The 57,671-nt window shown below is 55.0% G+C and carries 39 protein-coding genes and 3 tRNA genes; 29 read left to right on the plus strand and 13 right to left on the minus strand.

The features are described 5' to 3' along the window. Positions 1-37 precede the first annotated feature (37 nt). The gene (locus HMPREF3016_RS11195) at positions 38-205 is read left to right on the plus strand and encodes a hypothetical protein (protein WP_239661881.1); all 168 of its coding nucleotides are present in this window, start codon (positions 38-40) and stop codon (positions 203-205) included. A 2-nt stretch (positions 206-207) separates the two neighbouring features. Next, a complete protein-coding gene (locus HMPREF3016_RS00955; RefSeq protein WP_239661882.1) occupies positions 208-558 on the plus strand; it encodes a hypothetical protein in 351 nt (116 codons plus the stop codon). 307 nt (positions 559-865) lie between these two features. Here the strand turns inward: HMPREF3016_RS00955 and HMPREF3016_RS00960 are convergent, their stop codons facing one another. Both HMPREF3016_RS00960 and HMPREF3016_RS00965 read right to left on the minus strand, forming a co-directional pair. Beyond that, positions 866-2,335 carry an NCS2 family permease gene (locus HMPREF3016_RS00960; RefSeq protein ID WP_004006503.1) on the minus strand — a complete coding sequence of 490 codons (1,470 nt, stop codon included), beginning with the start codon at positions 2,333-2,335 and terminating at the stop codon, positions 866-868. 287 nt (positions 2,336-2,622) lie between these two features. Beyond that, positions 2,623-4,086, minus strand: a complete 1,464-nt coding sequence (locus HMPREF3016_RS00965) for an NCS2 family permease (RefSeq protein WP_070739451.1) — start codon at positions 4,084-4,086, stop codon at positions 2,623-2,625. Positions 4,087-4,408: 322 nt separating this feature from the next. Between HMPREF3016_RS00965 and HMPREF3016_RS00970 the strand changes: the two genes are divergently transcribed. The 14 genes from HMPREF3016_RS00970 to HMPREF3016_RS01035 all read left to right on the plus strand — a co-directional run bounded on the left by HMPREF3016_RS00970 (position 4,409) and on the right by HMPREF3016_RS01035 (position 20,253). After that, positions 4,409-4,744, plus strand: a complete 336-nt coding sequence (locus tag HMPREF3016_RS00970) for a DUF2218 domain-containing protein (RefSeq protein ID WP_048780084.1) — start codon at positions 4,409-4,411, stop codon at positions 4,742-4,744. 659 nt (positions 4,745-5,403) lie between these two features. Further along, positions 5,404-6,807, plus strand: a complete 1,404-nt coding sequence (locus HMPREF3016_RS00975; protein ID WP_070449710.1) for an FAD-dependent oxidoreductase — start codon at positions 5,404-5,406, stop codon at positions 6,805-6,807. Positions 6,808-7,218: 411 nt separating this feature from the next. Continuing rightward, positions 7,219-7,291 (plus strand) — tRNA-Glu (locus HMPREF3016_RS00980). A 67-nt stretch (positions 7,292-7,358) separates the two neighbouring features. Next, a tRNA-Asp gene (locus HMPREF3016_RS00985) sits at positions 7,359-7,432 on the plus strand. Positions 7,433-7,505: 73 nt separating this feature from the next. Then, positions 7,506-7,578 (plus strand) — tRNA-Phe (locus HMPREF3016_RS00990). A 339-nt stretch (positions 7,579-7,917) separates the two neighbouring features. Further along, positions 7,918-8,823 carry an ABC transporter ATP-binding protein gene (locus tag HMPREF3016_RS00995; protein ID WP_070739454.1) on the plus strand — a complete coding sequence of 302 codons (906 nt, stop codon included), beginning with the start codon at positions 7,918-7,920 and terminating at the stop codon, positions 8,821-8,823. A gap of 1 nt (position 8,824) precedes the next feature. Next, positions 8,825-9,517 (plus strand): ABC transporter permease, encoded by a 693-nt coding sequence (locus HMPREF3016_RS01000; RefSeq protein ID WP_070449705.1) that lies wholly within the window; start codon positions 8,825-8,827, stop codon positions 9,515-9,517. Beyond that, positions 9,514-10,272: an ABC transporter permease gene (locus HMPREF3016_RS01005; protein WP_070739457.1), complete on the plus strand. Its 759-nt coding sequence runs from the start codon at positions 9,514-9,516 to the stop codon at positions 10,270-10,272. The genes HMPREF3016_RS01000 and HMPREF3016_RS01005 overlap by 4 nt, the downstream gene beginning before the upstream one ends. Before the next feature lie 83 nt (positions 10,273-10,355). Next, complete coding sequence (locus HMPREF3016_RS01010) at positions 10,356-11,276, plus strand: ABC transporter substrate-binding protein (protein WP_210399776.1); 921 nt, start codon at positions 10,356-10,358, stop codon at positions 11,274-11,276. A 470-nt stretch (positions 11,277-11,746) separates the two neighbouring features. Then, the gene (locus tag HMPREF3016_RS01015) at positions 11,747-12,511 is read left to right on the plus strand and encodes a hypothetical protein (RefSeq protein ID WP_070739463.1); all 765 of its coding nucleotides are present in this window, start codon (positions 11,747-11,749) and stop codon (positions 12,509-12,511) included. Then, positions 12,477-18,044: a DUF6531 domain-containing protein gene (locus HMPREF3016_RS01020; protein WP_070739466.1), complete on the plus strand. Its 5,568-nt coding sequence runs from the start codon at positions 12,477-12,479 to the stop codon at positions 18,042-18,044. Before HMPREF3016_RS01015 ends, HMPREF3016_RS01020 begins: the two co-directional genes overlap by 35 nt. A 98-nt stretch (positions 18,045-18,142) precedes the next feature. Beyond that, entirely contained in the window at positions 18,143-18,838 is a 696-nt protein-coding gene (locus tag HMPREF3016_RS01025) for a hypothetical protein (protein WP_070627027.1), read from the plus strand. A gap of 26 nt (positions 18,839-18,864) precedes the next feature. Further along, a complete protein-coding gene (locus tag HMPREF3016_RS01030; protein WP_141757686.1) occupies positions 18,865-19,536 on the plus strand; it encodes a hypothetical protein in 672 nt (223 codons plus the stop codon). A gap of 72 nt (positions 19,537-19,608) precedes the next feature. Further along, entirely contained in the window at positions 19,609-20,253 is a 645-nt protein-coding gene (locus HMPREF3016_RS01035) for a hypothetical protein (RefSeq protein WP_070739472.1), read from the plus strand. A 113-nt stretch (positions 20,254-20,366) separates the two neighbouring features. Here HMPREF3016_RS01035 and HMPREF3016_RS01040 read toward each other — a convergent pair whose 3' ends face one another. Together HMPREF3016_RS01040 and HMPREF3016_RS01045 are read right to left on the minus strand one after the other, a co-directional pair. Continuing rightward, positions 20,367-20,849 carry a hypothetical protein gene (locus HMPREF3016_RS01040; RefSeq protein WP_070739475.1) on the minus strand — a complete coding sequence of 161 codons (483 nt, stop codon included), beginning with the start codon at positions 20,847-20,849 and terminating at the stop codon, positions 20,367-20,369. A 150-nt stretch (positions 20,850-20,999) separates the two neighbouring features. Then, positions 21,000-22,862, minus strand: a complete 1,863-nt coding sequence (locus HMPREF3016_RS01045) for an alpha,alpha-phosphotrehalase (protein ID WP_070739478.1) — start codon at positions 22,860-22,862, stop codon at positions 21,000-21,002. A gap of 378 nt (positions 22,863-23,240) precedes the next feature. Here HMPREF3016_RS01045 and ilvD point away from each other — a divergent pair, with 378 nt between their 5' ends. Further along, on the plus strand, positions 23,241-25,085 hold the full coding sequence (ilvD, locus tag HMPREF3016_RS01050) for a dihydroxy-acid dehydratase (protein WP_070739482.1): 1,845 nt from the start codon (positions 23,241-23,243) through the stop codon (positions 25,083-25,085). Positions 25,086-25,195: 110 nt separating this feature from the next. Here ilvD and HMPREF3016_RS01055 read toward each other — a convergent pair whose 3' ends face one another. Further along, positions 25,196-25,492: a putative quinol monooxygenase gene (locus HMPREF3016_RS01055; RefSeq protein ID WP_070739485.1), complete on the minus strand. Its 297-nt coding sequence runs from the start codon at positions 25,490-25,492 to the stop codon at positions 25,196-25,198. Between the two features lie 268 nt (positions 25,493-25,760). Between HMPREF3016_RS01055 and HMPREF3016_RS01060 the strand changes: the two genes are divergently transcribed. Further along, positions 25,761-26,957, plus strand: coding sequence for an RNase H family protein (locus HMPREF3016_RS01060; RefSeq protein ID WP_048753412.1), 1,197 nt, complete (start codon positions 25,761-25,763; stop codon positions 26,955-26,957). A gap of 256 nt (positions 26,958-27,213) precedes the next feature. On the opposite strand, the gene cls is transcribed toward HMPREF3016_RS01060, so the two are convergent. Beyond that, positions 27,214-28,692: a cardiolipin synthase gene (gene cls / locus HMPREF3016_RS01065; RefSeq protein ID WP_070661322.1), complete on the minus strand. Its 1,479-nt coding sequence runs from the start codon at positions 28,690-28,692 to the stop codon at positions 27,214-27,216. Positions 28,693-28,800: 108 nt separating this feature from the next. Here cls and HMPREF3016_RS01070 point away from each other — a divergent pair, with 108 nt between their 5' ends. The 9 genes from HMPREF3016_RS01070 (at position 28,801) to HMPREF3016_RS01110 (ending at position 43,185) form a co-directional block, all read left to right on the plus strand. Beyond that, positions 28,801-29,472, plus strand: coding sequence for a TetR/AcrR family transcriptional regulator (locus tag HMPREF3016_RS01070; protein ID WP_233129341.1), 672 nt, complete (start codon positions 28,801-28,803; stop codon positions 29,470-29,472). A gap of 2 nt (positions 29,473-29,474) precedes the next feature. Then, positions 29,475-31,241, plus strand: coding sequence for an MDR family MFS transporter (locus HMPREF3016_RS01075; RefSeq protein WP_070739490.1), 1,767 nt, complete (start codon positions 29,475-29,477; stop codon positions 31,239-31,241). A 139-nt stretch (positions 31,242-31,380) separates the two neighbouring features. Continuing rightward, positions 31,381-32,334, plus strand: a complete 954-nt coding sequence (locus HMPREF3016_RS01080; RefSeq protein WP_070536634.1) for a phosphoglycerate dehydrogenase — start codon at positions 31,381-31,383, stop codon at positions 32,332-32,334. A 528-nt stretch (positions 32,335-32,862) separates the two neighbouring features. Then, positions 32,863-33,858, plus strand: a complete 996-nt coding sequence (locus HMPREF3016_RS01085) for an ABC transporter permease (RefSeq protein ID WP_013398417.1) — start codon at positions 32,863-32,865, stop codon at positions 33,856-33,858. Continuing rightward, on the plus strand, positions 33,855-34,928 hold the full coding sequence (locus HMPREF3016_RS01090; RefSeq protein ID WP_070739493.1) for an ABC transporter permease: 1,074 nt from the start codon (positions 33,855-33,857) through the stop codon (positions 34,926-34,928). Before HMPREF3016_RS01085 ends, HMPREF3016_RS01090 begins: the two co-directional genes overlap by 4 nt. Before the next feature lie 5 nt (positions 34,929-34,933). Next, complete coding sequence (locus tag HMPREF3016_RS01095) at positions 34,934-37,048, plus strand: ABC transporter ATP-binding protein (RefSeq protein ID WP_048753398.1); 2,115 nt, start codon at positions 34,934-34,936, stop codon at positions 37,046-37,048. Between the two features lie 241 nt (positions 37,049-37,289). Then, a complete protein-coding gene (locus HMPREF3016_RS01100; RefSeq protein ID WP_070739496.1) occupies positions 37,290-39,005 on the plus strand; it encodes an ABC transporter family substrate-binding protein in 1,716 nt (571 codons plus the stop codon). Between the two features lie 384 nt (positions 39,006-39,389). Next, a complete protein-coding gene (locus tag HMPREF3016_RS01105; RefSeq protein WP_070739499.1) occupies positions 39,390-41,108 on the plus strand; it encodes an ABC transporter family substrate-binding protein in 1,719 nt (572 codons plus the stop codon). Positions 41,109-41,466: 358 nt separating this feature from the next. After that, on the plus strand, positions 41,467-43,185 hold the full coding sequence (locus HMPREF3016_RS01110) for an ABC transporter family substrate-binding protein (RefSeq protein WP_070739502.1): 1,719 nt from the start codon (positions 41,467-41,469) through the stop codon (positions 43,183-43,185). A gap of 89 nt (positions 43,186-43,274) precedes the next feature. Here HMPREF3016_RS01110 and HMPREF3016_RS11095 read toward each other — a convergent pair whose 3' ends face one another. Then, positions 43,275-43,517, minus strand: coding sequence for a hypothetical protein (locus tag HMPREF3016_RS11095; protein WP_210399774.1), 243 nt, complete (start codon positions 43,515-43,517; stop codon positions 43,275-43,277). Positions 43,518-43,572: 55 nt separating this feature from the next. Here HMPREF3016_RS11095 and HMPREF3016_RS01115 point away from each other — a divergent pair, with 55 nt between their 5' ends. Continuing rightward, positions 43,573-45,279 carry an ABC transporter family substrate-binding protein gene (locus HMPREF3016_RS01115; protein WP_070739505.1) on the plus strand — a complete coding sequence of 569 codons (1,707 nt, stop codon included), beginning with the start codon at positions 43,573-43,575 and terminating at the stop codon, positions 45,277-45,279. A 109-nt stretch (positions 45,280-45,388) separates the two neighbouring features. Here HMPREF3016_RS01115 and HMPREF3016_RS01120 read toward each other — a convergent pair whose 3' ends face one another. The 6 genes from HMPREF3016_RS01120 to HMPREF3016_RS11435 all read right to left on the minus strand — a co-directional run bounded on the left by HMPREF3016_RS01120 (position 45,389) and on the right by HMPREF3016_RS11435 (position 56,588). After that, complete coding sequence (locus HMPREF3016_RS01120) at positions 45,389-47,464, minus strand: glucose PTS transporter subunit IIA (RefSeq protein ID WP_070739508.1); 2,076 nt, start codon at positions 47,462-47,464, stop codon at positions 45,389-45,391. Positions 47,465-47,924: 460 nt separating this feature from the next. Beyond that, complete coding sequence (locus HMPREF3016_RS01125; RefSeq protein ID WP_210399775.1) at positions 47,925-50,486, minus strand: HAD-IC family P-type ATPase; 2,562 nt, start codon at positions 50,484-50,486, stop codon at positions 47,925-47,927. 246 nt (positions 50,487-50,732) lie between these two features. Next, complete coding sequence (locus tag HMPREF3016_RS01130) at positions 50,733-51,494, minus strand: heme ABC transporter ATP-binding protein (RefSeq protein ID WP_070739511.1); 762 nt, start codon at positions 51,492-51,494, stop codon at positions 50,733-50,735. Then, the gene (locus tag HMPREF3016_RS01135) at positions 51,494-52,579 is read right to left on the minus strand and encodes a FecCD family ABC transporter permease (RefSeq protein ID WP_070739514.1); all 1,086 of its coding nucleotides are present in this window, start codon (positions 52,577-52,579) and stop codon (positions 51,494-51,496) included. Before HMPREF3016_RS01135 ends, HMPREF3016_RS01130 begins: the two co-directional genes overlap by 1 nt. A gap of 12 nt (positions 52,580-52,591) precedes the next feature. After that, entirely contained in the window at positions 52,592-53,776 is a 1,185-nt protein-coding gene (locus tag HMPREF3016_RS01140; RefSeq protein WP_083315853.1) for a heme/hemin ABC transporter substrate-binding protein, read from the minus strand. Between the two features lie 199 nt (positions 53,777-53,975). Next, the gene (locus HMPREF3016_RS11435; protein WP_070739518.1) at positions 53,976-56,588 is read right to left on the minus strand and encodes an HtaA domain-containing protein; all 2,613 of its coding nucleotides are present in this window, start codon (positions 56,586-56,588) and stop codon (positions 53,976-53,978) included. Positions 56,589-56,791: 203 nt separating this feature from the next. Here HMPREF3016_RS11435 and HMPREF3016_RS01150 point away from each other — a divergent pair, with 203 nt between their 5' ends. Then, positions 56,792-57,499 carry a biliverdin-producing heme oxygenase gene (locus HMPREF3016_RS01150; RefSeq protein ID WP_246828405.1) on the plus strand — a complete coding sequence of 236 codons (708 nt, stop codon included), beginning with the start codon at positions 56,792-56,794 and terminating at the stop codon, positions 57,497-57,499. Positions 57,500-57,671: the final 172 nt, after the last annotated feature.

A 57,671-nucleotide genomic window follows, 5' to 3' on the forward strand; every position in this document is an offset into this window, starting at 1 on the left:
GAATTTACCCCGTTCACGGGGTAGAGGAAGTCAAGCCATGAGTGACGTTATCTCGCAGGAATCTTTCGACGAGCTCGCCCTCTATTTCAACAGGGGAGGGCACCTGCTTACCCGGATGCGCGCCGCATCGCCGCCGAACGCGCCCGCATCCTCTGCGCCCACGGGCTCGATGCACTCCGGCAGTACACGCACCGCACCGGGATGACTGTGCACTACTACGTGGCACCCTACGATACGAGCGACCTGCTGCGAACGGGTGCGAGTGCGCTCGCGCTCACCGGGGCTCGGCACGAGCTTTCAGGGATAAAAACCCCTCTAATAGACGCCTACATTCTGCCCAGCGACCTCACAAAATTTGCCCCGAATTGGGGTTTGGAACCTGCCCCTCCCGAGCAGGCGAACGTGATTCTGCGCGAGGTTTCCACCCTTCCGCGGGTGCTGCGCCTGCACGTGGCGGCAGACTTGCTGCACGTCTGCGATATTGGCGCGGTGGATGAGCGTGCACAAGAGGCGGCCGAACGCATTATGAAAGAATTATGCCGCCCAAGCGACCGATAGAATTCTTGGTTTAACCTGAGCCAGCCCGCGCCGTCTCTGAGTAAGAGGGCGCGGGCTGGCTCGCATTCAAACGCGTTGTCTGCGTGTATAGGTGCGCTGAATTGGGTCTACCTGAAAGTAAACCTATGCGAAGAATACCAGGAAAAACGGGTGAAATTGTATATCTGCAGCCGTGAAATTTCTGACGTTTTCGAGTGCATATCTACACCCCCATAGGTGTGTAAAAAAGGCTCTTTTTGAATAAAGCGTAGTTTTCCGCCGCTTCTCTTCAAAAAGAGCCTTTTTACACCCGGGATTTCAGTAAACGCTAGTGCGTGAGACCGTTGATAATACCCATGCCGAAGTAGATAACGAACACCGCCGACACCACGTACATGAGCCAGTGCACCTCGCGCCCGCGGCCCTGAACCAGGCGGATAAAGGCGTAGGAGACGAACCCTGCACCAATACCGTTGGCGATCGAGTATGACAGCGGCATGAAAATAATGGTCATAAACGCGGGGATACCCAGACCCCAGTCTTGCCAGTCGATATGCACAGCCTGGCGCACCATCAGGAACCCAACAACCACCAGAGCGGGGGCGACTGCCTCAAAGGGAACGATCGTCACTAGCGGCGAGGCGATAATCGCCACCAGGAACAACACGCCGGTTACGATATTCGCCAGACCCGTGCGGGCACCCTCACCAATACCGGTTGCCGACTCCACAAAAATCTGGTTCGCAGAGCCGGATGCGCCGCCGCCGACCACGGAACCGACCGCATCCACGAGCAGCACCTCGTTAATGTTCTCGACCTTGCCGTCCTTATCGATGGTGCCCGCTTCGGTTGCTAAGCCCACCGAAACGCCCATGGCATCGAAGAAGACCGAGAGCAGAATAGCGAACACCAGCAAGGATGCGCCCAGCACGCCGATAGCACCGAACGCGCCGAATCGTGCAGACCCGATAAGTGAGAAATCGGGGGCTGAGAAGGAAAAATTATTGAGCGCGGGAACGTTGAGCGACCAGCCGGTCGGATTTCCCTTACCGCTGCCGATATGGAAAACAGCCTCTAGGATGATAGACAGCGCGGTAGAAGCCACCACACCAATGAGGATAGCACCGCGCACATTGCGAATAAACAGGGCGATTGTGAGGAAAAGACCGAAAATAAACACGAGAGTTGGCCAGCCAAGTAGGTGACCACCCACGCCGAACGAGACGGGAACGGTGGTTCCTGCGGCATCCGGCATGCGGCGGATAATCCCGGAATCAACCAGTCCGATAAAGGCGATAAAGAAGCCGATTCCCGCCACAATTGCGGTTTTGAGGCTCTCGGGGACCGCCTCGAAAACTGCGGTGCGGAAGCCGGTGAGGACCAGCACGGTCATAATAAGACCGGCGATAATCACCAAGCCCATAATATCTGCCCACGTCAGCCCGGGGGTGGTTGCGATCGTGGACGCCAGCAGTGCGTTGACGCCCAGTCCCGCCGCCATCGCGAAAGGCTGTTTAGCAATAACGCCCATGAGGATAGTCATCACGCCGGCGACGAGTGCGGTGACCGCGGCAACCTGCGGCACGCCAAGGGTATTTCCCGCCGAGTCTGCGCCGGTGCCGATCACCAGGGGGTTGAGGACGACGATGTAGCTCATAGCGAAGAACGCGGCGAGACCGCCACGAATCTCGGCTGAAATAGATGAGCCTCGTTCAGTGATTTTGAAGTAACGGTCCAGTGCGCCGCCCGATGCGTTGGGCTTGTGTGCCTGGGGAGCCGCGGTGTTCTCAGAAGACATTCGTGAAAATCCGTAGATACTCTCGTAGGATGCGTGCGCGGGTTTGCGCCGCAATAAGAAAAGCGCCCAACCCTTATGGTGGGTGTGACGCTTTTGTTACCACATTATTCTATGACGTTTAACCCTCAATGCGCTACTGACAGGAAATTCTCAGGTCTTTAGCGGGGTGCAGGGATGTATATCCGCCTTAAGGGGTAAAAATGGGTGATAAAAAGAGCCTTGATCGTGATTGAAGTTTTCACGATCAAGGCTCTTTTTACGATGGGAGGGGGAGAGAGAAAGATGCTCTAACGCATCCACCCCTCAACCAGGCCCATTCCGAAATGCACCGCAAACACCGCCGAAACCACGTACATGAGCCAGTGCACCTCGCGTCCGCGACCGGTCGCCACACGGATAACCGTGTACGAAATAAACCCGGCACCAATACCGTGCGCAATCGAATACGACAGCGGCATGATGACGATCGTCAAGAAGGCCGAAATTCCCAGGGCAAGATCGTTCCAATCAACATTAACCGCCTGGCGCACCATCAGGAACCCGACGAACACCATTGCGGGGGCGACCGCCTCAAAGGGGACAATCGTCACCAGGGGAGAGAGGAAAATAGCGCCTAGGAAGAGCACACCTGTCACCACATTTGCCAGACCTGTGCGGGCACCCGCGCCAATACCGGTTGCCGACTCCACGAATACCTGGTTGGTTGAGGTTGAGGTGCCGCCACCGGCGACCGCGCCCAGCGCATCTACCAGAAGCAGACGGTCGATGTCTTCGATCTTGCCGTCTTCATCGATAGAACCGGCTTCGACCGCCATACCCATGATGGAGCCCATCACATCGAAAAACGCCGAAATGAGGATGGTAAACACCAGCAGAATTGAGGCCATTGCACCCAAAGAACTGAAGGCGCCGAAAAGATCTGCGGAGAACAGAAGCGAAAAATCGGGTAGACCAAAACCGCTGCCGTCCCAGGTGGGTACATTGAGCGACCAGCCAAGCAGGTTAGCCTGCACGCTGCCGGAGGGGGCGACCGCCTCCAGAATAAGCGAAAGTGCCGTGGATGCGAGCATGCCGTAGAGAATAGCGCCGCGCACCTGACGAACATACAGAATAATGGTCAGGAACAGACCCACAATGAACACGAGAGTGGGCCAGCCGAGCAGATGCCCGTGAACACCGAACACGACAGGGGTTGAGCCGGTCTCTGCACGGCGAATAATTCCGGCGTTCACCAGCCCAACAAAGGCGATAAAGAGCCCGATACCCACCACGATTGCGGTTTTCAGGCTTTCGGGCACGGCGTCGAAAACGGCGGTGCGGAAACCGGTCAGCACGAGGGCGGTCATGAGCACGCCCGCCCACACGACCAACCCCATAATCTGCGGCCAGGTGAGGTTAGGAGTCGTGGCTATCGTAGTCGCCAGCAGCGCGTTCACGCCCAGTCCCGCCGCCATCGCGAAGGGGTGTTTGGCGTAAACGCCTAGAAGAATGGTCATCACGCCTGCAACAAGCGCGGTCATGGCGGCAACCTGCGGCACGCCGAGGGAACGTCCGGATGAATCGGGCGTGAGGCCGAGAATAAGCGGGTTGAGCACCACAATATAACTCATGGCGAAGAAGGTCGCTAAACCGCCGCGAATTTCGGTGCTGATAGTTGAGCCACGCTCGGTAATGTTGAAGTAACGGTCCAGTGTGCCGCCCGAACTGCTGGGTTTAGGCGTCTGGGGAGCCGCGGTGTTCTCAGAAGACATTCGTGAAAATCCGTAGATACTCTCGTAGGGCGCGCAACCGCCGGTTGGGGATGCGCATAAGAAAAGCGCCAGCCGTGGGGCGTGACGCTCTTGTTACTACAACATTCTAGGGGGAATAACCCGTAAAAGGCTACTTCTTTGCGTCTGCGCATGATGGTCGCTTTTAGGCGGTAAGTTTTCCATGAGGGCACCACCCGCGCTGTAGGCGAAACCCCATCGGCACACGCTCACAACACTGCTAAGATAAGGATTACCTAAGGATGATATGTGCCGCCTGGGAATTGGCGCTGGGCGCGCATCCTGAAGCATGAAGAAGGTTGTTATGAGTGAGTATCCAGCCGCAGAATCTCTGCCCGTTCGTCAGCGTTCCACGGTCAGTACCGACCGCCCGGCACGTTATATTAAACAGCTTGGCTCACATATGGGTCGCAAAATTAGTACCGAGGAAATTCCTGGTGGATTGCGCTTAATCTTTAATCGCGACGGTATCTTTCGTGGGTATGGCGATCTGGTAGCCGATGATGCGAACCATGCGCTCATCATGGAGGTTCGTGCCGAAGACGACGAGAAAGCACAGAGCCTTGCAGGCGTGCTGGAGCGTCACCTTGTGCGTTTTGGCGAGCGCGAAGAACTAGTCGTGGAATTCCACGCGGTCTAACCCCTGTATTCATTCTGCGAGCAGGTAGGATTTCGCCGAAAAGGTAGGATTTTCCTACCTGTTCGTGCCAAAAGCCACCTGCTCGCGGGCTAATAAAACTCACCGAGACTGCATCGGTGGGTTTTATTGCGTTTTATGACGGAAAAATATTTTAAGAAACTTTACCCTACAAATATACAGGTCAGGAGAAAATAACTATTAGGGTTTTTGTGGCTTTATGTGGTGTTCTATAGACTTTCGGGTTGCGCTGCAACCGCCTCACCGGCGAACCGGATGCGGAATACCCCGTCGAGAGTCGTAAAGTCGCTGCGGCTTAGCTGACAACCGTTATAAAGTTCAGGATGCTCATGCTTCGCTTGACAAGGGGTCCCGCATCGCCTGGGGGCGATGCACCCTTAGGCGCTCGCTATGAGCATCCTGAACTTTTAGTGTGTTCTCGTAACGCAGGCGACGAATTTTGTGCTCGCACACATATTCCGAAGTCGTGACAGGAATATTAATGATGGAGCCTTCAAAATCCTTGGGATAAAAACATGAAAAATGTGTCTTTTGAGTGGTTCAGCTCATGTTTTCTGCGTTTGCTCAGGCATGACCGCTAAAATAAGCAAGGATGTTAAGGCTAAGCTCGCCCTATGGGTGAACTTTGAAAGGAAAAATACGTGTCTGAAGCTGCACGCCCGTTGCGCGTTGCCGTTATAGGTGCGGGTCCTGCGGGTATCTACGCCGCCGATCTGCTCACCAAATCTGAGGAAGTACGCTCTGGAGCCGTTGAGGTTTCTATCGACATTTTTGACCGTTACCCCGCGCCCTTCGGGCTCATTCGTTACGGTGTGGCGCCCGATCACCCGCGCATCAAGGGCATTATCACCGCCCTACATAAGGTACTTGACCGCGGTGATATTCGATTCTTCGGCAATGTCGAATACGGTAAGGATTTGAACCTTGCCGACCTGCGCGAGCATTATGACGCCATTATCTTTGCGACCGGCGCTATTTACGATGCGCCCCTGCCTATTAAGGGCATCGACCTGGACGGTTCCTATGGTGCTGCCGACTTCGTCTCGTGGTATGACGGTCACCCCGATTACCCGCGCACCTGGCCGCTAAACGCGAAGGAAATCGCGGTGCTAGGTAACGGCAACGTGGCGTTGGATATTGCGCGTGTGCTCTCTAAGCACGCCGATGATCTGCTCGTCACCGAAATTCCCGAGAATGTGTACGAAGGGCTGAAATCTTCGCCCGTGACCGATGTGCACGTCTTTGGCCGTCGCGGCCCCGCGCAGATCAAGTTCACCCCCTTGGAGCTGCGCGAGCTCTCTCATTCCCGCGATGTCGATATTGTGCTCTACGAAGAGGACTTCGAGTTCGACGAGGCTTCGGACGAAGCTATTCAGACGAATAACCAGGTTAAGACCATGATGAAGACCCTCACCACCTGGCTTACCGACCAGGAGGAGGGCGAGCAGACAGCATCGCGCCGCCTGCACCTGCACTTCCTGCAGTCCCCGCACGAGATTCTGGGTGAGGACGGCAAGGTTGTGGGTATCCGCATGGAACGCAATAAGCTTGACGGTAAGGGCGGTATCGAGGGCACCGGCGAGTTCGTGGACTACCCCGTGCAGGCCGTGTACCGCGCGATCGGCTACTTCGGATCTGAGCTGCCCGAGGTTGGTTATGACGCTGATAAGGGCGTGATTACTAACGTTGAGGGCCGTGTGGTCGATGAAAATGGCGAGCACGTGCCCGGTCTGTACGCTACCGGGTGGATTAAGCGCGGACCGGTAGGTCTGATTGGCTCCACGAAGGGCGATGCGCTTGAAACCATCACCCACCTGTTGGAGGATCGCGAGAATCTGTACACCGCTCCCGAACCGGATGCTGACACCTTCAGCGATTACCTGGATTCTAAGGGCATTCGCTATACCACCTGGGAAGGCTGGCACCGTCTGGACGGTCACGAAAAGGCGCTCGGTGCGGCATCACAGGATGCGAAGGGTGAGCCGCGTGAGCGTGTGAAGGTTGTTGACCGTGATGAGATGATTCGTATTTCGCGCGGCGAGTAATAGCTGTACGCAGCGATTTTCTGCGGTACATGAGCCGCAATGAAGAATCCCCGCCGGGTCTTCGGCACAGCCCGAAACCGGCGGGGATTTCTTGTATCAAAATCATAGTGTGCGCGTGCGCGCGGCATATTTTACGCCTTTTTGCTGAACCTGTGTAGGGGATGCGCGGCACTTACCCGGTCATTTCGCGCTGTTTGCGGGGGTTATTCAGAAAAATTTTGAGAAATTTCTGGTGACTATAAAATACGTTCTGACTAGTAGCTATGTAGGTGAGCAGGGTATCTTAGAAGGGGGAGTGTGGCGGGTATGAAGAAGTTTTTGAAGAATCCGGCTTGCACGGCTTAAAAATCTGTCATAGACTAGTTGAGGTTCGAACGACGGGACGAAAAAGAACCCGTTCGCATCGACTAGGCCCCCATCGTCTAGCGGCCTAGGACGCCGCCCTTTCACGGCGGTAGCACGGGTTCAAATCCCGTTGGGGGTACTTGCAAATCCTCAGATTTGCAAAGCCATGTTGAAGAAGCAGATTATACCCCTGCCGAATCCAACAAGGCCCCGTAGCGCAGTTGGTTAGCGCGCCGCCCTGTCACGGCGGAGGTCGCGGGTTCAAGTCCCGTCGGGGTCGCTCTGGCCGCGTGATTCAGGTGAAGAAATTCATCACGAAGACGCGGTCGTTGCGTATCTGCTTCGATGCGCAAGGCTCTGTAGCTCAGTTGGTAGAGCGTGCGACTGAAAATCGTAAGGTCACCGGATCGACGCCGGTCGGAGCCACAATCCGCCCTCCAGGCTTCTACAGTGGGGGCGGATTTTTTCTTTAACCGCGCCCTGCTCTCAAGCCTGCGTATTCTATGTCTTGCGCATTATCTTTTGTGCGCCCGCAGCCTTTTTTCTGCTAAAAGAGCCTTGATTTCAAGAAAGAGTATTTTTCGCCGCTTTCTTGAAATCAAGGCTCTTTTTACACCGGAGAAGAGGAGAACAGTAGCTGGCAGAGTGATAAACACGCCGGTTCGTTTCAATTTCCTGGAATTTCCGTTAGGGTGGAGACGTTGTGTTATTTGCACAACGTCTGTACACACGGCGGCAAAAACCGGCGCATACGGAAGAGATCGAATGCCAGCATCCACTCCCCAAGACACCATACCGTCGAACTCCGCGCAGGCAACACACACTGCGGGAATCGAATTCTCCCAAGTCACCAAGCGCTACGGCGCTAACACCGTGGTCAATAACCTAACTCTGAGCATCCCCGCCGGTGAAACCACTGTTTTCGTCGGTTCCTCAGGATGCGGTAAAACCACCACCCTGCGCATGATCAACCGCATGGTCGAGCCACAGGAAGGCACGATCACCATCGGCGGTCAAAATATCGCAGACCAAGACCCCTACAAGCTGCGTCGGTCCATCGGGTACGTCATGCAAAGCGGCGGGCTGCTGCCGCATCGTACCGTGCTTGAGAACGTTATGACCGTGCCCCTGTTGAACGGCACCCCCAAACCGCAAGCGAAAGAACGTGCTCTTGACCTTCTGGGTACCGTGGGTTTGGATGCGTCCCTAGCGCAGCGCTACCCGGCCCAGCTTTCCGGCGGGCAGGCCCAACGTGTGGGAGTCGCGCGGGCGCTCGCCGCGGATGCCTCTATTTTGCTTATGGACGAGCCATTTTCTGCGGTCGATCCGATCGTGCGCACCGAACTGCAGGAAGAACTTTTGCGTCTGCAGGGCGAGCTGCATAAGACCATTGTTTTCGTAACCCACGATATTGATGAGGCTCTATTCCTTGGCGATAATATTGCGGTCTTCGCCCCCGGCGGCAAGCTTGCTCAGTACGGAGCTCCCGAAGAGATCTTGACGAATCCCGCTAATGATTTTGTGGAATCTTTCGTTAGCCAGTCCGTGGGTGCCTTGCTGCCTGCCGATGTGATGCGCCAGGTGCGGTATATTCGCCGCGAACGCTACCGCCGCACACGCGAAGCCGCAGTATCGGGCGAGGGCGCCGCGTCGACCTCTGGGCGGGGATAGTATGAACCTTTTGTTGGCAGATTCGATGCACTGGGACTGGTTGGGAAATAACATCCAGCGCGTCCTTGATTTGACCCTCAATCACCTGTATCAGGGCATTATTCCGGTACTTGTGGGGACCGCCCTGTCGATTCCGGTGGCGCGGTATGCGAGTCGCCGCCGCGCGCGGGAAGACGGAGCAAAAACCTACCGGAGTGGTGCACACGCCCTGGTGCACGGCTTCGGGCTGCTCTACACAATCCCGTCGATCGCGCTCTTCGTGCTCATGCCTCTTATTCTGGGGACCAGCATTATTTCGCCGGTGAACGTGCTTGTGGCGCTCACGATCTACACGATGGCGCTGATGGTGCGTTCCGGGGTAGACGCTTTTAACGCGGTTCCCGAGCATGTGGTGGAGTCATCGCGCGCCCTGGGGTACACCCCGGCTCGTGCATTTTTCACGGTGGAATTACCGCTCGCTTTGCCCGTGCTTTTTGCCGGTATTCGCGTGGCGACGGTGGCGAATATTGCGATGGTATCTGTGGGTGCGGTTATTGGTGTTTCTTCGCTCGGCACGCTTTTTACCGACGGACTGGCGCGTAGTATCCCCGCCGAGCTTATCACGGGCGTGGTGCTCAGCGCCGCCTTAGCCTACCTCGCCGATGCGCTTCTTGCCCTCACGGCACGGCGCCTGACCGCCTGGAGGACCGCATGAATGTTATAGAACGCACCTTCGCTTTTCTGGGTGATGGCGCCAACTGGCAAGGGCCTCAGGGCATTTTTGCGCGCACCATTGAGCATCTGGGCATCACCGTGTTTGCGGTTGCGATTGCCCTAGTGATTGCCGTGCCTTTGGGTCTGTGGGCTGGGCATACACGCCGCGGCGGGCACGCTCTGCTGGGGTTTACCGCCGCTTTGCGCGCTCTGCCCGCCCTGGGTTTGCTGACTCTGCTGGCTCTCTGGTTTGGTGTTAACGCAATTCCGCCGCTCGTGGTGCTCGTGATTATCGCGGTGGCGCCCCTGCTGGCGCACACCCTCGAAGCCGTGACCGGTATTGACCCGGATGTGGTGGATGCGGCACGCGCCCAAGGCATGACCGAAGGGCAGATTCTTCGCCGGGTTGAGATTCCTCTGGGTCTTCCGGTGTTTATGGGCGGTCTGCGCAGCGCGGTGCTGCAGGTGATCGCGACGGCGACTATTGCCGCCTACATTAATGGGAATAACCTGGGCCGGTACCTTTTCGATGGGCTCGCGGTGCGGGACTATCCGCGTATGCTCGTGGCAACCCTGCTGGTAGCGGTGCTCGCCTTCGTGGTGGATGCGCTCATGGCCCTAACACAGCGGGCCGTGACCCCCGTGCCCCTGCGGGGTGGAGGCGGGCGCGGCGGCGCATCCAAACATCATGGGCAACCGAAACACGAGAGCGCACTGGATGCAGCAAACTCGCACACGGAAGGGGCGCACGCATGAGCCTGGTGCATCGCCGAAACACGAACGATCGTTCTTTTCTATCCGAAAAGAGCGCGAAAAACCTTGGAACGGCGGAGACTGGAATGGCACGCGGCGTTACCAGGCGGCGGGCATTGGGTGTCGTTGGTGCCCTTGGGACGTTAGGAGCGTTGAGCGCCTGCGGGCTGAGTGGCGAAAACGTTTTCGGCGGTGAACACGACGGTATTATCGTGGGGTCAGCAGCGTTCGCAGAGTCGCAGATTCTCGCCGAAATATACTCCCAAGCGCTAAATAAAAACGGGTTTAAATCGAGCACCCAGCTGGGGATTGGCGCGCGTGAAGCCTACCTGGGGGCGCTTACCTCCGGGGCTATCGACGTGGTTCCCGAATACTCGGGCAACCTGCTGTTGTATCTTGACGAGAATTCCACAGCGCAGACTAAACAAGAGATTCTGCAGGCGCTCGGTGGGGTGCTGGATAAAAACCTCAAGGCTCTGGACGCCTCGCAGGCGGAAAATAAAGATACCCTAGTCGTTACCCAGCAGACCGCCCAAAAATACAATCTGCACACCCTGGATGATATGGCGAAGGTCTGTACCGAACTGAAGATTGGTGCCGCTCCCGAATTTGCCGAACGCGCCTACGGAATTCCAGGGCTCAAAGATAAATACAGGTGCGTTCCGGCGGAATTCGTCTCGCTTGCGGATGGGGGAGGGGCACTCACCGTCAAAGCCCTGCAGGATAACACCGTGCAGGTTGTAGATTTGTACTCGACCACCCCGGCAATTACGCAGAACAATTTTGTGATGCTCGAAGACCCGAAAAACATGATTCCGGCGCAGCAGGTACTCCCCATTATCAACACCAAACGGGTTCCCGAAGATGCGCAGGCGGTACTGAACCGCATCAGCGCGGTGCTGACGACCGACGATTTACGCTCGCTCAATGACGAGGTATCCGGCGATAAGAAACTGGACCCATCCACGGCAGCGGCAAATTGGCTCAAAGATAAGGGGATGTTGTAGCCTTTCTTCCTTTCTGCGCTGGGTGCTGGATACCGCTAGGTTCTGGTGCTCAGAGAATATCCGGTTGGGGCATCCATTCCTTGGAATGCAAAGTAGCTTTGATCGTGAATAAAGCGTTGGTAATCCCGCTTTATTCGCGATCAAAGCTCTTTGTGTAGGTGGTGTACTAGAGGGCACCACAACTGTATACGCACGATGAAACACGTTCAAGAATGCTCCCAAATATCCTTGACCTTCAACGTTAAAGTAGATAGCCTTGAGTGAAACTTCCGTAGTCCATGAAATGTGAATGCGTTCAAGGAACTAGAGCGCGGATACACCAGTGATCGCTGCTTATACGGAAGATGTCATGCCTGATCAAGCCTCAGTTAAAGAGGCGTGGTGCATTATGCCCATCTGCTTCGGCGCGGGCAGAGTGCGCTCGTGAGCATCACACCATCTGAAACTACACACTTCCGGGGGAGTTCCTGATGTCTGAAGAATATAAAGCCTCACAAGAAGACGTGCACTTCGATAACGGCAGAGCAGACCAGCTGATGCGTCAGCTGCGTGAAGCCTCCGAATATTTGCACACCACGGACTCCACCCAGCGTTCAGGCGCTCGCGATCAGGCGATGACCGAATTTGCCGGACCGTACGCGGACCTTTTCGCGCACAACACGGAAACTGCTCTTCGCGATGGAAAACGGCTGGGCGATGCGCTCTCCGACGCCGCCAACGAACTTCAGAAATATAAGGAGCTTGCCCGTCTAGAGCAAGAGAACCGTCAGAAGGCTCGTGATTGGGATAAGCGTGACTTTTTCCAACAGGTTGGTGATTCGTGGTCAGGTAAGAAAAAGCCAGAAACTCATTCAACCGGACCGAGTCTTCGTACGCCGCCGCCAGCGACCGAGAGCTCTTCCCAAGGGGGAGAAGGCAAAGGCGGCTCCTTCCTAGAAAACGTCTCTGACATGGTGATGGATACGCTGGATCCGGCTAGGAAAAATATTAAGGTGGGCGGTCCGGGTGTCTCAAAGACTTCCGCCATCCCCGATAATCTTGATGTCTACTTCAATCAAGCGCGCACCCTGAGTGAGGACTTGGGGAAGAAACTTGAAAGCATCCAAAAGGAATACCAGGGGTTTATGGAAAATACCTCCTGGGGTCAGTTCGATATTAGGGGTCTGCTCAAAGCAACGGGTGACTGGGCTGGCAAAAAACATGGAGGATGCATCCTTCGTACACGTGATCGCTGAGGCTTTCCGTCAGGCTGGTGCCTCTAGCAATATGGTGGCGACCTACGATAGCTTCCTGATTGAAGAAATTCTTGCGAAAGCAGGCGTTAAGGCGCAAGAACGCAAAGAACTTGATATTCCACTTGCTACGGTAGCTGGAGCTGATCTCACCTCGGGGTTCGTGAATGACCCTGTGAACGCCGCCACGGGTAACTTTATTGAGGAAGAGCTCGACCTTTCCTTCCCCGGCACTGGTTCGGGTACTTTGCGCCTGGAACGGATGTACAACAGCTTGGCGGTTACGCATCCTGATGAAATACCATCGGGTGTCTTTGGTCCCGGGTGGGCATCCACATTAGACCAGCACATGGAATTTACCGCTCAGGAAGCCCGCTGGCACACCCACGATGGTCGTATCCTCTTCTTCGCCCGCGAAGGTGAGGGGTATGCGCGATGCACCCACGAACCCTGGTGGCTGGAGAAGGTGACGATTGGGGCGGATCAGTACGAGCGTTTTACACAACTTCGTGATGAGGCATATTCCCAGGCGAAGACTGGTACCGCTGGTTCCTCGGCACCGTTCTACTGGGTGGTATCTAACGCTAAACACCATCGGATTTTCTTCACTCCTGCCGGAGATTGGGCGGGTACCGTTGAAGGGCATACGGCAAATACGGTAATTGCTTGTCGAGATGATCAGAGCCGGATTGCGGAACTTGTGCATCCGGTTACTGAACGCGGTCTTTACGTGCTCTACGACGAAGGCTCGAATGATTCGACCGCACCCCAACGTCCTGTAGCTGCTTACACCTACAACACTCGCGGCGACCACGCTGGCGAAGAGCTTGCCGTGGTGGAGTATACCTACGAAGGCGAACACTTGGTATCGGCGACCACGAACGCCGGAACCCGCGCATACTCGCATACAGACGAAGGACTAATCCGCGAAGTTACCAACGTTAACGGTCACGTTGAGGTGACAAACACCTACGATGATTCCGGACGGGTGATCCATCAGCTTACCGAATATGGGCGTGACGTCTCATACACCTACGCTCAGGGGCTGATGACTATTGTCGCTGACGCTGAAACGGGCGAGAACCCCAATATCTGGCGCAGTGATGAAAAGGGGCGCTTAGTCGCACTGTCTGCGGCGGACGGCAGCAAACAAACCATGCGATATGATTCCTGGGGCAACCGCATTAGTGTGACGGGGCGTGATGGCTCTTTGACCACACGGCGTTTTGACTCGCGCAGCCGCATAACCCGAGAACGCACCCCCGAAGGCGCGGATTACACGTATGTTTGGGATGATTATGACCGTCTGACAAGTATTTCAGTGCGGGATGCACGCGACCGGCGCAATTTGGGCGACCCGACCACGATAACCTATGAGTACGATGATACGGCGAATCCGAACCCCAGCGCGGTGACGGATGGCACCGGCGCAACCACGCGTTTTGACTGGAACGAACGTGGTAACCTCATCGCACAGATCGATCCCAGCGGTGTACGTACCGATTTCACGTATGACTCCCACGGGAATCTTGTGGCTATCACCAATGGTGCGGGCGATACTACTCGCCTTGTACGTGATGAGTTCGGGCGCGTTATCACAATTATTGATGGTCTTGGGTACGAAAATACACTGACCTACAGCAGCTCGGGCGTAGTAACCGCTATCCAGAACCCAGAAGGTGCCCGATGGAAGTTTATTTATCCGACCTTTGCTGAAAGTGACACTCCGGCGCTCGTACAGCAGGCGCAGCAACGCTACGGTGCAGAGCATACCCGCGGTTTCCTTCCCTCAGCGGTTATCGACCCCGAGGGGAATACAACCCGCTTTACCTATAACCAAGGCGGCGATATCGTATCTGTGACCGATCCTCTGGGGCGCGTAACTCGGGCGGATTACGATACCTGGGGCAACCTTGCGCGCTACGTAAACGTTTCGGGCGGCACCTGGGAGTACACCTGGGATGGGTTATCGCAGCTGAGCAGTATCACAGATCCCACGGGCGCTACTACTCGATACACCTATGACCTTGCGGGTGAAATTTCCAGTGTCACAGACCCGACCGGTGTGAAAGCAAAACGTTTTGTGCAGCGTAAAGGTGGCCTTGAACGTACTATTGCTGCTTCTGGTTCTTCGTTCAAACGGCTTGATGTGCTCGGGCGCGTAACCACCGAGGGAACACAGACCAGCCGCGGCCAAGAACATGTGGAAGACCTGGTGACCTATGATGCCGCTGGTCGTCCCGTAGAAATTTTGGATGCCTCCGGTGGCTTGACACGCATCGAACGCGATAAGGCTGGGCGCCCACTGCGTGTAGTATCTGCCGCAGGTCGTGTTGAGACTTACGAATATGATTCCGCTGGACGTACGGCAGCGCATGCCGTTGGACTAGATACTCCTAAACGCATTCCTGACGCCGAAGGGGTACTGCGCGAGGCAGAACCCACACGCTGGGCGGTCACCCGGTTTGAATATGACGCCGCATCTCAGCTTGTACGGCGTATCAACCCCGATGGCACCGAAGAAAAAACCGTCTATGATTCGTGCGGTCGTGTTATTCGTGTAGTTTCAGGTGCGCGAGTTGCCGCCTATGAGTATGACCGATGCGGTCGTATCACCTCAGTCCAAGATACAACCTACGGTCGCCGCACCTTCGCGTACGATGCTGCCGGGCAGATAGTCCGTGTGACGGATGGTCTGGGGTATCGCACCCACTTCTCATACACCGAAAACGGACAGGTGGCGCAAGTTATGGACGCTACCGGTCAGGTTACCGCCTACGAGTATGATGCTATGGACCGGGTCACCCGCGTGACACGAGGCACCGGCACATCCCACGAGATCGTGGAAGAGTACGCCTACGATGCCGCTGGCCGTCCAACTCGTTACTTCAACGGTCTTCAAGATTATGCATACGCCTATAACTACAAGCATGGCGGTAACCTCAAGAGCGCCAGCTGCAACGGTGTGTTGCTCGCCGAATACGGGCGTGAACGCGGAGAACGTGAACTATGGGTGCGTGATTATGTAACCGCACAGGAACTCGATCCTCAAGCGCCTGAAGGTTCCTACCTTGAGCATCGGTATGTGTATGATGCCCGAGGACTCCTCATCGAACGATCCCGCACGGGCGTTATTGGCGCAGAAACAACCGAGAACCTCCACAATTCTGCGGATACTGACGCGAAAGCCCAGAGCCTGAGTACTTTCGTTTCGACCGGTGCTTATACGCTTACGTTCGAATACGATGCAGACGGCTACCGCACCATGGTGGTTACCCCGTACGGCACCGAACAGACCGTTTATGACGGTGCCGGTCATGCTGTACGTCGTGAAGCATCGTCCTCTCATAACGACGAGATGACGGTTGCGGAGTATTCCTACGATGTGATGGGTCGCCTAGTGCGTGCTCAGCTGGGTGATACCCTTTCCACCTGGGAGTTTGATGGCGACTCTGGTTTGGTGTCTTCTTACACCCGCACCGCGTCTCATCACAGCGGGAAAGACGCGGAACATGCCCCTCATACGGAACGAACTGAAATTATCCGTGACCGTGAAGGCCGGATTATCGGGCTCGATACCGAAAACTCCCTGGTTATGTATTCCTATGATGCCGCTGGGCAGCTGACGGGCGCTCGCCAGGGTGAACGGGAATTTGAATGGACTTTCGACGCCGGGCTCATGGTTCGTGAACGTCTGTACCGCCGCCCCACTGAGCCTGAAACGCGGGGGAACAAACAGCAAAGCTCTGAGCGTGTTTTGCTGGGCGAACGTACGTTTAGGTATAACGAGCTCAATCAACTGGTTGAGATTATCGCTCGCGAGAGTGTGGACACTGATAATCCTCTGGAAACGGTGACAACTTACGGTTACGATGCCGCTGGGCGCCGTTCTCAGGAGACGGTAACAACAAGCCAGGGCGCCCGCCGAACACGTGAGTACTCGTGGGGCATGTGGGATTCTCTTGCCGCTGTTACGGATAACGCCGGGACAGGGCACTCGACGGAAGCATACTCTCGTGTGCGCTTGGTGACAGATGCCGTGGGCGAGCTTGCTCAGGTGACGGGGCTTGACGGTCGATCCGTGCCTTTGCTCTGGGACCCAACCGCACCGATTCCTCAGGTTTTGGGTGCCGGTTCTGTTCCTGCACCCGGTCATGACGGTGGTTTCTCGCAGGTGAGTGTTCCGGGCGGGTTTAACCCGTGGGGCGTGGGAACTCCCTCACAGCAGGAACCTTGGGGACAGGCTCCTTCCGTGGTGGAGTCTCTTCTTCCTCAAGGCTTCGCCTTCTCGGGAGCCGGTAGCGTACATGTTGCTGGTCTGGACGTCATGGGTGTGCGTACCTTCGATGCTGCATCGAAGCATTTCCTCTCGCTCGACCCGCTTGAATCGGTCCCAGGTACCGGCTGGTTTGCAGACTCGTATTCCTTTGTGGGCAATAACCCCGTGGGTCTCATGGATCCCTGGGGCATGCGGCCCGTGTCGATTGAGGAATACGATAAGTATGCGGAGCATGCTAATGAACGTTTTGTAGGAAAGCTGTTCCTGAATGCCGTGGCTGTAGTTGCTACTGTTGCCGCAGTAGCTTTCACTGGGCCAGTGGCGATTATCGCGTTGGGTGCGATTGCAGGCGCGGCTTCCGCTGCGGCCTCGGCTATGGATAAGGTTGGTCCTGATGGCGGTATCGACTGGGGTGCTGTAGGGAAGGACGCGCTTGTCGGTGGTTTGGTCGGTGGTGCTACGGCTGGTGCGACTAAAATACTCACGTTAGGCCGTGGCGGAATCCTCTGGGAGAAGGGACAGGTTGCTCAAGGAATCCAGAAATATCGTTTCCTGGCGAATAAAGCACCGGGTCGTTGGGCGAATAAGACAGTGACAAAGATTAGGGCGAAAAACTCAGATGTCCTAAAAAGGGATTTTATTGATAATCACACTACTTTTATGGGTAAGACGGGTGGAGAAGTTATTGGCAATATGACGTCTGGCGCTATTGAGGGAGCCTACGATTACAGTAAAAATGCCGGGGATGATTGGAGCGTTCGGGGCATGATGCTAAGTGCAACGACCGGCGGCATGATGAAGGGAGCCAGTGCTGGATTTAAAATGGCCCCCAACTATGTGACAAACAAGGTGAATTACACGAAGCTTCCGGGCATCAGGCATCTACCAGATGGTGGTCGTATACAGCGACTAGCGGCTTCTGGGGTCAAGAATACAACCTCCCAGATTGCAGAAATGCCCATTAACGTTGGGATGAGTTCGGTCGAAGCTCTGGCGAAGAACAGGATTTTGCAGATGGATAGGAACGATTATATGGCTCAGCACCCAGGAGATAATCCTGAAGCCCTCAATCGTGCCAAAGTTAAAGATAAGAGTGGAGCGGATCTCATGTGGGATGCAGCCGGAGCGGAAATCCAGAAACAAGGTGATTATAAAAACCTTGCGAAGAATGGTGCGAAGACCTGGAAGGACCGAAAGTCCTTTACGAGTAGTCCTACCGAGCAGGATACGAATACACCTGCTGGTGCTCCAGAGTAAGATAATAACGATAACTTAACTTCCTGTTATAGGTCGCTTGATCCTTGATTAAAGTGCTAAATATTCTATTGCGGGTAATTTGAGAAAGGAATTCCTAAATGGATAATGCGTTTTTGAGTCCTATTCTTTCCGCTTTAGGTCGTACCTTTTTGTCGAGGTATAACCGGGGTAAGAAAGTTAATGCTGAGATTCAGCGGATGCCTTTGATGATTGTGACGGCTTGGGGTATTTGGGTTTTTAGTTTTGCTTTAGCAATATTGTTTACTGGGAGCACTATTAACGGTGGTGGTACTACTTTTACCGGTGTTATGATATTCGCGGTCGGTGAGGTTGTTCTTATTCTGCTTGGTCTGTTGTTTTATGTGTGGTATCGGAATGCGTATGTGGAGATTACGCGTTCGTATGTGCGGCGGCGGAACCTGTTCAGGCTTGTGGAGGAACTTGAGTATAGGCATATTAGCGGGTACGGATATCATGATGAGCCGAATGGCGCTATTGATACTGATGGGTTGTATTTAAATGGCCCTGAAGATGAGGAGGGTTTCCCTACTCTTGGTGTTCAGCTTCACGGTGTGTGGGCTAATTATGATTATGTGTTGGGGCAGCTGGCGTTTCGCATTCTCAAGGAACGGTGGGCTAATCCTGAGTCTGATGAGGATCATGAGCAGGTTTTGGAGTATGTATCTTCGAGGCAAGCTCATCGGGTGTGCTTAGAGAATACTGGGATGGAATTCCCCGAGAACCTCAACAAGCCAGACCAAAATTCATCTGAGGAAAACTCTTCCGATGAATAGATTTGCCCCAATACAGGTAGGTTGTTGTGGATAAAGCATTTTTAGGTCCTATTATATCTGCACTAGGCAGAAGTTTTCTGTCAAAACGTAATCGAGGGAAGCCTGCGGATAAAAAGAATGTCCACCGGATGGGCTTTCTCCTTTTGGCTGCATATGGATTCTGGGTTGTTTCCCTTGCGGCATTAGTGCTATATCTGTATTTTTATTTCCGCTTCAACCGTTTTGACGGTATATGTCAGGGAATTTTAATGTCATGTCCGGTAGCAGGTCTGTTGTTTTATGTGTGGTATCGGAATGCTTATGTGAAGATTACGCGTACATATGTGTTGCGGCGTACTTTTCTCCGGTTTGTTGAAAAGGTTGAATATCGTCGTATTCGTGATTTTGGATACTATGAGCGGACGGATCGTGACAATAATTTTGAGGATGGATTATATATTGATGGTCCCTATAATGATGAAGGATATTTTGGTGAAGGGATAGAGCTTCATAGTAACTGGGTGAATATGTCGTATGTGTTGGGGCAGCTTGCGTTTCGCATTCTCAAGGAACGGTGGGCTGAGCCTGAGTCTGATGAGGATCAGAACTTGATTCAGGAGTATATTTCTTCTGGAAAAGCGCGTGAGATTTGTTTGGAGCAAAGTGGCTTTGTTTTCCCAGAGAACGATAATAGTCCATACCGGGAAAGTAAGGAGTAATTTTATAGACGCACCAGATTATCTTGCTGTCAATTCTTGCAATAAAAATGAATGAATAAAGGAATGTACGTCATGGAAGATTTTCAGCCTTCTAAAATGTCAAACGGTCTTAAAGAATATCTGTCGAAGAGTAGTCAGAAGAATGATCCAGACAACTTTAAGGAACAACGCATAAAACCTCTTGGTCTCGTGCAGTTTTTACTAAGTCTAGTTGCTATGGGTATCATGTTTTTTGCATCCTTATATAGTTCCACGAACATATATGTCTCTATTGCTATTATGTTTGTTGTTGCAATAATAGTTATTGGCGTAACTTTAATTTATTTTAATACATACGTAATGATAACCCGAAGCTTTGTTGAAACATGTACCTTCAAAGGGCATAAAAATAAGATTGAATATAAGAACATTACGGGATACAACGTCTATGATGACGGTTATGAAACCGGAATTGTTCTGCAAGGGAGCGGCAAAATAGTCAATAATGGGCGAGATATAAACTCTGTGCAGGCATCAAGCGTATGTGCCAACCTAGCCTATCTCCAAGCCCAGCTAACCTTCCGCATCCTCAATAGCCGTTGGGCTAAAGCCCACTCTGAGGACGACCAGAAACTACTTTTCGACTACATTGACTCGGGCCGGGCGCAAGAAGTGTGCATGTCCCGCGGCGGAACCGTCTTTTCCAATGCGCAGGACGACCCTGCGCCTACGCACTAATTCTTCCGGGCGCATAAAAAGAGCCTTGACGATGAATAAAGAGTTGGAAATCCCGCTTTATTCATCATCAAGGCTCTTTTGACGGTCGGAGAAACTGGAGAGGGGAGAGGAGCCTAAACGACCGGGAGTTCCGTGAGGGAGAGGCCTACCCGCAGGTCACCGAGCGCATCCGTCAGGTATTCGATGCCAGCCTCTAAGGAATCCAGCACATCTTCGCCCGCGCTAGAGACCACCACCGACGTCACGATGCGCCAGCCCGCCTTACCGTTCGATGGCACGCTGAACCTGCCTGAACCAATAGCCTGTGCTCCCTCATGGATCCCGGCGAGCGCCACTTTGCCCCGCCCGGATGCGGGCACCACGCCCACCGTAAACCCGCCCGCATAGTAGGGGCGCGCAAACCCCAGAACCGGGTCAATCGCGTGCCCATCGGCGGAGTCGTCACGAGTGAGGGAGCTCAAGAAGGTGCGTACTGCATCCAAAATCTGCCGTTGGGATGCGCCGCCCGGAACCCGCGCCACATCAATCCGCACGCTCAGAAGCAAGTCAAGGTCGGCACGTTGGAAGGTTTCGGAGGGCATGTAATCAAAACTCATGCTCCCACTTTAACTGCGTTTTAAACCGCGAGCAGGTCATTTTTTGCCGAAAAGGTAGGAAAAACACACCTGCTCGTACCAAAAACCACCTGCTCGCGCATGTAACCATACCTGTAAATGCCCGTGTAACCGAGCAATTAATCTGGCGAGCTAAGAAGAAACGATGGGCTCTTCCACGATCAAAGCCAGTGATTCGTAGGGGCGCAGTGTAACCTCAACCTCGCGGGGATCGGAGCCGGAAACACCGCTAACCTGACTGAGCGGATTCTTGTAATTACACAAAAGCACCCGTGCAGACTGCACTTCCGCTGGAACTCGTGAGCCTTCACTGCCAGCGACTGCGTCCAGAACCTCGCCCGGCATGAACTCGGCAGGAATACGCACCGCCGTCTCGTCCCCAAAGAAATTATTGAGCACCAACAGCCGCGTGCGCGTGCCTTTAGCGATATGTTCACGCAGGTACCCGAAGACCCGCTCATGGTCGAGCGCATAGGGCGCATAATTGCCTTCAGAAATCACCGGGTACTGCCCGCGCAGGCGAATCAGCTCGCGATAGTACGGCAAAATCACGCCGTCACGTTCCTCATCCGCCACCGAAATACCCGCGCCGGTTGCCGCATCCACGCTGGGCGCGGGCGCCAGCCAGGGGGCGGCGGTACCAAAACCAACCGCGCCGCAATCCCCACCGGCACCAGACTCCCACTGCATGGGAACACGCGAATTATCCCGTGCCTTGGCGCGCACAACCTCAAGCGCCTCGCCCTCCGAGAGACCCCGCGCACGCAGGGTCTTAAAAGCGTTATGAGCCTCAACATCCACGTAGTCGTCAATCGAAGAATACACCGGGTCAATCATGCCGATCTCTTCGCCCTGATAAATATAGGGAGTGCCGCGCAGCAGGTGAATCACGGTCGCCAGCATGGTCGCAGATTCCGCCCGATACCGCTGAACGTCACCAAAACGGTTGAGTGCGCGCGGCTGATCATGATTATTCCAAAACAGCGCATTCCACCCGCCGCCCGCCTGCATGCCCAGCGCCCAATCGTTGAGCAGTCCCTTCAGCTCAGCAAAGCGGAACGGCACCTTCGACCACTTCTCGCCGTCCTCATAATCCACCTTCAGATGGTGAAAACTAAACACCATATCGAGCTCGCGGTTCTCAGGGTTGGAGTAGCCCACGCAGTTCTCAATGCTCGTCGAAGACATTTCACCCACGGTCACGGTATCCCCATACCGCCCGAACGATGCGCGGTTCAGCTCCCGCAGACGCGTGTGCACGATGGGCGTATCGGTATACAGGGTCTTATCGACAACCCCGGCGGGCGCATCCTCAAGCTCCTCGGACTTGCCGATCACGTTAATGACATCGAAGCGGAACCCGCGAACACCCTTGTCATACCAGAAATTGACGACCTTATAGAGCTCCTCACGCACGGTGGGGTTGTACCAGTTCAGATCAGCCTGTGTGACGTCGTAAAGGTGCAGATAGTACAGCGGCACCCCCGATTCGTCCCGATAAACCTCACCCGCCGTATCGGTGAAAGGCGCCCAGGCCGAACCGCCAAATTTCGACTCCCAGTTCGTGGGCGGAACCACCGTGCCGTCAGGCTGAACCCGCCCCGGGCGAAGATAGAAATAATCCCAGTACTCGTGCTCGCCCGCCTGCGCCCGCCTAAACCACTCGTGCTCGATCGAAACATGGTTGAGCACCATATCAAACATGACCCCGATGCCGTGCTCCCCAAACGCGGCGATCATCTCCTCAACATCCTCCATCGTGCCCAACTCAGGGTTAATGGCGTAGTAGTCGGAAATGTCGTAGCCGTTATCATGCTGGGGCGAGGCGAAGAACGGGTTGAACCACACCATGCCCACCCCCAACGATGCCACATAGGGCACCTTCTCGATAATGCCGCAAATATCGCCGGTTGGCCGCCCGTGCGCAGAATAGAATGACTTCGGGTAGATTTGGTAGATCACGGTGTTGCGGAAGGAGGCGGGGGAGTGAGACATAGAAGATACATCCAATGGAGAAGATAAAGGGGGCGGCCGTACGAGTCTTCGTGCGCTTGCGTAGCGTTTGTTCGCTAGCTGGCGCAAATCACGCGGCGGGAGTTCTTACCCCACCAGCATAGGGGGCATAATAGACTCATTCCACGCTGCACGGGGATATAGTCTCAAGGGGGCAAATCTGCCGCAGATCCGGCATCCTTGCCCGCCCCGCGGCATAAGGTGCGCGCCGCATCCATACTCACCCTTCGGCGCGCCACAGGCACAGCTCATGACCAAGCATCACGGCATGCCAACATATGAAACCAAAGTAACCCTTCGATGATTGGGCGCACGCCTGCGCGTAGAATCTATAGATGCATCACAACGGAAGGTAAAGACATGCCCGAATTACGCTCACGCACCTCAACTCACGGTCGCAATATGGCGGGTGCCCGCGCTCTATGGCGCGCAACCGGCATGGGTGATGATGATTTCGGCAAACCGATTATTGCGATTGCCAACTCTTACACCCAGTTCGTACCCGGTCACGTGCACCTGAAAAATATGGGCGACCTGGTGGCTGGCGCTATTCGTGAGGCTGGCGGCGTGGCGAAAGAATTCAACACCATTGCGGTTGATGACGGCATTGCGATGGGCCACGACGGCATGCTCTATTCCCTGCCCTCACGCGACCTCATTGCCGACTCGGTCGAATACATGGTGAACGCTCACCGCGCGGATGCGCTCGTATGTATCTCGAACTGCGACAAGATCACCCCCGGTATGCTCTTGGCGGCAATGCGCCTGAATATCCCCACAATTTTCGTATCGGGCGGCCCTATGGAATCCGGCGAGGGCGTTGAAGGCGTTGTGGAGCACCGCCTGGATCTGGTGGATGCGATGGTCATGGCGGTAGACGATTCCGTGAGCGATACCGCGCTCGCCCAGATTGAGAAGAACGCCTGCCCCACGTGTGGTTCCTGTGCGGGCATGTTTACCGCAAACTCCATGAACTGCCTGAACGAGGCGATTGGTCTGGCGTTGCCCGGCAACGGTACCACGCTTGCGACCCAGATCGCGCGTAAAGAGCTGTTTTTGCAGGCGGGTAAGCGCATTGTTGGCCTGGCGAAGCGCTACTACGAGCAGGATGACGAGTCCGTTCTGCCGCGCTCTATTGCCACCAAGGAAGCCTTCGAGAACGCTATGGCGTTGGATGTGGCTATGGGCGGTTCCACCAATACCGTGCTGCATATTCTGGCGATTGCCCACGAGGCGCAGGTTGATTTCACCCTGGACGATATCGACCGTATTTCGCGCCATGTGCCCTGTCTGGCGAAGGTTGCACCGAACTCTACGAAGTATCACATTGAGCATGTGCACCGTGCGGGCGGTATCCCTGCGCTGCTGGGTGAGCTGGACCGTGCCGGGCTATTAAACAAGAACGTTCATTCTGTTCATGCGGATTCACTGGACGAATGGCTTGGCGAATGGGATATCCGTTCCGGTACCGCGAGCGAGCAGGCTCAAGAACTGTATCTTGCCGCACCCGGCGGGGTGCGCACCACGCAGGCGTTCTCGACCGCGAACAAGTACGAATCGCATGAGACGGACGCCGAAAACGGGTGCATTCGCGCCGTGGAGCATGCCTACACGAAAGACGGCGGTCTGGCGGTTTTGCGCGGCAATATCGCCCAGAACGGCGCGATCATCAAATCCGCCGGTATTGATGAAGAACTCTTCCACTTCGTGGGTAAGGCATTTGTGGTTGAGTCGCAGGATGAAGCCGTGTTTGAGATTCTGTCGAAGCACGTGAAACCCGGCGATATTGTGGTGATTCAGTATGAGGGTCCGAAGGGCGGCCCCGGCATGCAGGAGATGCTGTACCCCACCTCGTACCTGAAAGGTCTGGGCTTGGGCAAAAGCTGCGCGCTCATTACCGACGGGCGTTTCTCGGGCGGTACTTCGGGCATTTCGATTGGCCACGTTTCGCCGGAGGCTGCCGCCGGTGGTGCTATCGGCCTGCTGGAAACCGGCGACGAGATCGAGATCGACGTACACAACCGCATCCTGCGGGCGAATGTGCCAAACGAGGTTTTGGAGGCTCGGCGCAAGGCGAAGGGCGCCCTCCCATGGAAGCCCACCAAGCCGCGCGAACGTCAGGTCTCGAAGGCGCTGAAGGTCTACGGGATGCTCGCGGCCTCCGCCGATAAGGGCGGGGTGCGCATCCTCCCCGAGGGAATCTAGTCGCCTATTGATTGGGCATAAAAAGAGCCTTGATGTGAATAAAGCGAATTTTTCGCTGCTTTATTCACATCAAGGCTCTTTTTAGCAGAGGAGAACAGGGAGAGCAGGCGCTACATCTCGAAGATGCGAACATCCAGCTCTGCGGCGAGCAGCGGCTCCCAGGTTTTCACAGCGGCGCCGAAATGCTCGGTCGCCATATGCGCTTCGAGTGCCTGTTGTGATTCCCAACGCTCAATGAATGCGAAGGCGCGCGGTTTACCCGCAGGGGTCTCACCGGTGGCGGGGCCGAAATCGTAGCTGATATTGCCCGCATCCTTGCGCGATGCCTCGACGAGGGCGGGGGCGGATGCCAGGAATTCTTCAACGTGCTCGGGCTTGACCGAAACACCTGCATAAACACCGATCATGGTGTGCTCCTTCTCAAGGTTAGATATACCGGATAACTCCAACTCTACACCGTCGCACAGATGCGCGCCAGAGCGGGGCAGAACCTCTCATTCACCGCGCTAATTCCCGCCAAGAAACGGTTTTAGCTTCCCTTCTTAAGGTTCTTCGCTGACTGTAAAATAACCTGTTCAACGTTTGCGCACAGACACCGGCGGGCATATAAAAGATAGTGGAACAATTCCTCACTACACGAAAGAAGGAGACTATGCGGCAAGGGGGTGTACACACGTGGGATTCTCACCGGCTCATATTAAACGGTGCACCCTAACCTGGGAGGCGCCCGACTACAGCACCTCATACCCGGCGGGCTATACAACTCGGGGCGTGGCTGTGATTGCAGTTGCCGAATACACCCGTAAGACTAAGGGATACTGTTACAGCACCCTCACGGCTCTTGTCTATATTTCGCGTGAAAACGGTGAGCGCATCGTTATTAACCAGGAGCCGGTGGTTGAATCGTGTATGCATTCGCTTCTTGACCCGTGCGATGTGGTGCACCCGAAGACTTTGGGGCGTATTGTGCTTAATGCCTGGGATGTTATTCCTTCGGATTATACGCACCACCTGGTGACGGTTGCCGCTGACCGGCACGATTTGAAGCTTCTTTTTCGTAATTGTGAGCAGCTTAAGAAGGCGATGGAGTACCGGGCGTTTGAGAAGGTGCTTGACCCGTACGATAACCATTCGCTGGGTGAGGTTCATGTGCGCCTTGCCGGTACGGATGCCGCCGAGACGATGCGCTATTTTCAGGATCGTGCCGAGCAGCTGACCGAACAGATGATCGCTGATACGCTGGCAGAGGTTCCCGAAAATCAGCTCGTGGACTATAACGTGTTCACCGATTGTTCCTTTCGCGCCACCCACAATAAGAAGTATTTGCGCGGTGGGCGCATGGGCATTGCCGGGGTGAGCGAGGACGGCTTTTATTTTCACACCCATTATGATGCCGTGAATATTATGACCGGTGAGCTTTCGGCGATGCTCGCGGCGTTTCACGTGTTTTATCATGGCGGTCGCCGCCTGATTATTAACACCGATTCCTTGGGCGCGCTGACCTTTCTTCTGCGGCTGGCGCACAGCCGTTGGGCTTTCGATTATTGGGTGCGTGAGGGCGTGCAGGACGCCCGGGTGATCGCCGAGATGGAGCAGCTGACCGCGGCTATTCGGGCGCATCGGGTGATTGTGAAGCACGTGCCGGGCCATACCGGGCACGGTCTGCAGGAGAGCAGCGATTCGGTGTCGAAGATGCACCGCCATTTTCCGGGGCAGATCGTGGATAAGCGGCATACGGTTGAGTTCAACCGCCGGTGCGAGTCGATTATCACGGCTCTGTCGGGGTGCAAGAAGGCCGTGCGGCTGCCCAGTCCGGAGTGGCTGCAGATTAAACCCTCGGCGATACACGCGGGAAATCGCATGTGGCGATAGGCTATATACTATATTTTTGGGTAGAAATGGACGACGCGCGATGCGTCCGCGACGGGTGCGGGCGATCGTGCGTTTTCTGCATTCGCGGGGAAAACATCGCGGATATGGCGAATCGGTATAAAACCCCATGTCAGCTGGTCTTTCAGAGGCGGCAGAAGGTGCGCTTGCACACGGTCATCACCACAGCCGCAGGTACCGCTTCGAGAGCACGGTCATGCCGAACTCCCTCATGTTACGGGCGTTTCCAGACCACGTTTTACAGGAGCGATGACCAGAGTCGGCAGATATTTTCGGTGACCTTAATGCGCTGAGGGCGTGAGGACCACGGGCCGTAACGCAGTTCCGTGCAGATACTTTCGTAGGTTCGCGCAACGTCGGCGAGTGCATCCACCATAGCGGCGTCTGCGATAAAGGTTGATACTTCGAGGTTGAGCGAGAATGAGCGGGGGTCCATATTTGATGAGCCGATAAACGCCATTTCGTCATCTACGTACATGAACTTGGAATGCAGTACTGTGGGGCTGGGGTATTGCAGAATGCGTACCCCGGATTGCAGCAGCGTCTCGTAGTAGGAGCGCTGCGCCATATTGGGGAGGAACTGGTCGCCTTTTTCGCAGACGATCACGGTGGTTTCGATGCCTGAGAATGCTGCGTTGGTGAGTGCCTGCAGCAGGGTTTCGTCGGGTACGAAGTAGGGTGAGCAGATGGTGATGCGTTTTTCTGCGTTGTAGATCATGTAGTTGATTAGGCGCAGGTTGTTTTCCGTCTCGAACCCGGGGCCGGAGGGAACTACTTGGGCGCGCATCGAGCCTGGAACGTAGGGGATTTTCGCCTCAATTTCTTCGAGGATAAGCTGGTTTGTTTCGGAGTACCAGTCGGAGACGAATACCGCGTTGAGCTCTTCGACGATGGGACCGGTGCATGAGAAGGTGAGGTCTTTCCACTCCAGGCCTTTACGCACGTTTTCTTTGAGGTCGTAGGAGCGGTGGATGGCGTTTTGCGAGCCTGAGAAAGCCACTGCGCCGTCGATCACAAGGACTTTACGGTGGTTGCGAAGGTCGGGGCGCTGCCATTGTAGTCGCCAGGGTTTGATGGGCAGCATCAGGCGCCATTCGATACCCGATTCGTTGAGCATTTTTGTCAGCTGCCGGTATGAGGGGTATTTGCGCGAGCCGATATGGTCGATGAGTACGCGCACCCGCACGCCGCGTTTTTGGGCGGCGAAGAGGGCATCCCAGAGTACTTTGGAGGCTTCGTCGTATGCGGTGATGTAGAACTCGAAGTGAACGTACCGCTGGGCTTTGTTGACTTCCTGCGCCATGATGCGCATGGCTTCGTGGTTGTCGTTATGCAGGGTGAAGGAGTTTCCGCCGACGAGGGGGAGCGAACCGAGCTTGTAGTTGAGTTGGCTGGCGACCAGGGTTGCTTCGTTGAGCCCGTCGGAGTCGGTGAGCTGTGGGGTGCCGCCGGTGGTCTCGCGGATCAGGTCGTTCATGGCGTGCTGCCGGGCTCGCCGGTATTGCGGAAGGTGAGAGGACCCGAAAATCAGGAAGGCTAGGAACCCGATGAACGGGATGAAGAAGATAGCCATGAGCCAGCCGAGTGCGACCACGGGCTTGCGGTTGTAGGGCAGCCAGAATAGGGACAGCACACGGATGCTCAGGTCTGCGAAGAACAGAATAATCCTGAGCCAATCGGGTAGGAAGTCGAGGTATCCGGATGAAAAAAAGTTCACCTTATTATTATGCCTAGCATTTTGTTTCTGTGGGGGAGAGGCAGGACACGCTGCGTCGCCTGCATAGTGCAGTTGTGTAAAAAATGCAGAAATGCAATAATTGCAGTTATGCAAAAACCTGAGCCGAGTCGCACCGAGACAAGCCTGCGTGAACGCCGCCGCGAACGCACCTGGGTGAACATTCACGAAACCGCCCTGCGCTTAGCCCGCCAGCACGGTATGCGCGGCAGTACTGTCGAAGACATCGCGGCGGAAGCCGGAATCTCGCCCCGCACCTTCTTCAACTACTTCGGAACCAAAGAGGATGCGGTGCTCGGCCTGCGCGCCCCCGCCATCACCGACGACCTGCTCGCCAGCGACCGGGCGCACGAGAACGACAACCTCATCGTGCGTATCACCCATTTGCTGCTGTACATCGTGCGGCACAGCTTCAACTTTGCCGATCACGCAAAATTCCGGGAGCGCATCGACGAATTCCCCGAATTTAGGCACCGGCTGAAGGTACACCATATCAACTGTGAACAGGTGCTCATTGACTATCTCAATACCGTCGATTGGGATGCCTTTAACGCCGCAGGAAGGCGCGGCCCTTTGATAACCCGCCCCGAAAATATGCCGCTGACAGAAACTGCCGAAGAACGCACCCGTGCCACGGTTCAGCTCGCATCCGCGGTGCTGCGGCAGCTGCACTTCGCCAAGGATATTGCCGACGAAGACGAGGTCGAGCGGCGCATCCACAACACCGTCAAAACTTTTCAAGCCCTGCTGAAGGAAAACTAGGAATGACGTCGCACTCAGACAAAACCGCTGAAGCCGCCGCTGCTGAAGCTAAAAAACATCAAATAGCGCTCATGTTCTCCGGCTTGGTCATCGTGATGCTCATGTCGGCACTGAACCAAACCATCCTCGCACCCTCACTGCCGACCATTGTGGGCGAACTGCACGGCGTGGAGCATATGAGCTGGGTAATTGCCACCTTCATCTTGCTCTCCACCATCACCATGCCGGTGTACGGCAAACTCTCCGACCAGTTCGGGCGTAAACCCTTCCTGATTTTTGCCATCCTCTCCTTCATGACGGGATCTATCATCGGCGCGCTCGCCCCCGATATGACCTGGCTGATCGTCGCCCGCGCGCTCCAGGGAGTCGGCGGTGGCGGCCTCATGATTCTTTCCCAATCCGTGGTCGCAGATGTAATCCCCGCCCGCGAACGCGGTAAATATATGGGTATTATCGGCGGCGTCTTCGCCTTCTCCTCGGTCGCCGGGCCGCTCATCGGCGGGTGGATCACTGAGGGTCCCGGCTGGCGTTGGGCATTCTGGCTTAACCTGCCGCTTGCCATACTCTCAATCTTTGCCGTCATTTTCCTGCTCCCGCACACCGCGCTCAAAGACCGCGAAAAGCGGCAGATCGACTACCTGGGCAGCATTATTCTCATGGCAGGAACCAGCGCGCTCGTGCTTGCCACCATCTGGGGCGGCAACCAGTACGCCTGGAACTCCCCGCAGATTATTGGGCTTCTCATCGCATCCGTCGTCGCGGCCCTGATCTTCATTCCGGTTGAAAACCGCGCCGCAGAGCCGATCATGCCCATGTACCTCTTCACCAACCGCAACTTCCTGCTCACCCTGGGCGCCTCTCTCGCCCTTGGCGTTGCCATGTTCGGTGCCGTCGAGTACATTCCCACCTACCTGCAAATGTCCCTGGGCGTGAGCGCAACCGTGGCGGGTCTGCTCATGATTCCCCTCATGGGTGCCCTGCTCGTGGTCTCCATTATTACCGGACGGCTGGTCTCCGCACGCGGCAAATACAAGGCATATGTGGTCACCGGTACCGCACTCGTGGCGCTCGGGCTCTACCTAATCTCCACCATCACCCCGAGCACCCCCACCTGGATCTTCTGCAGCTACATGGCGGTTATGGGTGCGGGTCTGGGCATGTCGATGCAGTTCCTCACCCTCATCGTGCAAAACGCTTTCCCCGTCACCGTCGTAGGAACCGCCACCGCGGCAAACAACTTCTTCCGCCAGGTCGGCTCAACCGTGGGTGCTTCACTCGTGGGTGGTCTGTTTACCTCACGCCTGAGCAGCCTGCTCAGTGAACGCATGCCCGCGCAAGCAGTAGCCTCGGTGGGGGATCACGGAACCTCCTCCCTGACTCCCGAGCTCGTCAGCCGGATTCCTGAGCCGATTCACGGCATTATCGTGAACGCCTACAATGATGCCCTGATTCCGCTTTTCCTCTACCTGGCACCACTCGGGCTAATCTCCGCGATTCTGCTTCTCTTCATCCGTGAGGATGCGCTCGCCACCACTATCGAAACGCACACCACTACCGATGTGGCGCGTTCGGCAACCGGTGCCATTGAGGTAATCACGCCCGAAATGGCGGCGAAAGATGCCGAATGCCTGAAGAAAATGCAGGGTGAAGCGCATACCGTGATTGACCCGGAACTTGCCTGTAGTGCATCCGATGAAACGGCTGAAACCGAGCAGCACGTTCAGGGCCGAAAGGAAACCGGCGAACCTTCGCGCGGCACCAAGCCCTAACGGCTTCTTAGGTAACCCTATACAGTTATTCCCCTCTCACGCTATGCTGGAGGGGAATAACTGTTAACCCCCTCACACGGAATGCGGGTCGCCTTCGTTGCTGAACGCCAACCCGCATGCACCATCCACAGGAGGACCCATGAAGATTCTGATCCCTACTTCAATTACGCTCGACGAAGAGAAACTAGGGCTTGAACCCGGCGATACCGTGCGGCACTACAACCCCACGGAACCTATCGCCGAGGAGGATACCGATGCCGAGGTCCTGATTGCTTGGGCGAATACCGCCGATCAGCTCGCGGATTCCGCCCGCCGCATGAAAAATGTGGGGCTTATTCAGGCGCTTCTTGCGGGACCGGATGCGGTGCGCGCGGCAGGCTTCACCCCAGATGCCGCCATCTGTGCAGGTGTGGGTCTGCACTCGAAGACCGTTGCGGAACATGCACTCGCGCTGACCCTGAACTTCGTGCGCTTCTTGCCGACGTTGGCGCAGGCGACGGTCGAGCATCGTTGGGCTGAGGAGCTAGGTGGCGCGCAGGAACTTCATCCGAAAGACCAGGTCACAACCCTGCTTGATGCCAATGTGCTTGTGTGGGGATTCGGCTCGATTGGCCAAGAGACCGCGCGGCTCTTCAAGGCTTTCGGCGCGAACGTAACCGGCGTTGCACAGAGCGCGGGGGAGCGCTCTGGATTCCCGGTGATTGCGACCGAACAAATCGATGAATACCTGCCAACTACGGATATTCTCGTGATGGTGCTTCCCACCAGCGATTCGACCTTCAAAGCGCTCGATGCCCATAAGCTGCAGCTGCTGCCCAAGCGCGCCTACCTGATTAACGTCGGGCGCGGTACCACTGTTGATGAGGATGCACTCGTCGCCGCCCTAAACTCCGGCTCGATTGCGGGTGCGGCACTGGACGTGACGGCAACCGAACCGCTCCCCTCCGATTCTCCCCTGTGGGATGCGAAGAATATCGTGATCACCCCGCATGCCGCCGGTGGTCGCCCCGTAAATCCGGAGGAACTGATCGCCCACAATATTCGTGCCTTCCGCACCGGTGCTGCTGCGAGCGAGTACCGTAACCGGTTCTAGAATTTTCACGAACGTAGAAAGTCACGTGTAAAAGAGATACATTCTCACCCCGTATCCTGTGATGCCATTCATAAATCACAGGATACGGGGTGCTTTTTGGTATGAAATTCATAAAATTTTTTTGCCCTAAATCCCGAAAATATAAGTTAGGGCCTACTTATTTTAGATGTTGGTTTTGCTCCTGTTTACATGGTTTTTCGTGGATTTTTTGGGGTCTGGAGAGGGTTTGAGGCGTTCTGGAAAAATATGACGCCACAAATCTTCGGTGTGTGTAAATCTTTCGTAACTTTTTGCCGAACCTTATTTTGATAGCGATACCGGGGATGCCGCCTCTAAGATCCTCGCAGCACCCCGCAAAATGGTGCTTGTCGGCTGATCTTAAGGCGATGTGGGTTTGGTGGATACCCGAATGTAAATATAAGATAAAGGAACTACGCTTCTAGTGACTATAGTCACTGGATTATCCGATGACGGAAGCTATTACACACATGCCTACGAAACCAAAATATCTAGGAGGGGAACCGCCCCATGTTTAGGTACATCCTCCGGAGGTCGCTCACTTACCTCGTGATGGTTTTCTTAACCACGACTATGGGTTATTTTGCGGCTGTTACCACTCTAAAACCTGCCCTTTTGGAGCAGGAAAAGGTACCGCGCCCCTCGCCTGAGCAGGTGAACCGCACCCTCGCATCCCTCGGACTCGACCCCGAAATGAGTGCGTGGGACAGATACATTCAATGGCTGACGAATGTTGTCACCAAATTTGATTGGGGACGCAGCCCAAACAGCGGATATATCAATCAGGAATTTGGTCAGCGTCTGTGGGTTTCTACCAGATTGATGCTCGCAGCGACTATTTTGACCATTATTATCGGTGTGGCGCTGGGTGTTTACTCGGCAGCGCGTCAGTACAAGTTTTCCGACCGGGTTATTACCGGGTATTCCTATCTCGTCTATATTATTCCTGCCCCCGTGGCATACTTCGTGGTGCAGCAGGGAGCGACCGCCATTAACAACATTGTGGTTGAAAACGGCGGCGAAAAGATTTTCTATGTGACCGGTATTTCGACGCCCGGTGTAACAGGCTTCTGGGATACCACCATAGACATGGCGGCGCACTATGTGGTGCCGACCTTCTGTATGACGATTTTCGGATGGGCCAGCTATCAGATTGCTCAGCGGCAATACCTGCTCGATAACGTGAACGCAGACTTCGTGCGTACCGCTCGCGCGAAAGGGCTCACCCGTAACCAGGCGATTACCCGCCACGCCCTGCGTGTGTCCTTTATCCCGGTGGCACAGTCGATTGCATACACCATTCCCACCATTTTTGCGGGTGCCTTCTTCGCGGAGTCCGTGTTTGCATGGCCCGGCATCGGTAAATGGTCTATTGATGCGATTGGTCAGCAGGATGTGAACGCTGCGACCGCTACTCTCGCCTACGGTTCCGTGCTGTTCGCCATCGGTGCCATTATCGCCGATATCGCGACCACGATCGTCGACCCCCGAGTGAGGATCTCATGAGCCAGGTAACTGAAACAAGCACGGTACCTGTCGTGCAGAATGGTGATTTTAAAGTTCTCAACAAGAACGTGATTATCCTCCGCCGCTTCTTGCGCAACAAGGCTGCGGTGTTCGGGCTTATCGTCTTTATCTGTGTGGGGCTTTTCGGGTACTTCGGCAAATATGTTTCTAAGTACTCCGCAACCGAATCTGACTTTATGACCCTCGGCGGTGAAGGCCCCTCCGCAGAGCACTGGTTTGGCACCACCGTGGGTGGTAACGATCTTTTCGCCATGATGAGCGAAGCCGTGTGGACCTCAATGGAAATCGGTCTGGTCGTGGGTATCGCCACCGTCATTATCTCCGCGATCTACGGTTGTGTGATGGCGTACTTTGGTGGCTGGATCGACAGGGTTATGCTCTTCCTCTTGGAAACCATGATTATGGTTCCCTCGCTGCTGATTTTGGCGATTTTCATCAACGGTCAGATCGGTAAGCAGATTCAGAAGACCGTTCCCACGTGGATTGTGCTCTCCTCTGTGCTGATTGTATTCGGCTGGATGGGGCCTGCCCGTGTGATTCGTGCGATGGCGCAATCCCTGATTGGGCGCGATTACGTGAAGGCAGCACGTTACATGGGCGTACATCCCTTCAAGATCGTGCTGCGGCACCTCGTACCGAATATCGGCTCGATGCTCGTGCTGAACTTCACGACCGGCATCATGATCGCTGTGCTCTCTGAGGTTGCGTACTCCTTTATCGGCATCGGTATTACCTATCCGAACTACTCACTGGGATCTTTGATTTCCGATGCCGCGCAGCAGCTTAATACCCTGCCGCATATGTTCTGGTTCCCCGTTATCTTCTTCTTCCTGCTGGTGGGGCCGCTCTCGCTCATGAACGATGGCCTGCGCGATGCCTTCGACCCGACTTCTATGTCGGTCGGTAAGATCAAGAAGTCAAAGAAACCTAAGAGCCAGAAATCGGCATCTAAGATCGAGGAAGCGGAGGCTCAGAAAGCCGGCGCTGCAGCACCATCAACCGACCCCAATCCCGATGCTCAGGCATCCACCCAGAATGAGGAGGCATAAAACTCATGAGCACTTCTCCCGTTCTGAGTGTTAAAGACCTGCATGTTAGCTTCAATACCGAAAACGGTGTTGTACATGCGGTGCGCGGTGTTGATTTTGACCTTTACGCCGGTAAAACCCTGGGTATCGTTGGTGAATCTGGTTCGGGTAAATCCGTGGCATCTATGGCGATTATGGGGCTTCACCCCACGACCGCTGATATTACCGGGTCTATCACATACAACGGCACCGAACTGCTGGGTCTGAGCGATAAGGAAATGTGCCAGTACCGTGGCAAGCACATCTCCATGATCTTCCAGGATCCGCTGTCTTCGCTGACTCCGGTGTACACTATCGGGGATCAGATTGCCGAAGTCCTCAAAATCCACAATAAGGGTATGAGCAAGCAGGCGATTAAAGATCGCTCTATCGAACTCATGCGCCTAGTGGGTATTCCTTCCCCAGCCGACCGTCTGCGTTCTTTCCCACATGAGTTCTCCGGCGGTATGCGCCAGCGCATCATGATCGCAATGGCAATTGCCAACGATCCGCGCGTGCTTATTGCGGATGAGCCTACCACCGCGCTTGACGTCACCATTCAGGCGCAGGTGCTTGAGGTTATGGATAAGGCGCAGGATGAAACCGGTGCGGCAACTATCATGATTACCCACGACTTGGGTGTTGTCGCCGGTATGGCCGATGACATTCTGGTGATGTACGCGGGTAAACCGGTAGAAATTGCTAAGGCTGAAGACCTTTACAAGTACCCCAGCCATCCCTACACCATCGGTTTGTTGGGTGCGGTTCCTCGCGTGGATCGCTCGCAGAAAACCTCTTTGGTGCCCATTGAGGGCACGCCGCCGAATCTGCTGTACCCGGTGGATCACTGCTCGTTCCGTGAGCGTTGCCCCGTCGCCAAAAACGGCGGTCAGTGCTGCAAGGACGACGCTGGTGAGCCCGAGCTCGCTCCGCTCAAGGGCGCTGGTGAGGGGCACTACTCCTCCTGCACTATCTCGCAGGACCTCATCAGTAAGACAGCCGAAGAACTCTATACCGTTCCTGAAACTCCCGTTTCGAAGTTTGAAAGCATTCCGCGCGAAGATCGCGCGCCGGTGCTTGAAGTGCGCAACGTGAAGAAGCATTTCCCGCTCATGAAGGGTTCCCTCATGAAGCGCCGCGTGGGCACCGTGAAGGCCGTGGACGGCGTATCTTTCGATATTCGTGAGGGTGAGTGCTTCTCAATCGTGGGCGAATCCGGGTGTGGTAAAACCACCACGCTGCTGGAAATTATGGAGTTCAGTAAGAAAACCGATGGCGAGATTCTGATTAACGGTGTCTCTACGCAGGATCATAAATCTGTCAGTGAGATTCTTGAACTGCGCAAGAACCAACAGATGGTTTTCCAAGACCCCACGGGCGCCCTCGACCCGCGCTTTACCGTCTACGAGATTCTTGCTGAGCCCCTGGAAAACCAGGGCATGAAGCGTCCGGACATTAAAAAGCGTGTGGTTGAGCTGATGAAGATCGTGGGTCTGCAGCCCGATCACGTGAACCGCTTCCCGAACCAGTTCTCCGGCGGTCAGCGCCAGCGTATTGGTATTGCCCGTGCGCTTGCCGTGAACCCGAAACTTGTGGTGCTGGACGAACCTGTCTCGGCGTTGGATGTCTCCGTTCAGGCAGGCGTGATTAACCTGCTTGAGGAACTCCGGGCGAGCCTGGGTCTGAGTTACCTGATGGTGGCGCACGACCTCGCCGTGATTCGCCACGCTTCTGATCGGGTTGCGGTTATGTACCTGGGGCGCATCGTCGAGATTGGTCACGTGGATCAGGTCTTTGATAACCCGATTCACCCGTATACCAAGGCTTTGCTTTCGGCTATTCCCGTGCCAGACCCGGAGGTTGAGGCTAAGCGCCAGCGCATCATGCTGGATGGCGACCTGCCCACTCCGGTTAATGCACCGGTAGGATGCGGTTTCTCCAGCAGGTGCCCCATCTTCAAGCTGCTTCCTGAGGATAAGCAGAAGCGGTGCCTGGAGGAAAAGCCCGAGGTTATCACGCTTGACGGCGAAGACCACGGTTATGCTTGCTACTACCCGGATGGTGCAGACCTTCCCGATGTAGCGCTAGAGTCGGTTTCGTAGAACCGCATGTGTGTTGCGGGGATGATTCTTCTATGAGAATCATCCCCGCAACGTTTTAAAGAGCTAAAAATTTATATTATGCGATAAAGCGAAATAGTGATATGAATTACCAGTATTTGAGATTGCAGGAAATAAATTCTCGCTCTGCAATTCCATGAATACAATTAAGATGTATCAAACGCCGCTACCACGGGCGGTAGCGCTAGACTGTGCGTTTGTCGGTGATAGAAAGAATACGCTCGTGAAAGCTCACTCCACTCTGAACCGCCGCACCCTGTTCGCAGGCGGTGCTGCGCTGGGAACCGTTGGCATGCTTGCGGCTTGTTCCGGTAAAAACGGTGGTTCCGGCTCTACTCAGGCTGCAGCAACGGCAGGCGCGAATATCGCAGACCTCGTGAAAATTAATAAGCAGGATGTTTCTGCCCTCAAATCCGGCGGAAAGCTGCGTCTGGCGGTCACCAGTTTGGGACCAAATTTCAATCCTTTGCATACTCAGGGCGCCGTTGGCGATAATGCTCGTGCTATTTCTTCGTATAATTCTTTGCTCACGAGTGGTCTGTGGCAGCAAGATTACGAAGGTAAAACTTCGCCTAACCCCGACTTCTGTACCGAGTTCACCTCCGCAATGGAGAACGGCAAACAGGTTTTGCATATCACGTTGAATGAAAAGGCAAAATTCAACGATGGTACCCCGCTCGATATTGAAGCTCTGAGAGCGACTCATAAAGTTCTTTCAGACAACAAGACTTATCAGATTCAGAGCACGGGTCTGTACCCGAATATTGAGTCTATTGAAGAAGACGGCAGCGCAACCCGCGTGAAGGTCACGATGTCGAAGCCTTCATACCCGATTGCCAGCCTCTTCAGCTATGTGGTGCATCCGAAAATGACGGATACCGATTTCTTTGCCAATGGTCTAGTGGATAAGCCTAATTCTGATTATGCGGCAGGGCCGTTTAAGGTTGCCGAAGGCGGCTGGAACTCAACCGAGAAAACGCTGACCGTCACACGAAATGACAAATGGTGGGGCGAAAAACCGGTTCTCGAATCCATCACGTTCCGCCTGCTCGATACCCCCGCGCAGCGTTCTGCCTTTGCCAATGGCGAGCTTGATGCCGTAAACGCTAACGTTGTGAGCGTATACAAGGAACTCGAAAATGTTAAGAATGCCGAGTTCCGCCAGGGCCAGCGCCTCTTTGCAGGCGGTGTGGTGATGAACCCCGTCAAAGTCGATACTCCGCTTCGCCGCGCCATTATGGTGGGCTTGGATCGTAAGGCGCTTTCCGATACTCGCTTTAAGGGTTTGCCGTTCAACGAGGCCCTGCCCGGATCGAGGATCCATATGCCGTTCTCAGATTACTATGCCGATAGTATGCCGCAGGCAGCCGATCGGAAGGCTGCGGCTGCTAAGATTCTGGAAGAGGCCGGATACGCTAAAAACGGCGATTTCTATGAAAAGGATGGCAAACGCGCGAAAGTAGTGGTGAACAACTTTAGCGAGGATAACACCATAAAATCTCTGGCGCGTTTCCTCTCTCAGCAGCTTCGTGATCTGGGCATTGAGAGTGATGTTGATCAGCAGCCTGTTAGTAACTTGGGCAAGGTGATGTCTGCCAAGGAGCACGAACTGAGCTTCATTGGGTACAGCGTAAACAGCGACGATGGCACTGAGGGCACCAAGCAGTTCTACTCCCGCGAAGACAACGATGGGGCTGGGTCCGAAGAGATTGACGCCATGATTGAGGGGCTCTTCTCCATTGAGGATGCTAAAGAACGTAACCTCAAGTGCAACGAGATCGAGAAGAAGCATATGGAGGAATTTGCTACGAGCAGCGTCTTCTACAACGGTCCACAAATCGTATGCTGCCAGAAGAACCTGGCGAACTACGGTGCGTTTCTCTTTGATGATCCGCAGTACAACCCTTCGGCGTGGTCGCGTATTGGGTTCACAAACTAGTCGGTTGAGCTATAGCCCTTAGAAATTAGGGGAACGTTTCACAAATATACATAAGGCGCATCCTGCATTCCCTCGCGGGGGAGTGGGGATGCGCCTTGTCTGTGCCCTCATAGCCACACATGATATTCGGTAAATATTCTAGATTATTGTAAGTTATGCTCATTATTTCCTGAAAAAATAAGAAAATATACACTCAAACCCTGTGTAAATATGCATAAAAATATGTAATTTACAACACATTATTGCTGTTTTTCTTAACTTTCACATGAAGTTCGGTGTATGGTTTTGGATATGGATAATTTATGCATGACACTGCATAAGTTATCTCAAAGTCTCTGAAACACCAACCCCATCGCAGGGCGCATACACGTAAGGAAACACATCATGAGCATCAGCAAAACCCCAGCAGCGTTCATTCCTCATGCACTGACTCGCCGGTCTCTGCTGGGCGTAGCTGCGGCAGCTGGAACCGTCGGTGTGCTTTCCGCATGTGGCGGCGGCGCGAAGGACGGAAAAACTGCCGCTCCCAGGCAGGGTGCAAACCTTAAAGACCTCTACGACATCAATGCTCACGAGGTTTCTGAGCTGAAACAGGGCGGAACCCTGCGGCTGCCGGTCGGGTCGATGGGGCCAGATTTCAACCCCCGGACTACGTCGGGCAATATGACCGATACTCAGACCATTATGAGCACCATTCATGATGCAGGCTTGTGGATCCTAGACTTTGACGGTACTAAGACCCTCAGGAAAGAATATGCCCAGTCTTTCACCCCCGGCAAAGAGGGGGAGAAGGTTATCGTCAAGATCGTGTTGAATCCCCAGGCCAAGTTCAACGACGGAACGCCTATTGATGTGAAAGCCCTGCAGACCACCTGGAAAACTCAACAGAAGGCTGATGGGGAATACAACATTGTATCCTCGGATATTTATGGATATGTTGAAAGCGTGGAAGCCGAAGAAGATAACTTCCACGTAAAGGTGACATTCTCGAAGCCCTTCTACCCCTTGAATGCCCTGTTCACCTTTATTCTGCATCCGGCGCTGGAAGATCCTAAGGTCTATAATGAGGGCTTTGTGGATAATCTGCATCCCGAGTGGGGCTGTGGACCCTTCACGATCAAAGACGGCGGCTTTAACTCCTCCGAGAAGACCATTACGGTGGTGCCGAACGATAAATGGTGGGGCGATAAGCCCGTGCTGGAGAAGATTATTTTCCGACAGATGGATGAACCAGCGAAGAAAGCGGCCTTCAAGAATGATGAAATCGATGCTGCGGCTGCAGGAACCGCCTCTGCCTACTCCGAGTTTAAGGCGGTGGCAGGCACGGAACTCCACAAGGGAGTGCGCCTGCATGTTTCCGGTATCGATGTGAACCCCCGGCGGGTCAAGGATGCCGCCGTGCGGAAGGCTATTTTCTATGGGCTTGATCGGGAGGCCCTCGCCAAGATTCGGTACCAGGGCTTGCCCTATGAAGAAGAGATACCCGGATCGATGCTCCACATGCCTTTCTCGGAGTATTATCAGGACGCATTCCCCAAGGTAGAGGGCAGCCCCAAAGACGCCATCAAGAAGGTGCTTGAGGATGCCGGATACACCAAAGACGGCGATTTCTACGCGAAAGATGGGCAGCAGATTCACTACAAGATCGTGATCTTTGGTGACGATCCTGTTGATAAGGGTATGGCTCAGACCTTTACGCGGAATATGAAAGAAGCCGGGCTCAATATTGAGGTCGATCAGCATCCCGAAGGCGATTTCGGTAGGGTCTTGGGCAACTGGGAGTACGACATCACGTTCGCGGGATACGAGGCGAATAACCCCGATGCTACGGTCGCCACTCAACAGTTCTTCCACTCGTCCAATAGCGACGGCATCGGCAGCCCTGAGATCGACGCCATGATCGAGGAAATGCTTCTGATTGAGGACGATAAGGAGCGGAACCTCAAATGCGACGAGATCGAGAAGAAGCATACCGCCGAACTTGCCTTCTTAGGATGCGCTGCTAACGGTCCTCACTACGTCTTCACGAAGAAGGGTCTCGCTAACTATGGTGCGTTCCTGTTCAAGACCATCGACTGGACTAAGGTTGGTTGGGTGAAGTAGTTTTGCTCGCTCTCTGACGGATGGGGTGGGTGTTATGCACATTCGCACTCACTCTAACCCGGCGAGCAGATAATATTTTGTCGAGCAGATAACAACCCGCTATCTGCTCGACAAAATATTATCTGCTCGCGCCTTATCGCATTTGCGGATAAAAATTAGTTTTATTCTAAAAAAGCGAATATGTGACGGGAGAATCTACAGGTTTACACGGTAGAAATTCCGTAGATTGGTAAGGCGTGAAAACTATTTGCGGTGGGGTAGGGGGTTCTGTACTATAAAAGCAACATTGTTGTATGTGCCTTGAATCATAGGTGATGTGTCACATCGTATAGACTCAAGGCAGTAAAGGAGAATCCTCATGAACGTTCAGAGAACCTTCAACCGCCGCACCCTGCTGACGGGCACTGTCGCCCTGGGAAGTGTTGGCTTACTGGCTGCGTGTGGCGGTTCAAAAGATGACAAGCTAAGCGGCAAAGCAGCTTCTAGCGCGGAAGAAGTTGTCAAGAATCTGCAGATTAACAAGCAGGACTACTCTTCACTGAAGAAGGGTGGCGAACTGAAACTTTCCGTGAGTGCTTTGGGCCCGGACTTCAACACCATGACTCAGAGTGGCTATACCACAGAGAACCTAGCAGCTTTTGGTGGCCCTTGTAACACACCAGCCGTTGTTGGTTTTTATAATACGGACCCTGCAGGCGAACGCTCTATCAACAAAGATTTCTGTTTGGAACACAAGATGGAGACTAAAGATGGGGTTCAGACCGTAGAATTCAAGATTAACCCTAAGGCTGTCTTTAATGACGGTACTCCTATTGACGTTGAAGCAGTCAAAGCATACTGGGAGATCTATAAGGGTGGCGGAGACTCAGGCTACAACATCATCCCCAACCCTTCATGGGAGCAGATGGAAAGTATTGAAGCTGTCGATGGTGACAAGTTCCATGTGAAGATTACTCTCTCAACTCCATACTATCTATCGGATGACCTGGGTACGTTTGCTACACATCCTGCTCTTGTCGATAAGAAGCTGTTCAACGATGGTTTTGTCGATAAGCCTATGGATCAATACTGGGCTGGTCCTTTTAAGGTAAGTAACTGGAACTCTTCTGAGAAGGTTATTACTTTGGCTCCAAATGATAAATGGTGGGGCGAGAAGAAGCCATTGCTGGAGAAGATTATCTGGCGTCAGATGGGTATCGATTCTCTTCGGGCTGCGTTTAAGAACGGTGAACTGGATGCCGCAGGATTTACCGATGCTGCAACCTATAGCGCTGTTAAGGGGCAGAACGGTACTGAAATTCGTTCAGGTCAGAATACTGGTGTGCAGAACTTGCAGTTTAATGCTACTCGCGTTACAGATCTGGCGGTTCGCCGTGCTGCTTTTGCGGCGGTTGATCGTTCTCAACTAGCAGATGTTACCTTTAAGCAGGTTGGCTGGGAAGAACCAATGCCCGGGTCTATGCTCGCTATGCCTTTCCAGAAGGGATATGAGGATAACGTTCCGAAGGATTCGGGTGCAGATGCCGCCAAGAAGATTCTGGAAGAAGCAGGGTACACCAAGAGCGGTGACTTTTACCAGAAGGACGGTAAGACTGCAGGATTCTCGATTACTACTTTCGGTAGTGATACCGTCACCCAAGCAAAATTCCAGCGAATAGAGCAACAGCTTAAACAAGCTGGTATTAAAGTAACCAACGATAATCAGCCAGAGTCGAATTTTAACTCTGTCGTGGGTACGAAGAGTTACGATTGTACGCTTTCCGGTTGGGCTGTAGGCGCGAATATGGCAGATAGCCCCCAGTACTTCTACACCAAGGATATTAACAACGGCGTGGGTGACGACGAAATTGATAACTTGGTTGCTAAGATTTCGGCAACTGAATCTAAAGATGAGCAGATTAAGCTTGCCAACCAGGTAGAGAAGCTCCACATGGAAAAGGTTGCTATTTACTTGCCCTTCGCTAATGGTCCGAGCTACTCGGCTGTGAAGAGTAAGCTGGCAAACTACGGTCCTCGCTTGTTCCAGACAAGTTATACAGATGCTAATCTATGGGTCAATGTAGGCTGGCAGGAGTAGTCAATCTTGCAGCACTGTTGAGCCGAAGTGCCCCTGACCGATATGCGGTTGGGGGCACTTGCTTTTGCTGGGTTGTTTTCTGAAAGATACTAGTAGTCGCCGAGATGAAGCCCTTGAGGGTCTGTGCTGGTCCTATGTAATTCCAACCAGTGAAGGCGGTATATACCTCCGCCGCCGACAGCCACCGGCAAGATTAGCGTGGCGAAGATTAAAAGATGAAGGGTGTTGCGAAAGCTCATGAAACCGCGTGAAATAAGCTCAAAAGGCAGGATAACCGGGATATAATTAAGCAGGGATGTTTCACTGTTGTGCATCCGGTATGTTTTACCCATCCACGGCGAACTAGCTCACCCGGCACAGATTCTCCCCGGAACCTCAGGAGCTTCGATGAAGAACGTATCTGTCACCCGCAGAACCCTGCTCACTGGTACTCTCGCGCTCTCAGGAATCAGCGTGCTAACCGCCTGCCAGGCTGGAACGAATGCTTCAGAACTGCCCGGCTCGGGCTGGGGAACAGATTCTCAAGAGGCAACAGCAACCAATCCGCGCGATAGAGCCGAGTTGAGCAAGGGTGGCAGCCTCAACCTGTCATATCCCGCTATCGGACCAAACTTCAACATCACCTCCGAATCCGGGTACGGAATCTCAATGCTCACCATTCACGCGGCCGTGAACTCGGCAGCCGCCCCCGGAGGATGGATAAGCGACTACGCCGGAAACCTTACCACCAACCCCGACTACGTTACCGAGTTCAAAGCCGAAACCGCGAACGGTACACAAACCATCAGCATCAAGATCAACCCAAAAGCCACGTTCAACGATGGAACACCTATCGACATTGAGGCACTACGCACCACCTGGGAAATCCTGCGCGGCAAAGACGACGGCGGCAACGACTACCGAATACACGACGGGGGAGCCTGGAAACAGATAGCCTCCATCGAAGAATCAGGCGACAAACACACCATCAGCATTACCATGAAAACCCCGTGGTACCCAGCCGATGGAAGCCTCTGCATCTTCCTGCACCCGGCGCTGAAAGACCCGGAGCTCTTCAACAACGGCTTTGATAAACCCCTTGATAAATACTGGGCAGGACCCTACAAAGTTCAAGAGTGGAATACCGCCGAAAGATACCTGAGAGTCGAGCGAAATCCAGCATGGTGGGGTACACAGCCCCTTCTCGATACCATCACCTGGTACGAGATAGAAGACAGCGCCGAGGAACGCGCATCCTTCAAAACCGGAGAACTTGATGTTGTTAACGTGAGCACCGTGAGCGCCTACAACGACATCACGAGTGTTGCAGACATCGAAATTCGCCGCGGAATGGCGCTCTACGCGGGCGTTTTACAGCTCAACCCCCGCAAAGTTCCACTGCCCATACGCCAGGCCGTGGTTGCCGGAATCGACCGCAAACAGATTCAGCATATACGTTTCGGACAGCTTGGCTGGAAAGAAACCCTGCCCGGCTCGCTCTGCTTCCTACCGCTCCAAAACGGGTACCGCAACAACTATCCCAGCAGATCAAGCATCGAAAACGCCGTCAAAATCCTTGAGAAAGCCGGATACACCCGCGCAGGTATCTACACTAAAGGCGAAGAAAAAGCAGCCCTGACCATCACCAACTTCACGACCGAGCCAACGGTGGCTTCCATGAGCAACTTCATGATGGAACAACTCAAGCGCATGGGGATCGACGCCAAGGTTGAAAACCGCCCAGCCAACGAATACAGCACTGCGCTCGCCGCTGGCGACTACGATGCGGTTTTCACCGGGTACAGCATCACCCCAACCCCCGTGGAGGCGGTTAACTACCTGTACGCTTCCGCCACGGAAGGCTGGAGCACCGAAGAAATCCGCAGCATGGCGGCGCAGATGCTGGGAACCGAGGATACACACCAGCAGCTGGAACGCGCCAACGCCATTGAACAGAAGCATCAGCAGGATGTTGCCACCTATATTCCGCTGTACAACGGGCCCAACTATCTTGCGGTGCGCAAAAAACTCGCCAACTATGGCCCCGCGCTCTTCGCAGCACCCTACTACGACCCCAATGTGTGGATTAACGTGGGGTGGGAGAAAAAATCGTAGTATAAACCGGAGGCTTAAGAGGCTCCGCCGCCATGACTAAACAACGGAATATCACAAAAGCCCCACGTGCAGCTGAACTGCACGTGGGGCTTTTGCCGCATCGGAAAACCTACTTAGTAGTCACCTTCAAAACGGTGGATGCATTATTTGCATTACCCACAACGCCCTCAACCGAGGCGAACTTGCGGGTATTGGTCACAATCACCGGAGTGATGAGCGGGTAACCAGCCTTCTTAATGACCGCAGGATCGAACTCGATCAGCGTATCGCCTGCGGCAACCTGATCGCCCTTCTTCACCTTGACGGTAAAGCCTTCACCATCGAGGTTCACAGTATCCAAACCGACGTGCACCAAAAGTTCCACGCCGTTATCCAACTTGAGGCCCACCGCGTGGCCGGAGGGGTAAGTAGCTGCGACTTTACCCGCTGCGGGTGCAACCACGGTGGTGCCGGTCGGCTCAACCGCAACACCCTCGCCGAGCTTACCGGCAGCGAAAATCGGGTCTGGAACCTCGGAAAGTGCCACGGCCTTACCCTCTAGAGGAGAAGCCACCTCAAGAACCGTACCTGCCTCTAGTGCGGGCGCTGCAGCGGTTGCAGCTGCGGATGCTGACCCGGCCTGATCGGCGGAATCTTTCTTCGCCGATGCGCTTGCCGCCGCATCCCGTGCGGAATCTGCAGGAGTATCGGCAGTCTTTGCTGCGTTCCTGGACTCATACCCGAAGAGCAGAACACCCGTCATCGCGCCACCGAACGCAATTGACAAGCCCAGAGCATACAGAGCGGAAGGCTGCATTGCGGGAATCGACAGGAGCGAGGTGAAGGCGAAAGCGTGCGACTTGACCCCCAGCAGTGAGATGGTGGCACCACCGGCCACAGCCGGTACAAGGATGAGGGGAATAACTCGCTTGTAGCGCAGAACCACACCGTAGAGGGAGGGCTCCGAAATACCACCGAGCAGGCCGGACATAGAAGCACCCACCGCAGTCTGGCGAAGCTCCTTATTCCGTGAAGCCCTAATAGCAACACCGGTGACCGCGCCGAAGACGGCGAAGTTGTAAGCACCCATGGGGGACTGGATGAAGTCAGTACCCAGGGTCTGCAGGTTGTTAATCATCACGGCGTTCAGCGGCCAGTGCAGGCCCAACGGAACCATGAACAGGTACAGACCTGCGATTAGCGCACCCACAGCTCCCGGAGCTACATCGTTAACATTCTTCAGGAAGTCGGAGATACCCATAGCCACGCCAATACCGATGGGGCCCACCACGAAAGCGGTTACGGGCACCAGAATAATAACGGACAGCATGGGGACGAAGACCATCTGCAGCATATTCGGAATGATCTTCTTCAACAGACGCTCCAGAGGCGCCAAAAGGGCAACCGCCAGCAGGGGCGGGAACACCTGACCGGTGTAATCGTAGGCGTACAGCGGCAGGTGCAGACCCATAATGGATACGTCAAGCATCTTAGTAGCCGGGTCAGCAAGTTTGGTGAGGCTCTGGAAGGTGCTGGTCATCAGCGCCGCCGGAATAGCAGCACCAACCCACATATTCGCGCCCAAACGCTTTGCGGCGGTTGCGCCAAGCATAATGGGCATGAAGTTCAGCACCGACAGAGCGGCAGCCTTGAGGATGTACCAGAAAGCGAACTGCTTCATCCATTCGGCTTCGAGTGCCTTACCGGCGGCTTCATCGGAAAGTCGCGGACCGTTCACAATATCGATGTTCACGCTCTGGCCGGTCAGGTCGGTGTATTGACCGAAGAAACCGAACTGCTGCAAGAACACGATCAGGGTCAGAATCATGGAGGTGCCCAACAGCGCCCACAGCAGGGGACGGAAGGAATCGGAGAGCACATCGAAGATATTGGTGAGCCAGCCAGCCTTCTTGCCCTCGGAAGCCTTCTTGGAACCAGCATTATCTTCGCCAAGGTTCGCCATGCCGGGCAGGGTCTGCATCTCGTTGTAGACCCCCTCAACACGATCGCCGAGCACGACCTGAGTCTGACCGGACTGCTCAATGACCGAGAGCACCCCGGGGATGCTCTTAATCTGTTCCGTATTGACCTTGCTCCTGTCGGCGGGAGTTACGCGCAAACGGGTTGCGCAGTGCGTAAAGTGGGCGATATTCTCGGAACCGCCAAGTCCCGTCAGAATCTTCTCGCCAAGTTCGTGGTTTTTCACGTTGTTATCCTTGCACGGTGAATAGTGTGTTAGGGATGTTACCGGCGGCATCCTCAGAGCAAAACGCCCCGAGGGAAACAAAAAAGACCCGAGCTGCATGCCGCCGTACCGTGATGCATTAAAGCATCGTGGGTATAACGATGAACCCTAGGGAATCTATGCCCTCAAGGGATTCAGCAACTCAGGTCTTGCCTGCCTTACCAGTAACAACCCTGTGTTCTATGGTTGTGTGATTCTAAGAATCACAATATCTGCATGTAACTTTAGGCTTAAACCTGCGCGAGCGCAAGATGAGGTTTTGAAAGTTCAGAAAGTGTAAATTGTGCCGTTCAGGTATGCGGCGGTTTTTACGTTACGGCGGGTCAGAGCATCCGAAAGAGTTTAAACGCCGAACCGGTGCCATTCTGATATTACGGCACCGGTTCTTAGACGACTGCTGAGGGGAAGATGCGATCTTGAGCTATTTCGTCGTGGAAGGGAAGAAGCTCAGTGAAGCCACCTCAAGCTCGGGGTAGCTGCGTTTCTGCCAGCGGCGACTACGATGCGCGTTCACCTCAATCAGCACGGCACCCAGTACTCCGGCGCCGATAGAGAGCATAAGAAGTTCCGTCGACGGCATCTCAAACTGGTGATACTTGACGAGAAGCGGTACCAGAAGGGCTGCGAAGAAGATACTCAGAAGCGCTCCGAAGAGAAGCATTCGTGCGGTATTGAGTGGGCGTGCTACCGCTGCCAGATTCCACAGCCCCATAATCACCAGGGTGATAAACGATGCCGTTTGAACCTGTCGTATATCCCCTTCCGGACGGAAGATAAACAGCGCCGCCAGGTTTACCAGAACCAGCATCGCCACCACGATAATAGAATTCGGAATCGTGTAATTTAGCACGCGGCGCAAGAATCCGGGCACGTACCGGCGCGAGTTCGGCAGCAGCGCCAGCGCGAAGGAGGATGCGCCCACAATCAGGAAATCTGCGGTCGAGTATTGGCGGGGCAGGAACGGGAAGATCAGCCCCATCAGACCGAAGACCACACCCAGCAGGATCGCAAAGCCGGTCTTTGTTAGGAACAGGTTTGCCACCATTTCGATGTTCGCAATCACCTGGCGGCCCTGTTCCAAGGCAGCGGGAAGCGAAGAGAACTTGCCGTCCAGAAGCACCAGGCGCGAGACGGCTTTTGTTGCGGGTGCAGCGTTGCCCATCGCAATGCCGAGATTGGCGTGTTTGAGGGCGAGCGCATCGTTAATACCGTCGCCGGTCATTGCCACGACGTGTCCTTGCTCTTTGAGCGAGATCACCATGTTCTTCTTCTGCTCGGGCGAAACGCGACCGAAAATATTGTGGGTTGCGGCGGCCTCGGCGAGTTCGGGGCCGTCTTCCGGCAGGGTAGAGGCATCAATCGCGCCCGCAGAAATATCCATGCCGGCGGTCTTCGCAGCTGCCTGCACGGTGTACGGGTTATCGCCTGAGAACACCTTGAGGGTTACGCCCTGGCGATTGAAATAGTCCACGATTTCGGGGGCATCGGAACGCACATTTTCGCGGAAAATCACGAAGAGCACGGGAGTATGGTCGGTGGGGATGTGCTGCACCGGGTCTCCGTCATCGTTGCGTACCACGGCGGATGCATGCGCGAGTACCATCGTGCGCAGACCCAATGATGCGAGTTCACGGGCCCGCTCACGTTCCTCGGTGCCCTGGTTCAGCAGAGCCTCGGGAGCGCCGAGAAGCCAGGCTCCCGAAGACTTAAACTCGATAGCACTAAAGCGTAACGCCGATGAGAACGGCACAATGCCGCTTACCTGCTCGGTGGGCGCCTGTTCGAACCCGCCGGTGAGTGCTGCTGCGGTCGGATTCGCGTTTTCATCATGACCGAACCACGCCAACGCCTGGTCCCAGCCCTGCGGCAGGGATGCGCGCCACGCCTGATTTTCATCGGGTGCTTTTGCCTCGGCCGGAGTAGTCAGCGGACGTACCGAATCGAAAATCACGCCGCCCTCGGTCAGGGTGCCCGTCTTGTCGAAGCACACCGTATCCACGCGGGCGAGCACCTCAACGGCGGGCTGTTCCTGCACCAAAATATTGTGTTTACGTCCCAGAGCCACAGCCGCCGCCGCGAACGCCAAGGTTGTCATGAGCGCCAAACCCTGCGGAATCATAGATGCTACTGACGAAACTACCGCAATAGCAACGTTCTCCCAGAGACCATCACGATTGACAACCTCAAGGCCGCCCGCCGCGCGTACCTGACCCCACAGCACGATCGGGATAATGATGGCAAGGCCGAAGGTAATCCACCGCACCACGCGGTCGAGCGCATCGCGAAGCTCAGACTGGATGCGCGAGAACTGACGGGCCTCATCGGAAATTTTGCTTGCACGGGACTCGGAGCCCACCGCCGAGAGCAGTACGCGCCCGGTGCCGCCGAGCACGCTCGATGCCGAAAGCACCATATCGCCCGGACGTTTCGGAATCGGGTCATTCTCGCCGGTCAGCAGGGATTCATCCAGCTCTAGCGAGTCGGAGGTAAGGACCGCCGCATCCGCAGGAACCTGGTCGCCGCGTTTGAGCACTACCACATCGCCCTCAACCAGGGACTCCATAGGGACCTCGATCATAGCGCCATCGCGCACCGCCGTGATCGGGGATCGGTCAAGCAGAGAGATACGGTCGAGCTCAAGTTTAGCCTTGTACTCCTGCACAAAACCGATAATCACATTCGCCACCACGGCGAACAGAAAGAGCAGATCAGCCCAACGCTGGTACAGAATCACAACCAGACCGCACAGCCCAAGCACCAGGTTAAATACCGTAAATAGGTGTGCCCGCATAATGCTCCACAAGGTGCGGGAAGACTTATTATTCTGAGCATTGACCTTACCGGCGGCGGTGAGCTTAGCAACCTCATCGCTGCTGAGCCCGTGAACAGCAAGCTCTTGAGAACCGCTGTGTGCCTGAGCAGAATATTCGGGAACATAACCGGAGGCTTCAGACAGCATTGTCTTGTGCTGGTCAGAACTCATGGATGGGGTACTCTCCTTCGTGGGGTAGGGGAAGAGTAATACATACGGTTTGGACTGCACCCGGGCGAGTTCAGACTTCTTATCACGAGAAATAACCCTGCGCCGGGCATTACTTTATTCTAACAAGTAACCATGGCACAGGGCTTATATGCCGAACTGGGAATATACTGAGAATCCGTCGGATACCGGCATGAAATATTCGGGGTAGCAGCCCAGAAAAAGGACGACTCAAAGCACAGTGCCGCTCTATCGCCGCGGCAGAACCAGAGGTCGCTTCGTCACCGGATGCTCCAAAACCTCAATCGGATGCTGATACACACGGCTCAGCCGCTCCTCGGTACACACCTGAGCGGGGGTACCGTTGGCAGCCACACGACCCCTATCCAGCAGCACGATCCTATCCGAATACGCCGCCGCCACATCTAAATCATGCAGAACCGCTAACACCGCCGTGCCCTCAGCGGCAAGCTCCCGGCTCATCTGCAGAGTTTGTTCCTGATGTTTAATATCCAGCGCCGCCGTAGGCTCATCCAAGAGCACTAGGGGAGTCTGCTGCGCAAAAATACGAGCCAAATGCACACGCCCGCTTTCGCCACCCGAAAGGGTTGTCACATCGCGATTTGCCATCATCTCTGTATGCGTGCGTGCCATCATCTGCTCGATCACGGCGTCGTCCTCATGCGCACGCTCGGTACCGCGCCACGGGGTGCGCCCCATCGCCACTACCTCGTGCACAAGGTACGAAAACGCCACCTGAGTTTTCTGCAGCAGCAGGGCACGCAGACGCGCAAGCTCAAGATACGAATACTCACCCACCCGCTTATCCTTGAGCAGTACCGAACCGGAATCGGGCTTAGTATCGCCCGCAATAACCCCCAAAATCGTGGACTTACCGGCGCCATTGGGACCGATGAGCGACACAACCTCGCCCGCCTGAACCTCAAAAGAGACATCCTCTAAGATGCGCCGCCCACCCACCGACAGCGACACCCCATCAACAATAAGCATTAAAGACCTCCCGTCCCCATCGAACGGCGCAACAGGAAGAAGAACGTAGGGCCACCCACGAGCGCCGTAAAAATACCGATCGGCAGGTCAGAGACCGGAATGAGCGTGCGCGCCCCCAAATCGGAAAGCGCAATTAACAGCGCCCCGCCCAGTGCCGAAGCAGGCAGCAGCAAACGGTTAGACGGCCCTAAAATAAGCCGAAGCAGATGCGGAATAATCAGCCCCACAAAGGCGATAATGCCCGCATGAGCCACCGCCGCCCCCGTCAAAAGCGCCGTAGCAGCAATCGCAACACCGCGCAGACGCTCAACATTCACCCCGGAATGCTGTGCCGCGCGCTCGCCCAGCGCCAACAGATCAAGTTTGCGTGAAATCATCAAGCACATGATCAGCCCCGCCACGATCACGAACCACACGCTGGCAAGAGCCTTCCACGTAGACCCGTTGAGCGATCCCATCTGCCAGAAGACGATGCGGTCGCGGCTGACATTATCGGCCAGGTACAGGCAGAACGCGATTGCGGCGTTTGCCACCGCAGTTACCGCAATACCCGTCAAAATCATGGAGAGAACTTTCGCCCGACCTGAGGAACGCGAGAGAAAATAAACCAGTGCTGTTGCCGCGAGGGCACCGCCGAAGGCGAAAGCTGGAACCGTGTAAATATCGAAGAATTCGAGATTGAAAACGACCGCTACACATGCTCCCACTGCGGCGCCCGAAGACACACCGATAACCCCGGGCTCGGCCAGCGGGTTACCGAAAACCGCCTGCATGACCGCGCCCGAGCATCCCAGGGCAGCGCCCACGAGCAGCCCTAAAAGCACACGCGGAAAACGAATATTCCACAGGGTGCTGTCTTCAAGATAGGCGGTCGGATCCTTGGGAATCATACCCAGGCGGCGCCCCAGCGAAGCCACCACATGATCGGTCGGAATATTGTACTGACCCAACCCCGCAGACACCACGGTTATGACGATCAGGGCAATACTCAGAAAGCCAAAAGTTGCGAGAATACGGATGCGGCGTTTGCTGCGATAATCCGCGCTGCCGGGAGTCGCCGCATCAGTGCGGTTGGACGAATTCACAGGTAGAGCCTCTTAACGCTGGGGCGCGTAGATAGCGCGGGCTAGGGAAAGCAGAACGGCGGGGGTGTTCGGACCGTAGGATAGAATCTGCCCGTCGTTCATATCAACCACGCGCCTGCTCTTTCCCGCGTTCGTTTCGGCAACGCCCGGGCGTGCCAAGAATCCATCCAAGCCGCCGGTGGATTCCACGCCGTGAGTCATAGTCAAAATGACATCCGGGTTCACCTTGACCAGCGCCTCGCTATTCGCGGGAACAATGTTGCGCGCGCCCTGCTCGGAAGCCACATCTCTGCCCTCAAGCGCGGCAATCAGATCATCCGCGCCGGAACCCTTGCCGAGAATGAAGAACACCCCGGCATTACCACGCACGTACAGGAATGCCATCGACAGTTTCTTATCGCCTTCAGGGGCAACTTCTTTGATGGTATTCAGGGCATAATCAAGGTCTTTCTGCACGCGCTCGGCAACCTTATCGCCCGCCTCCTGCACGCCTAAAGCCTGTGCCACAGCCTTGAGCTGGGGAATAATCTTATCCATGCGCCTCTCATGGTCGAACACCACCACAGTCACGCCCGCATCGCGCAGTTGTTCAACAACTTCTTCGGGACCATTGCTCTTATCCCAGAGCACAAGATCGGGGTTCGTCGCGAGAATCGCATCCGCGTTCAGGTCGTGGCCGTTCTGAGTGACGAGCGGCAGCTTCGCTAGCGAAGACTCGGTTGAAGACGTTACACGACCGACCAGACGATCACCCAAACCCAGCGAGATGACCTCTTGCGCGAGAGTGCCGTACAGATCAAGAGCCAGGATGCGGTTCGCCGACTTAACAGTCACCTCATCGCCCTTGAAATCCTTGAAGGTCACGGGAAGCTGCGGGGTGGGAGTCTCAACCATCGGCTGAACTTCGGGGGTGTTCTTCGCGCTGCTGGGACCCGTCAGCGATTTCGGATCGGAAGAAACATTGCTCTTGAGATCCTGCGCAAGGTTCTCAAGCTCAGACTTGGTGGTCTGTTCATCAACCACGGAATGCGAGGATGCGCTCGTGCTGCCCGGATTTTGGGTGCCGATGCCGCATCCGGAGATAAAAAATATGGATGCCGCTAATAGCGCGGCGGTAACCTTCTGCGATGCGCTCGCTCTGCCTTGCCGGTGTCTGGGGCGTGTTGTTGCGCCGGGGTGTGAGAGACGAAAAGCCATATGAAGAGTTCCTATCGGCTAAAACTGTGAGTGTATGTATTCGTGATGAGAGCGTGTGCTTAGGGTGAGGGTGCGGGTAGTCGATACTACCCGCACCCTGGCGCATCCGGTGAGCTATGAGGTGCGGATGCTGCACCGAGGAATAAACCCGAGCCTAAGAATCGCCGCATATGCCGGTATTTATAGGCTGATCTTAGGTTTATTCGGAGCGCTCAGACATCCTGGAGGACTTGCGACGGCGCGTGTACAGTACGGCACCAATACCGGCGACCAGAGAGGCCAGACCACTAGCAACCCCAGCCTCTACACCGCTGGCACCGGTATGCGCCAGACGACCATGAGAGCCGCGTGCGTTGAGAGATTCGCATCCCTGACCCTGATATACGGTTTCGGTCACAGTTTGGGTGGTCTGGGTTTTGGCGGTGTTGCCCGCGGGTTGTGTACCCGAAAGCGACGCTGAGAAGCTCAGCGGAGCCATATCCTTACCCGCCTCGTAGAAACCTGCAAACGCTTTAGCACCCTCAGCGGTAATGGTAGTGCCCGCACCGCTGATGGAAATTTTATCGCCAGAGACCTGCAAACCGCTCACATCAACGTTGAGCAGAGCAACTTCACCGTAATTCTGTGATTTGCCGTCCATATCGTTGCCGACCACCGTTGCGTAGAGAACCGCGGTCTTGCCGTTGATCTCCAGACGCGGGTTTGAGATGGTGGTGTCCAGAATTCCGTGGTGTCCGGTGAAATGCACCGAACCGGTGAAGGAAATCGAGCCCTTACCATCCTTGAAGGAACCCGTACCCTTCGCCCACTGGAAGGCATTATTGGAATAGGTGGTACCGTTCAGATCCCAGCTGCCGTTAGCGATGCCGCCGCGAATGTAGTTGCGGAAGGAATCGCGTACGCCCCATCCGAGGTCTGCGCTGGCGACCTTACCGTCTGCGGATGCGGCCGGTGCATTCTTTGCAGCCTTAACGGGAACCTGCTTGGTCACGGTCACCGGGGTGCAGACGGGCTGGGCGGGGTTCTTCGAGACGCTGCTGAAGGAGCCACTCTTACCGCCATTCGGGTGTGCAGCCGGGGTGGAGCCGTTATGGGAATGGGAGGCATTGTCGCCGCCATTGTTCACGGAACCGCCAAAGTTCGTGCCACCAATACCCGCGTTTGCGTTATTGCCCAGGTTCGCCGAACCGCTGCCGGTGTTAGAACCCTTAACCGTGGTGTCGGTAACCTTGTTTTCCACCAGCTGAGAACCGAGTTTTGCGCTGAAGGAGAGCGGAGCCATAATGCGCTTGTCGGCGTCATTGTACTGCCCGGCGAAGATCGCCTCGGACCCCTCGACGGTAACGGTAACGGCTGCGTTCTTAGCCGAGAGCACGTTATTTTCTAAGGTTGCACCGCTCAAATCGACCTCGGCGAGTACAAGATCTTTGAAGGTGCGGTTTTCGCCCTGCATGTTGAGCGCTTCGGCGTCGACAACCAGGTATCCCTTGCCCTCTTTGATGACTAGGCGAGTGTTCTCGAAGCTGCTGTTGAGCTGGCCGTGATGCCCGCTAATATGCACCTTGCCCGCGAAGTTGATCTGACCGGTCTTCGTTGCCTCATCGTACGAGCCGGATGCGCTGGTAAAGTCCAGCCCGCCCGCCGCATTCTTCGACAGACCCTCGACGGTGATGTTACCGCGCGCAATGGTGTTGAGGTAGTGCAGGAAGGAATCACGAATATTCCAGGTCAGGTTGCCGGATTCAATAATGTGCCCTTGACCTTTCGGCACGTCGGTTCTCGGCGCTGCATCGGTAGCCGGAGGCTGAGCCGGTGCGGGCTTAGCGGCTTCCGTGCTTTGTGAGGGCTGCGGTGCCGGTTGAGAGCTGGGTGCTTCGCTGGGCTTTGAAGGGTTTGAGGCAGGTGCCTCAGAAGTCTGAGAGGGCTGTGGTGCCGGAGCTTCGGAACTCTGTGAGGGCTGCGGTGCCGGTGTTTCAGCAGGTTTACTCTGCTCTGGCGCAGGCTGAGATGGCTCAGGAGTAGGATCGGCAGGCTTACTCGGTTCTGGTGCAGGCTGCTCGGGTTGAGTAGGCTCAGGTGCAGGCTGAGTCGGTTCCGGGGTCGGATCAGTAGGTTTCTCCGGTGCCGATGCCTGCTTGGTAACGAGCTTCGCGGAGAATGCCAGCGCATCCAGCTCTTGCCCCGCCTGATAGAACCCGGCAAACACCGAAGTTGCTTCTGCGCTGAGTTTCACCTTGGTGGCATCAGATGCTGCCAAGGTCAGCTGCCCACCTTCGTTTTTCAGGGAGGAAGCATCGAAAGTACCAATCAGCGTGTGACCGTGCTGTACGGGCGGGTTCGGGGTGGTGTTGCCGTTATAGGGGCGTTCGCTGATATTTGCGTATAGGCTGCCTTGCCCGTCTTTGATGACAAGTTCTAAGTCGCTGATAGTTACTTCGAGCACGCCGTGGTGCCCGGTGTACTTCACGCTGGAACCGGTGAATTTAACGTGGTATGAACCGTCTGCCTCGACGGTACCTTCAGCGGCGGTGAAGTGATAAGAACCATCCGCGTTGGAGGTAGCACCGGTTAGTTCCTGCGAACCACCGGCTACAGGACCGGTAATGTATCTGCGGAATGAGGATTTGACGCCCCAATCTACGGATGCATCCTGCAGGCTTTGTGATGCGGCAGCTGGCGCCTGCTCAGAGACGATCTGCGCGGTCGGTGCGGGTTGGTTCGCTAGGGCGGGGGTGGCGGCGATGCCACTGAGGCCAACGGCGGCAGACGCTAGAAACGCCCATGAGCGCTTCGCGTTATGCGACATAGACATGTGTGTCCTCTATTCGTGGTTTTAGTAATGAGCAGTCTTAGTCTAGACCTATTAGCTAAGACTTGTGTAGCTTAATTGTAGTACTTTGCTTCATGATGAGGTTACCCTTAATAAAATTTTTTGGCATCGGTGTTGCAAAACCAAAAATTTAGTGACACTATGTCATTTATTGATTTGGTGACACAGTGTCATCAAAAATATTCATGACTCTCAACTCAATCAGGAGGCGTTCCATGACCGCCATTATTACCCCCGAAACCACCTCTCCCGATGCTGCCGACCAGCGGTTTTCGGCGCGGCTAAAAGCGAGTACCAAGCGCGTGCATGACAATGCCGAGCACTCTACCTTTATGGAAGATTTGATGGGCGGGAAACTCGATACTTCCGCGTATTTACGCCTCATCAACCAGTACACCTATATCTATGAAGCACTGGAGGAAATCTCTCGGAATCTGCGTGAATCCGGTAACTCGCTGACCGATCCTTTCACTCTGGAAGGGCTGGATCGTGCCGCCGCGATTCACCACGATATTCGTGCTCTAGGGCAGACCGAGATTGACGCCCCGCTGCCAGCAACTATCGAATACGTGGCGCGTATCAAGGCGACCGCGCAGGCTCCCGAGCGGTTCTTGGCGCATCATTATTTGCGCTATCTGGGGGACCTCTCGGGTGGGCAGGCGGTGGCGGCTCTGGTGGCGCGCCATTACGGTATTGCGCGGGATGCGCTGACCATGTACTCGTTCCCGCAGCTTCCCAAGCCGAAGGTCTTCAAGGATGGATACCGGGAGCTTCTTGATCGTGCTCCTTTGAGCGAAGAGCAGCGTGAAGCCCTGATTGACGAGGCTATGGAAGGGTTTCGTATTAATGCCGCGCTCTTTGCCCAATTAGGTGAGCAGGATGGCTGTCTGTAAGCGTCTCGATAGATGTTCAAAGTTCGCGTTTGAGGTATATCGGGACCATTTGTGACAGATTGTTACACTTGTATAGACAGTACCTCAGAGTGTTTATTATCACTGAAAAATATACGTAAATAACCGTTATATGACACTTATAGGGCAGATTTAGACACGCGCTTAGGCAATT

Origin of the sequence: Rothia sp. HMSC065D02 (assembly GCF_001815285.1) — a bacterium.
Lineage (GTDB): Bacteria > Actinomycetota > Actinomycetes > Actinomycetales > Micrococcaceae > Rothia > Rothia dentocariosa.

Coding starts and splice junctions, on each gene's coding strand:
- HMPREF3016_RS11195 (WP_239661881.1), top strand. CDS start 38: ATGAGTGACGTTATCTCGCAGGAATCTTTCGACGAGCTCGCCCTCTAT.
- HMPREF3016_RS00960 (WP_004006503.1), bottom strand. CDS start 2,335: ATGTCTTCTGAGAACACCGCGGCTCCCCAGGCACACAAGCCCAACGCA.
- HMPREF3016_RS00965 (WP_070739451.1), bottom strand. CDS start 4,086: ATGTCTTCTGAGAACACCGCGGCTCCCCAGACGCCTAAACCCAGCAGT.
- HMPREF3016_RS00970 (WP_048780084.1), top strand. CDS start 4,409: ATGAGTGAGTATCCAGCCGCAGAATCTCTGCCCGTTCGTCAGCGTTCC.
- HMPREF3016_RS00995 (WP_070739454.1), top strand. CDS start 7,918: ATGCCAGCATCCACTCCCCAAGACACCATACCGTCGAACTCCGCGCAG.
- HMPREF3016_RS01000 (WP_070449705.1), top strand. CDS start 8,825: ATGAACCTTTTGTTGGCAGATTCGATGCACTGGGACTGGTTGGGAAAT.
- HMPREF3016_RS01005 (WP_070739457.1), top strand. CDS start 9,514: ATGAATGTTATAGAACGCACCTTCGCTTTTCTGGGTGATGGCGCCAAC.
- HMPREF3016_RS01010 (WP_210399776.1), top strand. CDS start 10,356: ATGGCACGCGGCGTTACCAGGCGGCGGGCATTGGGTGTCGTTGGTGCC.
- HMPREF3016_RS01015 (WP_070739463.1), top strand. CDS start 11,747: ATGTCTGAAGAATATAAAGCCTCACAAGAAGACGTGCACTTCGATAAC.
- HMPREF3016_RS01020 (WP_070739466.1), top strand. CDS start 12,477: ATGGAGGATGCATCCTTCGTACACGTGATCGCTGAGGCTTTCCGTCAG.
- HMPREF3016_RS01025 (WP_070627027.1), top strand. CDS start 18,143: ATGGATAATGCGTTTTTGAGTCCTATTCTTTCCGCTTTAGGTCGTACC.
- HMPREF3016_RS01035 (WP_070739472.1), top strand. CDS start 19,609: ATGGAAGATTTTCAGCCTTCTAAAATGTCAAACGGTCTTAAAGAATAT.
- HMPREF3016_RS01040 (WP_070739475.1), bottom strand. CDS start 20,849: ATGAGTTTTGATTACATGCCCTCCGAAACCTTCCAACGTGCCGACCTT.
- HMPREF3016_RS01045 (WP_070739478.1), bottom strand. CDS start 22,862: ATGTCTCACTCCCCCGCCTCCTTCCGCAACACCGTGATCTACCAAATC.
- ilvD (WP_070739482.1), top strand. CDS start 23,241: ATGCCCGAATTACGCTCACGCACCTCAACTCACGGTCGCAATATGGCG.
- HMPREF3016_RS01055 (WP_070739485.1), bottom strand. CDS start 25,492: ATGATCGGTGTTTATGCAGGTGTTTCGGTCAAGCCCGAGCACGTTGAA.
- HMPREF3016_RS01070 (WP_233129341.1), top strand. CDS start 28,801: ATGCAAAAACCTGAGCCGAGTCGCACCGAGACAAGCCTGCGTGAACGC.
- HMPREF3016_RS01075 (WP_070739490.1), top strand. CDS start 29,475: ATGACGTCGCACTCAGACAAAACCGCTGAAGCCGCCGCTGCTGAAGCT.
- HMPREF3016_RS01080 (WP_070536634.1), top strand. CDS start 31,381: ATGAAGATTCTGATCCCTACTTCAATTACGCTCGACGAAGAGAAACTA.
- HMPREF3016_RS01085 (WP_013398417.1), top strand. CDS start 32,863: ATGTTTAGGTACATCCTCCGGAGGTCGCTCACTTACCTCGTGATGGTT.
- HMPREF3016_RS01090 (WP_070739493.1), top strand. CDS start 33,855: ATGAGCCAGGTAACTGAAACAAGCACGGTACCTGTCGTGCAGAATGGT.
- HMPREF3016_RS01095 (WP_048753398.1), top strand. CDS start 34,934: ATGAGCACTTCTCCCGTTCTGAGTGTTAAAGACCTGCATGTTAGCTTC.
- HMPREF3016_RS01105 (WP_070739499.1), top strand. CDS start 39,390: ATGAGCATCAGCAAAACCCCAGCAGCGTTCATTCCTCATGCACTGACT.
- HMPREF3016_RS01110 (WP_070739502.1), top strand. CDS start 41,467: ATGAACGTTCAGAGAACCTTCAACCGCCGCACCCTGCTGACGGGCACT.
- HMPREF3016_RS11095 (WP_210399774.1), bottom strand. CDS start 43,517: ATGGGTAAAACATACCGGATGCACAACAGTGAAACATCCCTGCTTAAT.
- HMPREF3016_RS01115 (WP_070739505.1), top strand. CDS start 43,573: ATGAAGAACGTATCTGTCACCCGCAGAACCCTGCTCACTGGTACTCTC.
- HMPREF3016_RS01125 (WP_210399775.1), bottom strand. CDS start 50,486: ATGAGTTCTGACCAGCACAAGACAATGCTGTCTGAAGCCTCCGGTTAT.
- HMPREF3016_RS01130 (WP_070739511.1), bottom strand. CDS start 51,494: ATGCTTATTGTTGATGGGGTGTCGCTGTCGGTGGGTGGGCGGCGCATC.
- HMPREF3016_RS01140 (WP_083315853.1), bottom strand. CDS start 53,776: ATGGCTTTTCGTCTCTCACACCCCGGCGCAACAACACGCCCCAGACAC.
- HMPREF3016_RS11435 (WP_070739518.1), bottom strand. CDS start 56,588: ATGTCTATGTCGCATAACGCGAAGCGCTCATGGGCGTTTCTAGCGTCT.
- HMPREF3016_RS01150 (WP_246828405.1), top strand. CDS start 56,792: ATGACTCTCAACTCAATCAGGAGGCGTTCCATGACCGCCATTATTACC.